Origin of the sequence: Anaerostipes sp. MSJ-23, from assembly GCF_018918155.1 — a bacterium.
GTDB lineage: Bacteria > Bacillota > Clostridia > Lachnospirales > Lachnospiraceae > Anaerostipes.
This window is the reverse complement of sequence record NZ_JAHLPY010000018.1, coordinates 1-54,294: the sequence shown is the minus strand read 5'-3', so window position 1 is coordinate 54,294 and position 54,294 is coordinate 1. Positions and strand designations below refer to the sequence as shown.

The 54,294-nt window shown below is 36.0% G+C and carries 58 protein-coding genes, 3 tRNA genes and 3 pseudogenes; 13 read left to right on the top strand and 51 right to left on the bottom strand.

Features of this window, described 5'->3' with window-relative positions; all coding sequences use genetic code 11:
* On the top strand, positions 1–674 hold a 674-nt coding region (locus KQI71_RS10675; protein WP_216436091.1), incomplete at its 5' end, for a DDE-type integrase/transposase/recombinase.
* Positions 675–1,032: 358 nt separating this feature from the next.
* Here KQI71_RS10675 and KQI71_RS10670 read toward each other — a convergent pair.
* Positions 1,033–1,578, bottom strand: coding sequence for an NADH peroxidase (locus KQI71_RS10670; protein ID WP_216436088.1), 546 nt, complete (start codon positions 1,576–1,578; stop codon positions 1,033–1,035).
* Positions 1,579–1,943: 365 nt separating this feature from the next.
* Between KQI71_RS10670 and KQI71_RS10665 the strand changes: the two genes are divergently transcribed.
* Genes KQI71_RS10665 through KQI71_RS10650 form a run of 4 tightly spaced genes read left to right on the top strand, consistent with a single transcriptional unit; the run spans position 1,944 to position 6,108 of the window.
* Entirely contained in the window at positions 1,944–2,915 is a 972-nt protein-coding gene (locus tag KQI71_RS10665; RefSeq protein WP_216436087.1) for an ABC transporter ATP-binding protein, read from the top strand.
* Positions 2,899–3,765, top strand: coding sequence for an ABC transporter permease (locus KQI71_RS10660; protein ID WP_216436086.1), 867 nt, complete (start codon positions 2,899–2,901; stop codon positions 3,763–3,765). Before KQI71_RS10665 ends, KQI71_RS10660 begins: the two co-directional genes overlap by 17 nt.
* A gap of 11 nt (positions 3,766–3,776) precedes the next feature.
* Complete coding sequence (locus tag KQI71_RS10655) at positions 3,777–5,201, top strand: Gldg family protein (protein ID WP_216436084.1); 1,425 nt, start codon at positions 3,777–3,779, stop codon at positions 5,199–5,201.
* Between the two features lie 16 nt (positions 5,202–5,217).
* The gene (locus KQI71_RS10650; protein WP_216436082.1) at positions 5,218–6,108 is read left to right on the top strand and encodes a DUF4340 domain-containing protein; all 891 of its coding nucleotides are present in this window, start codon (positions 5,218–5,220) and stop codon (positions 6,106–6,108) included.
* A 79-nt stretch (positions 6,109–6,187) separates the two neighbouring features.
* On the opposite strand, the gene KQI71_RS10645 is transcribed toward KQI71_RS10650, so the two are convergent.
* From KQI71_RS10645 to KQI71_RS10595, 11 genes are all read right to left on the bottom strand, one after another.
* Complete coding sequence (locus tag KQI71_RS10645; RefSeq protein ID WP_216436080.1) at positions 6,188–7,180, bottom strand: electron transfer flavoprotein subunit alpha/FixB family protein; 993 nt, start codon at positions 7,178–7,180, stop codon at positions 6,188–6,190.
* A 19-nt stretch (positions 7,181–7,199) separates the two neighbouring features.
* Entirely contained in the window at positions 7,200–8,003 is an 804-nt protein-coding gene (locus tag KQI71_RS10640; protein WP_216436078.1) for an electron transfer flavoprotein subunit beta/FixA family protein, read from the bottom strand.
* 26 nt (positions 8,004–8,029) lie between these two features.
* Entirely contained in the window at positions 8,030–9,166 is a 1,137-nt protein-coding gene (locus KQI71_RS10635; protein WP_216436076.1) for an acyl-CoA dehydrogenase family protein, read from the bottom strand.
* Between the two features lie 99 nt (positions 9,167–9,265).
* Positions 9,266–10,693: an FAD-binding oxidoreductase gene (locus KQI71_RS10630; RefSeq protein ID WP_216436075.1), complete on the bottom strand. Its 1,428-nt coding sequence runs from the start codon at positions 10,691–10,693 to the stop codon at positions 9,266–9,268.
* A 25-nt stretch (positions 10,694–10,718) separates the two neighbouring features.
* On the bottom strand, positions 10,719–12,005 hold the full coding sequence (gene larA / locus KQI71_RS10625) for a nickel-dependent lactate racemase (protein ID WP_216436074.1): 1,287 nt from the start codon (positions 12,003–12,005) through the stop codon (positions 10,719–10,721).
* Between the two features lie 53 nt (positions 12,006–12,058).
* Positions 12,059–13,612 carry an L-lactate permease gene (locus KQI71_RS10620; protein ID WP_216436073.1) on the bottom strand — a complete coding sequence of 518 codons (1,554 nt, stop codon included), beginning with the start codon at positions 13,610–13,612 and terminating at the stop codon, positions 12,059–12,061.
* Positions 13,613–13,980: 368 nt separating this feature from the next.
* On the bottom strand, positions 13,981–14,397 hold the full coding sequence (locus KQI71_RS10615) for a Fur family transcriptional regulator (protein ID WP_216436072.1): 417 nt from the start codon (positions 14,395–14,397) through the stop codon (positions 13,981–13,983).
* Positions 14,398–14,592: 195 nt separating this feature from the next.
* On the bottom strand, positions 14,593–15,996 hold the full coding sequence (locus KQI71_RS10610) for an FAD-binding oxidoreductase (protein ID WP_216436070.1): 1,404 nt from the start codon (positions 15,994–15,996) through the stop codon (positions 14,593–14,595).
* A gap of 4 nt (positions 15,997–16,000) precedes the next feature.
* Positions 16,001–17,194, bottom strand: coding sequence for an electron transfer flavoprotein subunit alpha (locus KQI71_RS10605; protein ID WP_216436068.1), 1,194 nt, complete (start codon positions 17,192–17,194; stop codon positions 16,001–16,003).
* A gap of 14 nt (positions 17,195–17,208) precedes the next feature.
* On the bottom strand, positions 17,209–17,997 hold the full coding sequence (locus KQI71_RS10600; protein ID WP_216436066.1) for an electron transfer flavoprotein subunit beta/FixA family protein: 789 nt from the start codon (positions 17,995–17,997) through the stop codon (positions 17,209–17,211).
* 241 nt (positions 17,998–18,238) lie between these two features.
* On the bottom strand, positions 18,239–18,928 hold the full coding sequence (locus KQI71_RS10595; RefSeq protein ID WP_216436064.1) for a FadR/GntR family transcriptional regulator: 690 nt from the start codon (positions 18,926–18,928) through the stop codon (positions 18,239–18,241).
* A 155-nt stretch (positions 18,929–19,083) separates the two neighbouring features.
* On the opposite strand from KQI71_RS10595, the gene trhA reads away from it, so the two are divergent.
* The gene (trhA, locus tag KQI71_RS10590; RefSeq protein WP_216436062.1) at positions 19,084–19,728 is read left to right on the top strand and encodes a PAQR family membrane homeostasis protein TrhA; all 645 of its coding nucleotides are present in this window, start codon (positions 19,084–19,086) and stop codon (positions 19,726–19,728) included.
* Positions 19,729–19,736: 8 nt separating this feature from the next.
* Here trhA and KQI71_RS10585 read toward each other — a convergent pair whose 3' ends face one another.
* The 3 genes from KQI71_RS10585 to KQI71_RS10575 all read right to left on the bottom strand — a co-directional run bounded on the left by KQI71_RS10585 (position 19,737) and on the right by KQI71_RS10575 (position 21,805).
* On the bottom strand, positions 19,737–20,000 hold the full coding sequence (locus KQI71_RS10585; protein WP_216436061.1) for a GIY-YIG nuclease family protein: 264 nt from the start codon (positions 19,998–20,000) through the stop codon (positions 19,737–19,739).
* Positions 20,001–20,133: 133 nt separating this feature from the next.
* Positions 20,134–20,829, bottom strand: coding sequence for a M23 family metallopeptidase (locus KQI71_RS10580; protein WP_253288044.1), 696 nt, complete (start codon positions 20,827–20,829; stop codon positions 20,134–20,136).
* A 40-nt stretch (positions 20,830–20,869) separates the two neighbouring features.
* Complete coding sequence (locus tag KQI71_RS10575; protein WP_216436059.1) at positions 20,870–21,805, bottom strand: SpoIID/LytB domain-containing protein; 936 nt, start codon at positions 21,803–21,805, stop codon at positions 20,870–20,872.
* A 71-nt stretch (positions 21,806–21,876) separates the two neighbouring features.
* Between KQI71_RS10575 and KQI71_RS10570 the strand changes: the two genes are divergently transcribed.
* From KQI71_RS10570 to KQI71_RS10555, 4 genes are all read left to right on the top strand, one after another.
* Complete coding sequence (locus tag KQI71_RS10570; protein ID WP_216436058.1) at positions 21,877–22,134, top strand: HPr family phosphocarrier protein; 258 nt, start codon at positions 21,877–21,879, stop codon at positions 22,132–22,134.
* A gap of 81 nt (positions 22,135–22,215) precedes the next feature.
* On the top strand, positions 22,216–23,688 hold the full coding sequence (locus tag KQI71_RS10565) for a nicotinate phosphoribosyltransferase (protein WP_216436056.1): 1,473 nt from the start codon (positions 22,216–22,218) through the stop codon (positions 23,686–23,688).
* Complete coding sequence (locus KQI71_RS10560; protein WP_216436054.1) at positions 23,685–24,422, top strand: lysophospholipid acyltransferase family protein; 738 nt, start codon at positions 23,685–23,687, stop codon at positions 24,420–24,422. Before KQI71_RS10565 ends, KQI71_RS10560 begins: the two co-directional genes overlap by 4 nt.
* A 53-nt stretch (positions 24,423–24,475) precedes the next feature.
* The gene (locus tag KQI71_RS10555) at positions 24,476–24,940 is read left to right on the top strand and encodes a hypothetical protein (RefSeq protein ID WP_216436052.1); all 465 of its coding nucleotides are present in this window, start codon (positions 24,476–24,478) and stop codon (positions 24,938–24,940) included.
* A gap of 43 nt (positions 24,941–24,983) precedes the next feature.
* Here KQI71_RS10555 and KQI71_RS10550 read toward each other — a convergent pair whose 3' ends face one another.
* The 19 genes from KQI71_RS10550 to KQI71_RS10460 all read right to left on the bottom strand — a co-directional run bounded on the left by KQI71_RS10550 (position 24,984) and on the right by KQI71_RS10460 (position 39,647).
* Positions 24,984–25,460, bottom strand: a complete 477-nt coding sequence (locus KQI71_RS10550; RefSeq protein ID WP_216436050.1) for a hypothetical protein — start codon at positions 25,458–25,460, stop codon at positions 24,984–24,986.
* Positions 25,461–25,487: 27 nt separating this feature from the next.
* Positions 25,488–26,264, bottom strand: coding sequence for a phosphoribosylformimino-5-aminoimidazole carboxamide ribotide isomerase (hisA, locus tag KQI71_RS10545; RefSeq protein ID WP_216436048.1), 777 nt, complete (start codon positions 26,262–26,264; stop codon positions 25,488–25,490).
* 9 nt (positions 26,265–26,273) lie between these two features.
* The gene (locus KQI71_RS10540; RefSeq protein WP_216436046.1) at positions 26,274–26,987 is read right to left on the bottom strand and encodes an RluA family pseudouridine synthase; all 714 of its coding nucleotides are present in this window, start codon (positions 26,985–26,987) and stop codon (positions 26,274–26,276) included.
* 8 nt (positions 26,988–26,995) lie between these two features.
* Positions 26,996–27,685 (bottom strand): response regulator transcription factor, encoded by a 690-nt coding sequence (locus tag KQI71_RS10535; protein WP_216436044.1) that lies wholly within the window; start codon positions 27,683–27,685, stop codon positions 26,996–26,998.
* A 3-nt stretch (positions 27,686–27,688) separates the two neighbouring features.
* A complete protein-coding gene (locus tag KQI71_RS10530) occupies positions 27,689–29,212 on the bottom strand; it encodes a sensor histidine kinase (protein WP_253288043.1) in 1,524 nt (507 codons plus the stop codon).
* 147 nt (positions 29,213–29,359) lie between these two features.
* Positions 29,360–30,550, bottom strand: coding sequence for a bifunctional phosphopantothenoylcysteine decarboxylase/phosphopantothenate--cysteine ligase CoaBC (gene coaBC, locus KQI71_RS10525; protein WP_216436042.1), 1,191 nt, complete (start codon positions 30,548–30,550; stop codon positions 29,360–29,362).
* 9 nt (positions 30,551–30,559) lie between these two features.
* Entirely contained in the window at positions 30,560–30,949 is a 390-nt protein-coding gene (panD, locus tag KQI71_RS10520) for an aspartate 1-decarboxylase (RefSeq protein WP_216436040.1), read from the bottom strand.
* A gap of 22 nt (positions 30,950–30,971) precedes the next feature.
* Entirely contained in the window at positions 30,972–31,814 is an 843-nt protein-coding gene (panC, locus tag KQI71_RS10515; RefSeq protein ID WP_216436039.1) for a pantoate--beta-alanine ligase, read from the bottom strand.
* 24 nt (positions 31,815–31,838) lie between these two features.
* The gene (gene panB / locus KQI71_RS10510; RefSeq protein ID WP_216436038.1) at positions 31,839–32,666 is read right to left on the bottom strand and encodes a 3-methyl-2-oxobutanoate hydroxymethyltransferase; all 828 of its coding nucleotides are present in this window, start codon (positions 32,664–32,666) and stop codon (positions 31,839–31,841) included.
* Positions 32,663–33,508: a Rossmann-like and DUF2520 domain-containing protein gene (locus tag KQI71_RS10505; protein ID WP_216436036.1), complete on the bottom strand. Its 846-nt coding sequence runs from the start codon at positions 33,506–33,508 to the stop codon at positions 32,663–32,665. The genes panB and KQI71_RS10505 overlap by 4 nt, the downstream gene beginning before the upstream one ends.
* 339 nt (positions 33,509–33,847) lie before the next feature.
* Positions 33,848–34,591: a LytR/AlgR family response regulator transcription factor gene (locus KQI71_RS10500; protein ID WP_216436034.1), complete on the bottom strand. Its 744-nt coding sequence runs from the start codon at positions 34,589–34,591 to the stop codon at positions 33,848–33,850.
* A gap of 14 nt (positions 34,592–34,605) precedes the next feature.
* On the bottom strand, positions 34,606–36,042 hold the full coding sequence (gene malQ / locus KQI71_RS10495) for a 4-alpha-glucanotransferase (protein WP_216436032.1): 1,437 nt from the start codon (positions 36,040–36,042) through the stop codon (positions 34,606–34,608).
* Positions 36,043–36,133: 91 nt separating this feature from the next.
* Positions 36,134–36,733 (bottom strand): TetR/AcrR family transcriptional regulator, encoded by a 600-nt coding sequence (locus tag KQI71_RS10490; protein WP_216436030.1) that lies wholly within the window; start codon positions 36,731–36,733, stop codon positions 36,134–36,136.
* Between the two features lie 50 nt (positions 36,734–36,783).
* A complete protein-coding gene (locus KQI71_RS10485) occupies positions 36,784–37,938 on the bottom strand; it encodes an NAD(P)-dependent malic enzyme (RefSeq protein WP_216436028.1) in 1,155 nt (384 codons plus the stop codon).
* Between the two features lie 148 nt (positions 37,939–38,086).
* Positions 38,087–38,157 (bottom strand) — tRNA-Gly (locus KQI71_RS10480).
* A 4-nt stretch (positions 38,158–38,161) separates the two neighbouring features.
* Positions 38,162–38,234: transfer RNA gene (locus tag KQI71_RS10475), tRNA-Phe, on the bottom strand.
* A gap of 49 nt (positions 38,235–38,283) precedes the next feature.
* The gene (locus tag KQI71_RS10470; protein ID WP_216436026.1) at positions 38,284–38,778 is read right to left on the bottom strand and encodes an HD domain-containing protein; all 495 of its coding nucleotides are present in this window, start codon (positions 38,776–38,778) and stop codon (positions 38,284–38,286) included.
* Complete coding sequence (locus KQI71_RS10465; protein WP_216436025.1) at positions 38,775–39,290, bottom strand: HAD domain-containing protein; 516 nt, start codon at positions 39,288–39,290, stop codon at positions 38,775–38,777. Before KQI71_RS10465 ends, KQI71_RS10470 begins: the two co-directional genes overlap by 4 nt.
* Before the next feature lie 96 nt (positions 39,291–39,386).
* Complete coding sequence (locus KQI71_RS10460) at positions 39,387–39,647, bottom strand: hypothetical protein (RefSeq protein ID WP_216436024.1); 261 nt, start codon at positions 39,645–39,647, stop codon at positions 39,387–39,389.
* 178 nt (positions 39,648–39,825) lie between these two features.
* Here KQI71_RS10460 and KQI71_RS10455 point away from each other — a divergent pair, with 178 nt between their 5' ends.
* Positions 39,826–40,035, top strand: coding sequence for a DUF378 domain-containing protein (locus tag KQI71_RS10455; RefSeq protein WP_216436022.1), 210 nt, complete (start codon positions 39,826–39,828; stop codon positions 40,033–40,035).
* 343 nt (positions 40,036–40,378) lie between these two features.
* Here KQI71_RS10455 and KQI71_RS10450 read toward each other — a convergent pair.
* The 3 genes and pseudogenes from KQI71_RS10450 to KQI71_RS10440 all read right to left on the bottom strand — a co-directional run.
* Positions 40,379–40,451 (bottom strand) — tRNA-Gly (locus KQI71_RS10450).
* Positions 40,452–40,575: 124 nt separating this feature from the next.
* A complete protein-coding gene (locus KQI71_RS10445) occupies positions 40,576–41,142 on the bottom strand; it encodes a flavodoxin family protein (protein WP_216436020.1) in 567 nt (188 codons plus the stop codon).
* A 105-nt stretch (positions 41,143–41,247) separates the two neighbouring features.
* Positions 41,248–41,502, bottom strand: a pseudogene (locus KQI71_RS10440) (ATP-binding cassette domain-containing protein); the annotation flags it as partial.
* A 4-nt stretch (positions 41,503–41,506) separates the two neighbouring features.
* On the opposite strand from KQI71_RS10440, the pseudogene KQI71_RS10435 reads away from it, so the two are divergent.
* Positions 41,507–41,662 (top strand): annotated as a pseudogene (locus tag KQI71_RS10435) (transposase); the annotation flags it as partial.
* Between the two features lie 138 nt (positions 41,663–41,800).
* Here the strand turns inward: KQI71_RS10435 and KQI71_RS10430 are convergent.
* The 14 genes from KQI71_RS10430 to KQI71_RS10370 form a co-directional block, all read right to left on the bottom strand.
* The gene (locus KQI71_RS10430; protein WP_216436018.1) at positions 41,801–42,403 is read right to left on the bottom strand and encodes a fibronectin type III domain-containing protein; all 603 of its coding nucleotides are present in this window, start codon (positions 42,401–42,403) and stop codon (positions 41,801–41,803) included.
* Between the two features lie 84 nt (positions 42,404–42,487).
* The gene (locus KQI71_RS10425; protein ID WP_216436016.1) at positions 42,488–42,877 is read right to left on the bottom strand and encodes a hypothetical protein; all 390 of its coding nucleotides are present in this window, start codon (positions 42,875–42,877) and stop codon (positions 42,488–42,490) included.
* Positions 42,878–43,049: 172 nt separating this feature from the next.
* Positions 43,050–44,099: a fibronectin type III domain-containing protein gene (locus KQI71_RS12745; protein ID WP_216436014.1), complete on the bottom strand. Its 1,050-nt coding sequence runs from the start codon at positions 44,097–44,099 to the stop codon at positions 43,050–43,052.
* Positions 44,096–44,299 carry a hypothetical protein gene (locus KQI71_RS10415; RefSeq protein WP_216436013.1) on the bottom strand — a complete coding sequence of 68 codons (204 nt, stop codon included), beginning with the start codon at positions 44,297–44,299 and terminating at the stop codon, positions 44,096–44,098. The genes KQI71_RS12745 and KQI71_RS10415 overlap by 4 nt, the downstream gene beginning before the upstream one ends.
* Before the next feature lie 108 nt (positions 44,300–44,407).
* A complete protein-coding gene (locus KQI71_RS12585; protein ID WP_253288042.1) occupies positions 44,408–44,737 on the bottom strand; it encodes a hypothetical protein in 330 nt (109 codons plus the stop codon).
* A 111-nt stretch (positions 44,738–44,848) separates the two neighbouring features.
* Positions 44,849–45,259 (bottom strand): helix-turn-helix domain-containing protein, encoded by a 411-nt coding sequence (locus KQI71_RS12580; protein WP_253288041.1) that lies wholly within the window; start codon positions 45,257–45,259, stop codon positions 44,849–44,851.
* 11 nt (positions 45,260–45,270) lie between these two features.
* The gene (locus tag KQI71_RS10405; protein ID WP_216436011.1) at positions 45,271–46,062 is read right to left on the bottom strand and encodes a metal-dependent transcriptional regulator; all 792 of its coding nucleotides are present in this window, start codon (positions 46,060–46,062) and stop codon (positions 45,271–45,273) included.
* Between the two features lie 171 nt (positions 46,063–46,233).
* Complete coding sequence (locus KQI71_RS10400; RefSeq protein WP_216436010.1) at positions 46,234–47,724, bottom strand: ATP-binding protein; 1,491 nt, start codon at positions 47,722–47,724, stop codon at positions 46,234–46,236.
* Positions 47,714–49,033, bottom strand: coding sequence for a vWA domain-containing protein (locus KQI71_RS10395; protein ID WP_216436008.1), 1,320 nt, complete (start codon positions 49,031–49,033; stop codon positions 47,714–47,716). The genes KQI71_RS10400 and KQI71_RS10395 overlap by 11 nt, the downstream gene beginning before the upstream one ends.
* Positions 49,034–49,052: 19 nt before the next feature.
* Positions 49,053–50,012 carry a leucine-rich repeat protein gene (locus tag KQI71_RS10390; RefSeq protein ID WP_253288040.1) on the bottom strand — a complete coding sequence of 320 codons (960 nt, stop codon included), beginning with the start codon at positions 50,010–50,012 and terminating at the stop codon, positions 49,053–49,055.
* Positions 50,013–50,078: 66 nt separating this feature from the next.
* A complete protein-coding gene (locus KQI71_RS10385; protein ID WP_216436007.1) occupies positions 50,079–51,017 on the bottom strand; it encodes a bile acid:sodium symporter family protein in 939 nt (312 codons plus the stop codon).
* A 6-nt stretch (positions 51,018–51,023) separates the two neighbouring features.
* A complete protein-coding gene (locus KQI71_RS10380; RefSeq protein WP_216436005.1) occupies positions 51,024–52,169 on the bottom strand; it encodes a GGDEF domain-containing protein in 1,146 nt (381 codons plus the stop codon).
* Between the two features lie 31 nt (positions 52,170–52,200).
* Positions 52,201–52,713: a response regulator gene (locus KQI71_RS10375; protein WP_216436003.1), complete on the bottom strand. Its 513-nt coding sequence runs from the start codon at positions 52,711–52,713 to the stop codon at positions 52,201–52,203.
* 147 nt (positions 52,714–52,860) lie between these two features.
* Positions 52,861–53,973 carry an HD domain-containing phosphohydrolase gene (locus tag KQI71_RS10370; RefSeq protein ID WP_253288039.1) on the bottom strand — a complete coding sequence of 371 codons (1,113 nt, stop codon included), beginning with the start codon at positions 53,971–53,973 and terminating at the stop codon, positions 52,861–52,863.
* A 116-nt stretch (positions 53,974–54,089) separates the two neighbouring features.
* Between KQI71_RS10370 and KQI71_RS13015 the strand changes: the two are divergent.
* A pseudogene (locus KQI71_RS13015) lies at positions 54,090–54,294 on the top strand (transposase); the annotation flags it as partial.

The following is a 54,294-nucleotide window of genomic DNA, read 5'->3' as shown; positions in this document are numbered from 1 at the left end:
TCGCTAACTATTGTAAAACTGCCGCTGTCTGTATTAAGCCCTTTATTGATAATTACGACTATAAGTCTGGCAGTGTCTTTACCGCCGATGAAACCTATATCAAAGTCCGTAGTATCAAAGCTTACATCTGGTTCATCATGGATGCCGCAAGCCGATCCATGATTGGTTATCAGGTGTCTGACAACCGCAGTGTCGGTCCCTGCATCCTTGCAATGCGGATGGCTTTCCGCCACCTTACAAAGCTGCCGGAAAACTTTCGGTTCATCGCTGACGGCTACAGTGCCTATCCCCTGGCCGTAATGGAGTTTGCCAAAAAGTTTAAGGATAACTTTCAGTTCAACATCACACAGGTGATCGGCTTAACCAACGAGGATGAAGTTTCCAAAGAGTTCCGACCTTATAAACAGATGATCGAGCGGTTAAACCGCACCTACAAGGCTTCCTATCGTCCTACAAATAGTTTTGACAACTACGACGGGGCCAGTTATGATCTGGCACTGTGGGTAGCCTACTACAATTTTCTTCGTCCCTATAAACATAATCATTATCAGGTACTCAACAAAGTAGATATGCTAAACGGTGCTGATAACATGCCGGGTAAATGGCAGCTTCTCATCTTTCTTGGGCAAAAAACGATTCAAAAGCTTCAAGCCGAAGGCTCTAACTGTTCTTAGATTCTGAGCCGAGGTAAGAAAACAGCCACCGGAAGCAACGCTTCCGGCTTGCCCTTGATGGCACGCAAAAGAACTGCTACACTGCTGTGCCCGACGGAAGAAAACCTAACTGTTCTTGAGTTCTTCGCCGTCGGTAGGCCACTTACAGCAGTTCTTTTGTGTGCTGTCAAGGGTGGCGTCCCTATTCCTCAGACTAAAAATATCTGCGATTTTCAAGGTCCATCTGAGCCATTTTTTTGTCCCAGTCTTTCATAGATCATTTGACACTATCAAAATTAAAAAATAAGGAGCTCAGAATCTTGAGAATAAATTCTCAGTTCTGAACTCCTTGTTTTTCTATCTTCGCATCGCCTGCAGTCTATCCAAAGTATCTTTTTAATAATCCTTCAAAAGCTTTTCCATGTCTTGCTTCATCTCTTGCCATTTCATGTACAGTGTCATGGATTGCATCTAAGTTTGCTGCTTTTGCTCTCTTAGCTAAGTCAAATTTTCCTGCTGTTGCTCCCTGTTCTGCATCTACACGCATTTCCAGGTTTTTCTTTGTGCTATCTGTTACAACTTCTCCAAGTAACTCTGCAAATTTTGCTGCATGTTCTGCCTCTTCATGTGCTGCTTTTTCCCAGTATAATCCAATTTCTGGATATCCTTCTCTATGAGCTACTCTTGCCATTGCAAGATACATTCCTACTTCTGAACATTCTCCTTCAAAGTTTGCTCTTAAATCTGCCAGAATATCTTCACTAACGCCTTTTGCTACTCCTACAACATGTTCTGCTGCCCATTCTCTTTCGCCTTCTACCTGTTCTTTAAATTTGCTTGCAGGTACTCCACACTGTGGACATTTTTCTGGTGGCTGTTCTCCTTCATAAACATATCCGCATACTGTACAAACCCATTTTTTCATAATTCTATCTCCTTTATTTCTTCTTGTTTTTTATTTTTATTAGTTAACTATTGATAACAGTAATTATTACTGTTTTCTATGGTTATACTATAACACTCATTTTTACTTCTGTCAATCTTTTTTTGAATTTTTTTATCATTTTCTTCGTTCACACAATGCTCATATTTTCATCACAAGATTCTCATACTTTGATCACAGTTTGTTTTCTTTTTCCCTTTAAAGTATAAAAGTAACGTTTTATTATTTTGGAAGCAATCGGACTCCTGCCTATATAGACAGCATATAATAAACCAGTCCAATTTTCTTCCAATAAAAAGCCTGTAATAAATTTCAAAGGCATACTTAAATGAAAGGAGCAAAAAATATTGATAGAAGTAAAACATCTCACAAAAAAATATGGCAATCATCTCGCTTTAGATGATTTATCCTTTACCATTGAAAAAGGACAAATTTATGGTTTTCTTGGCCCTAATGGTGCAGGAAAGTCTACCACAATGAATATCATGACAGGTTATATTGGTGCTGACCAAGGAGACGTTCTGATTGATGGACATAATATTCTAGAAGAACCAGAGGCTGCAAAAAAATGTATTGGATATCTTCCAGAAATTCCTCCTCTTTATCTTGACATGACAGTTCTTGAATATCTTTCTTTTGTTTCTGAATTAAAACAGATTCCAAAGAATAAACAAACAACCGAAGTTGAAAAAGTCATGAACCTTGTAAAACTTATGGATGTTTCTAACCGTCTTGTTCGTAATCTTTCTAAAGGTTATCGTCAAAGGACTGGTCTCGCTGCTGCCGTTCTTGGGTTTCCTGATATTATTATTCTTGATGAACCTACCGTTGGCCTTGATCCAAAACAGATTATCGAAATCCGACAATTGATCCGGACTCTTTCTAAAAATCATACAGTTATTTTAAGTTCTCATATTCTTGCTGAAGTACAAGAAATTTGTGATTACGTCATGATTATTTCCAAAGGCCATCTTGTTGCCAGCGGTACACCCGCAGAACTAGAAAAACTTTCACATGGAAAAGATTCCATTGAACTTACGATCAAAGCAGACCCACAAAGTATTCAATCTGTACTTGGTTCCATTTCAGATATTCAAAATGTTTCCTGGAAGGGACAAACAAAAGATAGCTGTAATATTGTAATTGAAACATCAAATAACGCTCAAAAAGTATGTGAAGAGCTTTCTCTTGCGTTTGCTATTCAGCGTATTCCTGTCACTCGCTTAAATATAAAAAAAGCAAGTCTGGAAGATATTTTTCTTGAGCTTACCGAACATCTTGAAGAGAAAGGAGATTCTCATCATGATAGCAATTTATAAACGAGAAGTTCATTCTTATTTTACATCCATGATTGGCTGTATATTTGCCGCTTTTCTAACCATCATTGGTGGAATTTATTTTATGGTTTACAACTTGAACAGCGGGTATCCTTACTTTGCATATTCTCTAGCAGGCGTTATTTTCGTCTTGCTCATTGCAGTACCCGTCTTATCTATGAAGTGTTTTTCAGAAGAGCGAAAGAATAAGACTGATCAACTGCTTTTAACTTCACCAGTTCCACTTTTTCAAGTGATTCTTGGAAAATATCTTGCCATGATTACTGTCTTTGCGGTACCATGTCTGATTTACTGCCTTTTCCCATTGATCATTAAATTTCAGGGAAAAGCTCACCTTCTTGTTGATTATTCATCCATCTTGGCTTTTTTTCTGTTGGGATGTATTTTTATTGCTGTCGGTATGTTTCTTTCTTCACTTACTGAAAGCTCTGTTATTGCAGCAATTAGTACCTGTGCAGTATTATTTTTTCTTTATATGCTTGATAATCTACTCGATTATCTCCCAACAAAAGCAATCAGCAATTTTATTATAGTGATTATTATTCTCAGTCTTATTGCAGCTTTGATCTTTCATATTACAAAAAATCCGATTATTACCGGTATTCTAGAGGCGATCTTTCTAATTGGAAACATTATTTGTTATATTGTAAAGTCATCTGTTTTTGAAAGTCTGATTCACAATCTTCTTGAAAAATTTGTTTTAACAGATGTTTTTTACAACTTTGCACAAAATTATATTTTTGATATCAGCGGCCTTATTTATTACCTGTCTCTTATTGTTTTATTTATTTTTCTTACGATACAGGTATTCCAGAAAAGACGTTGGAGTTAGGAGGGAAAAACGTGGATAAGCTAAAACAAATATTTCAGACAAAGAATTCCAGAAAAGGTTCCTATAGCGTTGCACTAACTGCAGCTGTCATTGGAATCATTCTTATCTTTAATTTAATCATCGGGCAACTGCCGCAAAAAATACGACAGATCGATATCAGTGATACCGATATTTATGAAATTTCTTCTAAAAGTCAGAAGTTTATTAAAAATTTAAATTCCGATGTAACATTTACGATCCTTGCAGAAAAGAAAAATACCGACGACCGTATTAAAAACTTTATTGAAAAATATGCATCCCAATCCGGAAAAATAAAAGTAACATGGATAGATCCTGTTTTACATCCATCTGCACTTACAAAATATAATACGGAATCCGACACCATCGTCGTTTCTGATAAAAAAACTGGAAGAAAAACCACCGTATCTTTTGATGACATCCTTGTTTCTAATTCTTCTTCCTATTATACAACAAGCAGCTCTTCCTCCTCGTCCACACAATTTGACGGAGATGGGCAGCTTACCAAAGCTTTAAGTTATGTTACAAACAGTAAAGAATACAAAGCTTATTACACAGCAGGTCATGGAGAAAGTGATCTTTCTTCTTCCGTTACGAATCTAATGGAAAAGTCAAGAATTAAGACACAGGTATTAAACCTTCTTTCATCCACTTCCGTTCCAACAGATTGTGATGTTCTCATTTTAAATGGTCCATCCAGTGACTTAACAAAAGATGAAATAAAAGTTATTTCTTCCTACATGAAAAAAGGCGGAAAAGTCATGGTCCTGTTAACGCCAACAAATAAAAAAATGTCTAATTTATATGGCTTATTAAAAGACTACGGACTTCAAGTAGCTGATGGATATATTGCAGACACACAGCAGTGCTATCAAGGAAATTATTACTATCTTGTACCAACACTTTCTGTGAGTGGTGAAATGGCTTCTGGATTATCTTCTAATTCTGTTCTTATGATTAACTCAAAAGGAATGACGCAGACAAATGCCGCGCGAAGTAAAATCTCCACACAATCCTTTATGACAACTTCTTCCAGTGGATATGCTGTGAACGATAAGAAACAAAAACAGGGAACTTACATTCTCGGTGCTTATGCAACAGAAAAAGTTTCAGTGAAGAATTCCGAAGGTAAAAAGGTATCAAAAGAAAGTCGCCTGACTGTTTATGGAAGTCATATGTTAATTGATGATGAAGTAACCTCTTCTTTTTCAACACTTGAGAACCTAACTTTATTTATGAATTCCGTTTCTGCAAATCTTGATCAGCAGGACAATATTTCTATTTCGCCAAAGAGCCTGTCCGTTACTTATAACAACATCGCTCACCCTGGTATTTTCAGCCTATTTATCATTTTTGTAATTCCAGCTGCACTTGTAATTGGTGGATTTATCATATGGTTCCGCCGTAGAAGACAATAAAGAGGAGGTATTCCTAGTGAAGCAAAAACGTACACTTACAATCGCATTTCTGGCATTTGCAGGGCTTTTAGCTCTGTATGCCGGAATCCGATTCTATACACAAAAACGAAGCAATCAAAAAGCTGCTTCCAGTAAGATTATTATAAAAAAATTAAACTCTATTACATCTATTTCTTATTATAATGGAAGCAATTTATCCTTTACTAAAAAGAATGGGAAATGGTATTACACAAAAAATAAAGACTATCCTCTAATTCAAAGTTCCATTAACTCCATCGTATCTCCATTTCAAAATATGGAAGCTGTCCGAAAATTAGGCAAAGGAGATAGTCTCAGTGATTATGGACTCGATCATCCATCTTATACCATTCATGTAAAAGACAAAAGTGGAAACCGTACTACTTTTTATATTGGAAATGAAACCGGAGACAATTATTATCTAACCATTGATGACAAATCAACAATTTACACTATTTCCTCTAACTCTATTTCTTCGCTTTCTTCTTCCTTAAGTGATCTAATCAAAACAGATTCCTTCCCAGCCTTAAGTACTGGCAATTTAAAGAAAGTTGTTATAACAAAAAATGGGAAAGCAACCATTTACTCTTCAACATCAAAGAAAAATAGTCTAGATGGGATTGCAGGTGGTCTTGGAGTCTTTACTTTTGGCGATTGCCAGAACTATGCCGTAAAGAATTCGGAACTTTCAAAATATGGCCTAGATACAAGAAAACGAATCTCTGTTGATATTACATATAAAGATACGACAACAAAAAAGAAAAAATCACTAACTCTTTATATTGGTTCTATGGATCAGAAAAAAAAGAATTATTATGTAAAATTAAAAAATTCCAGAATGGTCTATTTAACCGATGCTGAAGTCGTAAAAAATGTTTTAAACCCATAAAATGAGGAATCCCCCTGTAGCCAAAGGCACAGGGGGTTTTGAAATGGTGAATATGCATTAAGCATAGAAACACGCGATTTTACTGAGCTTCCTTAATTTTCTTAATTTCTTCAATCATGACAGGAAGCACTTTCATGACATCTCCAACAATTCCTACATTCGCAACTTCAAAAATTGGTGCGTCTTCGTCCTTGTTGATTGCTACAATATAGTCTGAATTCATAATTCCAGATACGTGCTGCGTTGCTCCTGAGATTCCGCAAGCGATGTAGAGTTTCGGTGCAACAATCTTTCCAGACTGTCCTACTTGGTGAATTTTTGAAACCCATCCATCTTCAATTGCTGGTCTTGTAGCTCCTACAACACCTCCGAGAAGGTTGCTAAGTTCTTCTACTAATGCGAAGTTTTCTTTGCTTCCCATTCCACGTCCACCAGATACGATAACTTCTGCTTCTTCCAGATTGATTGTTTCAGCAATTTCTTTTACGCTTTCTACAACCTTTGTACGAATCTGATCTTCTGGAATCTGAATTTCTTTTTCTACTACTTCTCCTGCTGCCGGATCTTCCACTTTCTGGAAAGCGCCAGAACGAAGTGTTGCTACCTGAGGGCAGGTATCAATTGTTACGTCCTGAAGTACGGTTCCTCCGTACAGCGGGCAGGTAAATACTGCATTTCCTGCATCGTCTACCTTAATTGCCATAACATCGGATGCACATCCTGCATCACATTTTGCAGCAAGAACTGGTGCGATGTCTTTTCCATCCTGAGTTCCTCCTACAAGTACGGCTGCTGGTGCTTCTTCTTTTACTAATTCCACTAAAGCACCTGCGTATGTATCCAGGTTAAAATCTGCGAACTGAGGTGCATCTACACATACTACCTGGTCTGCACCTGCTTCTGCAACTTTCTGTGCTGCGTCTTTCACACCACTGCCAATGACAACAGCGATAACTTTTCCGCCTTTTGCTGCAGCCAGTTCTTTGGCTGGAGAAATCATTTCCAATCCAACTTTGACTGGATTTCCTTCTGCAGTCTCTACATATACCATTATATTCTTACAATCTGCCATGTCCTTTGTTCTCCCTTCCCTAGAATACTTTGGCATCTGCCATCATAGCAACAGCTTTTAATGCTGAATCTTCTTCGGTTTCTTCCTGAATCTTTACACCGGCTTCTTTCTTTGCTGGCTCATAAAGTTTCAATGTTTTTACCTGAGCGTTTGCTTCACCAACTTTATCAGCGGCTACATCTGCTAAATCACCCATTGCAAGATCACCGATTGGTTTCTTTCTGGCTGCCATTTTATTTTTAATGGTTGGATAACGAGGATCATATTCTGGTTTTGTAACAGTTACAACACAAGGTGCACTTGTTTCAACAGTACGATATCCTTCTTCTGTTTCCTGTTTTGCTGTTACTTTATCACCATCTAAAGCAATTTCTGTGATATTTGTAATAACACCAACACCTAATTCTTCTGCTAACATTGGTCCAGCCTGACCAAGAGCTGCATCGGTAGCTTCTTTTCCACAAAATACAAGATCAAATTTCTTTCCTGTTTCTGCTTCAATCTTAGCTGCTGCATTTTTCAGAATATTACTGATTCCTCTGCTGTCAGAACCTGTGAATGCATCATCTTTGATCAGATATGCATAATCTGCCCCAACTGCAAGACAGTTTTTCAGGGAATTCTTTGCACCATCTTCACCTACACACACAACTGTAACTTCACCTTCGGAGGACTCTTTCAGGCGAGCTGCCATTTCAAGTGCATAAGTATCAAATGCATTGACAACTGGTGTAACATTTGCAAGATCTGGGGCTCCTTCCCCATTTAAATGTATTTCTACAGAATCATCCGGAACCTGTTTGATACAAACTAAAATGTTCATTCTTCTACTCCTTTTACTAGTTATTCTTATCTGCCAATTGTATTATTTGCTACAACGATTCTCTGAATTTCGTTGCTTCCTTCGAAGATCTGGAAGATCTTAGCATCTCTTAACAGTTTTTCTACTGGATATTCTCTGCTGTATCCGTATCCACCAAACATCTGGATTGCTTCAGAAGCAACTTCCATAGCGATATCAGATGCATAGCATTTAGCGATTGCAGCTTCTTTAGAATGTGGAAGACCCATATCCATTTTTGTTAATGCATGAGCAACCATCTGACGAGCTGTTTCTGTCTTAATTTCCATATCAGCTACTTTGAACTGCATAGCCTGATTTTTGATAACTGGTTTACCAAACTGAACTCTTTCTTTTGCGTATGCAATACCTTCATTAATACCACGCTGAGCGATACCAGTTGCAACACATCCCATCCAAGCTCTTGCCTGATCCAGTGTCTTCATTGCAATGTTGAATCCTCTTCCTTCTTCTCCAATTAAGTTTGCAGCTGGAATACGGCAATCTTCTAATACAACATCACATGTGTTAGATGTACGGATACCCATCTTATTTTCTTCATTTCCTGTGCTTAATCCTGGAGTTCCGGCATCTACTAAGAACATAGAGATTCCTTTTACACCTTTTGATTTATCTGTCATAGCTGTAATACAATAGAAAGAAGCAATTCCACCGTTTGTGATGAAGCATTTTCTTCCGTTCAGGACATATTCATCACCATCTTTAACAGCTGTTGTTGTTCCTGCACTTGCATCAGATCCTGCACCTGGTTCTGTTAAGCAGAAAGCACCAAATCCACCATCAATGATTTTCTGGCATACATGTTTTTTCTGTTCTTCATTTCCTGCGATTAATACTGGTTTTGTACCAAGTCCACTAGCAGAAATTGTTGTAGCAAATCCGGCATCTGCAATTGCCATTTCTTCGATTAATGCTGCAACGTCTACTCTGGATAATCCAGGTCCGCCATATTCTTCTGGCACTTCTAATGAATGAAGCTGCATTTCAATTGCTTTATCATAAATTTCTTTTGGCCATTCTCCACTTACGTCATATGCTTTACACTGTTCTTTTACTTCATTTTCACAGAATTCATGAACATCCTGTAATAAATCCTTTGCTTCTTCTGAAATTAAATATGCCATTGCTATGTCCTCCTTAAAAATTCACTCTCTCAATGGTTTTTTATTATTGGAAGGCCAGGCGGAAAATTCCGCCGTCCTTCATTTTATCAATAAATTCAATTATAATTTGTAACAGATCTTTCCTGGATTTAAGATCATATTTGGATCGAAGACTTCTTTGATTCCTTCCATAACACGCATCTGAACTGGTCCAAGAGACTGTGCAAGATAATCCATCTTTCCATGTCCGATTCCATGTTCACCAGAAATCATTCCACCGAATTCTGTTGCTTTTGCATATACCTTATCCATGAATACTGCAACCTGTTTCTTAAATTCAGCTTCTTCCATATCATTGCTACATGTATAAATATGTAAGTTACCATCTCCAGCATGTCCGAAACTCTTAACTTTGAAGTCGGCATCTGCTTCCAGAGATTTTGTATATGTTAAGAATTCTGCAATTTTATTTGTTGGTACAACAACATCACATTCATCTAAAAGTACAGTATTTGCTTCGATTGCTTCAAGCAATGCTCCACGAACTGCCCATGCATCTTTCTTTAATGCTGGTGTATCTGCAACTAATACATCGATAGCTCCTGCTTCTAATACAACTTCAGAAGCTTGTTCGATAATATCTTCCAACTGTTCTTCTGAATTACCATCGAATGTTGCTAATAGATAAGCACCAATATCTGTTCCTTCTAACTGTTTTGGATATACCTCTTTTCCGAGGAATTTTTCTGTATCTACAACAAGTTCTTTCTCCATAAATTCAAGAGCCTGTGGAGCCAGATGATTCATAAAGAACTTAGGTACTGTTGCAATACAATCTTCCAAATTTTCATAAGGAATGATCAAACTAATTACTGATTTTGGTGCAGGAATAACTTTTAATGTTAATTCTGTAATAATACCAAGTGTTCCTTCAGAACCAATCATTAAGTTTAACAGGCTGTATCCTGAACTTGTCTTAGATACAGTAGCACCTAATTTCACAATTTCACCTGTTGGAAGAACAACTGTCATGGCACGTACATAATCTCTTGTACATCCATATTTTACAGCTCTCATTCCACCAGCATTGGTAGATACGTTTCCACCAACAGTTGCAAATTTTTCACCTGGATCTGGCGGATACAAAAGTCCCTGTTTTTCTGCATCCTGTGCAAGATCATTTAAGAGAACACCAGACTGGATTTTTACAACAAAGTTTTCTTTGTCATATCCAAGAATCTTGTTCATCTTTGTCAGAGAAATCATAACACCGCCTCCGATGCTGACCGCTCCTCCAACAAGACCGGTTCTTGCACCACTTGGTGTTACAGGAACTTTGTTTTCATTACAAAGTTTTACAACTGCTGCAACTTCTTCTGTCGATGTTGCTTCTACAACAACTTCTGGTTTAGCCTTTCCATAAATTGCCATCTCGTCATGGGTAAAATCATCATTGATTTCATCTCCCACATAGACACGTTTCGGAGCGATTTCTTTGAATTTCTCAATCATCTCTGGTGTCACTTTGTTGTACTGATACTCACTCATCTATCTTCCTCCTTAAAATTAATCGCTATTTCGCACGGACAATTACAGAAACGCCATCTGGGATTACCGTAATCGGACTATCTTTCTTACCAAGGTATGCATCTGCTTTTGCGATTGCATCTTCAACGCTATCTGCATATTCCATCTGCATATCCTCTACCATTTGTTTTGGTGCCTGTGTTACCAGGATAACTTTATATTTCAGAAGGATTCTGCACAAAATCTGTGCTTCCCACTGATCTGGAATTGTTTCATCCCTTGGAGTATCCAGGAACCGTTTCATGATAACTTCCTTATCTTCTCCGCTAGCAAAGGTATCATAAAGTGATTGTCCGCCATGTCCGTCAACGCAGCTTGTTACCATAATGATAACTCCACCTTCATTACATGTAGCTTCTGCTGCTGTCATTCCCTTTACTGACTGATAGATATTCTGATCCAGCGGATATCCTCCGTTGGTGGAAATTACTATATTTGCAGGCTTTGCATCAACTCCGGAAAGTTTGTCAACAAATTTGCATCCTTCCCTGTGGGCATCATTAAAATGTCCCGCATAAGCCTTGATAACTTTTTTATTTTCATCTAAAACAACATTCACAATAAATGCCAATTTTGCTGTTTCAGCTGCATAAACCATATCTTTATGAATTGGGTTTCCATCAAGAATACCAGTTCTTGCATATTCACTGTCAATAAATTCAGAACAGTGATTTGCCATAACTGTAACTGCACTGGAAACACCTGGAAGAATACTCTTACGTCCTCCAGAAAATCCTGCAAAGAAATGAGGTTCAATAAATCCCTCAGAAATCAACAAATCTGCTTCATAAGCAACTTTATTAATCAAAAGTTTTCCTCCAGAAGGAAGAGTTCCGATTTCAACCATATCTTCATCATTGTGACTTAAATGAACAACGAAATGAATATCGTCTCTATCTACATATTCTTCTCCAAACTTATAAATCAGCTCTTCTCTTGTTGTAGGTCTGTGAAATCCTGTTGCAATCAAGATTGTTAACTCTGCATCTGGATTTCCGGCTTTAATTTCTTCCATAACTGATGGGAGAATAACTTTACTTGGCACTGGTCTTGTATGATCACTTGCAATCATAACAATATTTTTTTTACCCTTAACTAATTCCCTTAATGGTTTGGAATTGATTGGATTGGCAAGTGCCTCTTTTACTAATTCTTCCTGACCTTTTTCTGCTTTATAAGAGCTTGCCTGTGAAACCAAAGTTCCATTGAATCTTTCATCTGGAATTGTAACACTAATTTTTTCCTTACCAAAAGGAAGTTTTACTTCTGCCATTTTTTCTCCTTTCTTTCCATTATTCGTTCTTAATTTTTTATTTTATTTATTATTTAACCTATAATTATTCCTTCGCCAAAATAACAAACAAGTCCATAAACTACTACAAATAATACGAAATATTTGATTACTTTTGTTAAAATTTCACTTTCTTTACCAACCGTGGCAGTTGCTGCTGTTGCAATTGCAATACTCTGTGGTGAAATAATCTTACCTGCAGTACTTCCTACTGTATTGGCTGCTACCAACCATGCCTGATTGATACCAAGTTCTGCTCCTGTACTTGACTGAAGTTTTGAGAACAATACACTACTGGATGTTGAACTTCCTGTTACGAATGTTCCAATTGATCCAATCAGTGGAGCTACTAATGGATAAAGGCTTCCTGTTACACCTACAATGAAGTTTGCAATAGACTGCGTCATTCCGCTGTAACCCATGATCTTTGCAGTCGCAAGCACTGCCATGATCGTAATAATCGTCTTAAACATTTGAACGATTGTATCCCAAAGAACTTTAAAAATTTCTCCTATTGGACATTTCTGAATTAATCCTCCAATAAATGCTGCAATCAGAATCAATACTCCTGGAGTTCCAATCCATGTAAAGGTATATGGCGAAGCTCCTTTTCCTGTATAAATCGGAACGCTTGACTTGATGGAAGATAATGGACCATTAATTGCAGGTACCAAACTTGATGTAACCAGTAAGAACACAAGAACCAGAATAAATGGGCTCCATGCAACGATTGCATCTTTTAATGTCAGTGCTTCGCCATCATCCTCTAACTCAATATCAAATTTGCTTGGTTTCCCTTTTAAAATTACTTTTGCTAAGATAATCGTTACTGCCATACAACATACAGAACCGATAACTGCCGGAAGCTCAGCTCCGATAAATCTCGCTGTCAGATACTGAGGAACTACAAAAGAAATACCAGACATTAATGTGATAAATAAGATTTCCTTGTAATCTCCGATTCCTTTGGCACCTTCATGTTTTCCTGTGATAAACACTACAAGGAATGGTGCTACAATTACCATAATTGCCAACTGTAATACTACATAAGATGCTGTCAAATGAGGACTTAACCCTGTTACATTTGCAGCTGTCACTGTTGGAATACCAATGGAACCAAAAGCTACTGGTGTGGTATTTGCTACCAAACAAACAGTTGCAGCGAAAATTGGTTCAAATCCAAGACCACATAAAATTCCCGCTGGAATTGCTACGGCTGTTCCAAAACCTGCCATACCTTCCATAAATCCTCCAAATCCCCATGCAATGATCAGTACAAGGATTCTTTTGTCTTTGGATACAGAAGTTAACATCTTCTTAATCAATTCCATATTTTTTGTATGTACTACCAGGTTGTAAGTAAATACTGCTGCTACGATTACCAGACAGATTGGCCAGATTGCCATGGCAAATCCTTCGACTCCTCCGGTTAATACGTCAATGAGTTTTTGTTTCCATAAAAACAGTGCTTCAATGACTGTAATCACCAGTGCAATTGGACATGCGATATGTCCCGCCATTTTTAATCCGCTTAACGCAATAATCAGCCAGATAATTGGAAGCATTGCTAAAATAAATTGAATGAACATATTGAGTAATTCTCCTTTCTGTTCAAAATTGAATTGTTACCGAATTCTTGCGTATACGCGAATTGGTTCTACCAATTTGTTGATACTTATATGGTAGGACCAATTAGGTAAAAAGTCAAGTCCTTTTTTTCACAAAGTCATCTATTTGTCCTGTTATATTTCTTACTTTTTTGTGCATATTTCACATATAATACCTTTCTTTTTTTATTTTTTAATTCAAATAAAGCCCGTTTCCAGCCATTTTCTGCTGCTTTGTCTTCTTTCTTTTTTTAATCTTTCATCATATTTGACAAAATTTTGACAAAACCTAAAAAAGTGTGTAATAAAGAGAATTTTCTCTCTATTACACACCTTTATATCCGCACATTTTATTTCAAAGTTTTTTTGTCTAATTTTTTCTTTAGGCATTTTTCACAAATACCTTTAAAATAAATGACACTTTGTTCGACTTTACCTTTAAATTTGACATTTGCCATGGCCGTTACTTCCTCATCTAAAGAATCCATCTCAAGGTCTATCACCTCGCCACATTCCCGACAGATAAAATGATAATGCGGGTCTACAGTTGCATCATATCGATCAGCTCCCTGATCATATGTTAGTTTTAGAATTTCTCCCCGCTCTGACAAAAGTGCCAGATTTCTATAAACAGTTCCAAGGCTGATATTAGGAAATTCTTTCTTTATATTCATATAAATTGTATCTGCAGTCGGATGGTCCTTGCGAGTCATGAGAAATGCAACAATCGCATCTCTTTGTTTACTTTTTTTTAAAGTTGGCTGCATAGGAAACTCCTTTCATAACAATAATTATTACTGTTTTTATTTTAAAAGATATGTGTGACTTTGTCAAGTTCTAGATTTAATTTTAAGCACACAAAAGACAGATCCCAGCCTGCTGGTATCTGTCTTCGTGTGCTATATAAGTTATTTTTAGTTCCAGTGAGAGACTCCGACTCTACTGGAGGTAAAAGGAGTAAACTATGCTTGGAATACTTTGTGAGGATTCAAAATATTCTTTGGATCAAATGCTTTTTTGATTCCATTCATTAACTCGATATTTGCAGGGTCCAGTGATTCTTTCAAATATGGTTTCTTTGCATATCCAATTCCATGTTCACCAGATACCTGTCCACCAAGTTCTTTTGCTTTTTCATAGATTTTTTCCATCGCAATGCCCATACGTTTTTCAAACTCTTCTTGTGTCAGGTCATCACGTAAAATGTAGGAATGCAGATTTCCATCACCCGCATGTCCAAAACTCTTGATACGGATATCCACTTCTGTATGAAGATTATGGAGATATTCCACCATCTCATTGACTTTATTACGTGGTACAACCATATCAACTTCATCCATGTAAGTCGTAGATCCTTTAATGGCTTCAAGGAAGGCTCCTCTGGCTTTCCAGATAGATTCTTCACGTTCTTCTGTGTCAGAAATCAGAACATCTAAAGCGCCCTGTTCCAGACATAACTGTGCTACTTTATCATAAGCTGCTTCAATTTCTTCTGTTGAGTTTCCATCAAATTTTAACAAAAGATATGCGTCAGACTGAGAATCTGGGAATTTCTTTCCAAGATATTTTTCTGCGTCAATAATAACCTCCCTCTGCATAAATTCAATGGCAGTTGGAATTGCTTTTGATTTAATGATGAGAGGTACAGTGTCTATTGCCTGCTTAAGAGTAGGAAATGGTATCAGTAAGCTTATTGCCTTTTTCGGCAGAGGGAGCAATTTTAAGACAGCTTTTGTAATAAATCCAAGAGTTCCTTCAGAACCAATCATCAGATCCTTTAAGGAATATCCTGAACTATTTTTTACAACTTTTCCACCAAATTCTACAATTTTTCCGTTTGGCAGCACAACTTCCAGTCCACGTACATAATCTCTGGTAACACCATATTTTACAGCACGCATTCCACCGGCATTTGTACTAATATTTCCACCAATTGTTGCAGATTTTTCACCTGGATCTGGTGGATAGAAAAAGTCATGATCTTCTACATAAGCTGCAAGTTCCATCAGCAGAACACCAGGTTCTACTGTAATGGTCAAATTTTCTTCATCTAATTCAAGAATATGATTCATCAGACTAGAATCGATCATAATACCATGTTCCATGGCTACAGAGGATCCTACCAGTCCTGTTCCAGCACCTCTTGGAGTTACCGGAATATTATTTTCATAGGCATATTTCATGATTTCTGAAATTTCCTGTGCTGATGTTGCCTTTACAACAACATCTGGATAACTATTTGTTCCACTTAATTCATCGTGGCTATATTCTTCATTAATATTTCCATCATATAAAATTCTTTCTGGATCATTTATGATTTTTTCAATGGCTGCCAGGTCAGCTTTATCAAATTTCTTATAACTCATATCCTTATGCCCCTTTCGCTGCTTTAATCTTTTCAATCAGCTTTGGTATAATATCATAGATATCTCCTACCAGACAATAATGTGCTGTTTTAAAGATTGACGCTTTCTCATCGGAATTGATTGCTACGATACAGTCGGAATGATCCATTCCGGCAACAAACTGAATAGCTCCTGAAACACCACATGTGATAATCAGTTTTGGACGTACAGTTCTTCCGCTCAGTCCTACCTGACATTTAGCTTCTACCCATCCTGCTTCTGCAAGTGGTCTTGTACATGCTACCTGACCATCTAACAGATCTGCCAATTCACGGATCATGGCAAGATCTTCTTCTTTCTTAACACCACGACCTGCTACAACGAGGACATCTGCAGATTCAATAAACTGTTCTGGTTCTTTCTTTACAATATCTAATACATCAACATGAGCTTTTAATTTTGCTTCATCAATTGCACATGTTACGATTTCACCGTGAGCATCTTCTGTACGTTCTGGTGCATTCATGACTTTATAACGAACAGTTGCCATCTGTGGTCTATTATTTGGTGTTAGGATATGAGCCATGATATTTCCACCAAATGCAGGACGAATCTGTGAAAGATCTGTATTTTCATCCATTTCAAGGATTGTACAGTCAGCAGTTAATCCTGTCTTCATTCTTGCTGCAACACGTGGGGCTAACTGTCTTCCTACCGTTGTTGCTCCAGTAAGAATTGCACATGGCTGTTGTTTTTTAATAAAGTCTTCAAAAACAGCTGTATAAGATTCAATTTTAAATCTTGCAAGTTCTGGATAATCATAAACAAATACTTTATCAACACCATAATGGAGCAGTTCCTGAGCTTTTTCTTTGATATCTTTACCCATAAAGATTGCATAAACCGGATGATTAATCTTTGCTGCAAGCTCTTTTGCTTTACCGATCAATTCATAGGTTACTGGATGAATGTCTCCATCTACATGGTCAACATAAACAGCAATTCCGTTCCACTGACTCTTATCGATTTCTTCTTTTTTCTCATCTTCTACATATTCTACTGCACCGGCTGGTCCTTTTTTCACACAAAGTTTGCACATTTTACAAGCTGCATTAATGGAAAGTTTTCCGTCCTTTTCTTCCATTGCACCAAATGGGCAAATATCAACCAATACCTGTGGATCTTCTACTTTTTCCTGATGAATTACTAATTTTGGCATTTCTTTTTCCCCCTTTAGATAAATTTCATTTCTTCAATCATATGGAATAATTTATCTGCTACTACATCTCCATTGTCATCCCATACTTCGTGATGATCGTTGCTTTCCGGAGGGAAAATACGTTTTACCTGTGTAGGTGAACCGTTTAATCCATAATGTGTTTCATCTTTATCTTCCATATCATCCAGGGAGTAAACTTCAATTTCACGATCCTTTGTATCCATTTTCTTTACATAGGATGGAAGTCTTGGCTGGAAAATATCTTTATCTACAGACAAAAGACATGGGTAAGCAACTTTTGCAACTTCAAGTTCTCCTGGGAGATCCATCTCAATTGTAATGCCATCTTTATCTACTTTTGTAATTTTCTTTACATTTGATACACTAGGAATTGTCAGCCATTCTGAAACTTCTGATCCTACCTGAGCTGTATCACCATCTGTTGTCTGTTTTCCACAAAGAATCAAATCAAAATCTCCCATTTTTTTGATTCCTTGTGCAATTGTATAACTGGTTGCCAATACATCGGCACCACCAAATCTACGGTCTGAAAGCAATGCTCCACGGTCTGCGCCCATTGCAAATGCTTCTCTAATAACTGCTTTTGCCTGAGGTGGTCCCATACTGATCACACTGATCGTTCCACCTACTTCTTCTCGAATCTGTAATGCAGTTTCCAATGCATACAAATCATATGGATTCATTTTGGAATCGGCTCCGTTTCTTAACAGTACGCCAGTTACCGGATCAACTTCCACTTTGTTGGAAGACGGTACCTGTTTGATACACACTAAAATGTCCATAATTGTTCCTCCTCTTTCTTAGACCTTCTTCATCTAAAGCTTTCCGCTTGTCCGATTGGTAGTACCAATTTTTCAGGTAAAAAAATTTGGATGCCTCACCTCATCCTTACTTTTTTAAATTGGTACTACCAATTGATAACTCTATTATAGGCATATTATGCAATTATGTCCAGTGATTTTCCGATTTTTCTTGTTTTTTGTAAAAAACACATAAAAAATATGCAGATTCCTCTGCATATCTTTACAATTCTTTGTGAATAATTTTATCAATCATATCAAAATGATCCGCCATTGCTTTCTGTCCATTGACAACATCTCTTTTTAATAAACACTCTACCATTTGTTTATGAGCTTCCTGAAGCATTCCTTTTCGTTTTTCCGTTTGAAGGATTTCTCGACGCATATCTGAAATAAAAATATCCATTACTTCTGACAAGGCATTCAATATATTTAAAATTAATATATTTCTAGATGCTTTTGCAATTGCAAAATGGATTTTCTTATCTAACATTGTTTTTTCATCATCATCTGTACTCTGATCCAGCCGTCTTACATACTCCTGCATCTGAAGAATCTCATCATTTCCTGCATACTTAACAGCAAGCGCATACGCCTGCATTTCAAGTCCAAGACGAATCTGATTAATTTGATCATAATCAAGCTGATCGAGCATAAACATCATAGAAAGAGTATCCACAAGATACCCCTGAAAATCACAAGATACATAATTTCCAGCCCCCTGTTTACTGGAAATAACCCCAACGACACTTAAAATTTTCAGTGCCTCACGAACAGAGTTCCTGCTGACTCCAAGTTGCTCCGACAATTCTCTCTCCGGAGGAAGTGTCTGACCAATCATCAGTTCCTGGTCAAGAATCTGATTTTTGATATGATCCATCACAATTTCATAAGCTTTTTTTGTTTTCTCCATGTTTTCTTTCCTCGTTTAATTATTATAACAAAAAAATATATCCTTGAAAACCCTTGCATTTTGAAAAAAAGAGGTGTAGTATATAAGAAGATTAAATGTAGTATCAAAAACTACATAGTACTTTATTTAAAACCAAATTGACTGGAGGTAGTTTTATGCATAATAAATTAAAAGATCCCGGAAGTGCCATTACACATTTTATCGGCATGATCCTTGCCGCTATTGTATCGATTCCACTAATTATAAAGAGTATTTTATCAGGTGATTATACGAGAATCATTTCACTGATTATCTTTACATTAAGTATGATCGGTCTTTACGGAGCAAGCACAGCTTATCACTCATTTAATATCTCTCCAAGAATTAACAAACAACTAAAAAAATTAGATCATGCTATGATCTTTGTATTAATCGCCGGTTCCTACACACCAATCTGTATGATCGTTCTTGGCGGGACAATTGGTTATGGTTTACTAGCGATTATCTGGACCATTGCTATTCTCGGAATTGTTTTCAAAATGTTCTGGGTAACTTGTCCAAAATGGATTTCATCCGTTATGTACATTGCCATGGGATGGCTTTGCATCGTTGCTATTGCACCAATTATTCACAGTCTGTCCCACGCATCTTTTGGATGGCTTCTTGCCGGCGGTATCATTTATACTGTTGGCGGCATCATTTATGCATTAAAAATTCCATGGTTTGAACACCATTGGAAAAATTTTGGACTTCATGAAATTTTCCATTTATTTGTCATGGGTGGAAGCCTCTGCCATATGATTTTAATGTTCCAAATTTAATTATGATGCTACTTTTCTAACTCCTGCTGATAAGATTCTATTAGCAGGAGTTTTTCTTTTCTTGACAATTTCTTAATCCGTGCCTCCTGACTCATAGCTTCTTTTTTGGAATCAAAAATTTCCAAATAAACAAGTTCTACTGGTCCTCTTCCTCTTGTATATTTGGCTCCCTTTCCGGCATTATGCATTTTTATTCTATGCTCAATATCATTCGTCCAACCAGTATAAAGGCTTTCATCTTTACATTTTAATATGTAAGTATAGTTTTTCACTTTCTTTCTCCCATCTTCGAAGAAAAAACCGCCGATGATGCGGCGGCCTTTTTCTTCTACATCAGCCGGTAACAGCTGTTATTTTCTTCTGTTTTTTATAATATACGATTTTCTTTTTGCTTTGGTTCCAATCTTATTTCAAATATTTTGAAGGGTCAATACTTTTTTTATCTTTTTCCATCTGAAAATAAAGATTTGTACCTTCTAATGTATAATAATCAGTCGGAGCTGCTACCTTTCCAATCACTTGCCCTTTTTCTACAATATCGCCTTCCTTAACTGCCAGATCTTTTACTTGGCCATACAACGCACTATAACCATTGCCAAGATCCATAAGAACTGTCTTTCCATACTCCGGTGTTTTTCTTATTTCTTCTACTTCTGCGCGTTTAACTGCTTTCACAAGTGCATTTTCTTTTGCTTCGATTAAAATTCCATGATTGGTTCGATACTGATCAAGAGATTCAAAATAAATTGTTGCATTCGCACTGTAAGGCATAAGAATATTTCCGGTAAGTGGCCACATAAGTTTTGTTTTTCCATCATAGCTTATGGTCTGCTGTATAGTCTGCCTGCTTTCTTGTTCCTGCTCCGCTGCCGTAGAAGACTGTGTCGTTGCCTGTGTTGTCTTCTTTGTTTTGCCCTGTGTTGCACTGTTTCCTGCGCTGACAGATTCATTTAGCTTTACTTCCTGCTTTGCAATTTCCCTTTTTTCCTTAAATTTTACGCTGTAATATGCCATAATTCCAAGAAACAAAACAAAACCAACGATCATGATCCCGTAATATTTTCGCAATGGAAACGGGTTATCCCTGCTGTTTTTTTTCATTTTCATCACCTCAATGTTAGTCTTACCTTTTTATGCCTGTTTATTCATTTAAATTTACAATTTGAATATTGCTATAATAATATTTCAATATATTTTTATATGTACTTCCATTTTCCGCCATTTTTTCTGCCCCATACTGACTCAAACCAAGACCATTTCCTTTTCCAAGACAAATGATTCGAAGCTTTCCTCCATATGATTCCAAATAAAAATTATTGGATACAAGAGAAAACCACCTTGCAAAATCATTTCCTGAGACAATTCCGTTACCAACCTGAATTTCTTTTACATAACCATTTTCTGTTGCCCGTACAATTCTTAAATTTTTCTTTACATCTTCCACTGTTTTTACTTTTAGATGATGAAACTTTAAATTTTCCCATACATTTCCATATGTTTCTTCTTTTATTGTTACATAATCTGGAGATTCTACATCTTTTACACTATCTTTTGCTTTTAAATATGAAATTTCCTTTCCAAACCATTCTTTCCCGTCCAATGTTGTACCAACACTAACTCCATGAAAATAAGGTTCAATATAATTTCCTTTATAAACAATTACCTTTTTTATTGTTTCACTAACAACCTTTTTTCTCAGTTGATCTGTTCTATCATATTGTTTTTCTCCAAGAATTTTTTTTAACTGTGTATCTGTCTGACTCTGATAGGGAATACTCTTTGCATCCATCGTTCTTAATTTCCCCATCCTTCTTACAATATCCGTTCTTAATATCACTGCCTGCGCTTTCAATGCTTCTTCCTTATCATCCATCGAAATTTGTCCCGGCAATATCGTCAATAAATAAGTTTCCAAATCTAATTTTTTTCCCTGTAAAATGATATAATACCCACTCTTATAAGAAGAAAAATCAATCTCTTTGTCTTTTTTATTTTTAGTCATAGAAACTGTGATCACATAAGGAATTGCTGCAAGCAAAATAAGTAAAAATAACAAATATGACATTTTGTATTTCATCTTCATCCTCCTTTTGTCCGTCTTACTATTTTATGTTACAATGAAGAAAAATATGAAAGGAGAATTTCTTTATGAAAATTTGTTCTTTTACAGTTACTGCAGCAAACGGACTCCATGCAAGACCATGTGCCCACCTTTCTTCTGCTATTCGTAACTTTCAATCCGAAGTCATTCTCGAATTTAACGGACAAAACTACAATGCATCCAATCCAATCTCTCTTATGAGTGCAAATATTGCTTGCAATGACACCATTACCTTTCGGATTTCCGGAGAAGATGAAGAACAGACCGCTGTTGCGATTGAAAACATTTTAAAAGAAGAAGTATAATATGCTTTCGTTTACGCACCTATGTTTCCTATGCTATAATAGGTGGGAATGTCCCAAATAATAAATGAAGAGGAGTTTTTTATGGATATACATGAACTTACCCTGCTTACTGATCTGTATGAATTGACCATGATGCAGGGCTATTTTAAATGCCAAAACAACGAAACTGTTATTTTCGATGTTTTCTATCGGGAAAATCCGTCTGGCTCCAGCTATGCCATTACATGCGGACTAGCTCAGATGATCGATTATATTAAAAATCTGTCTTTTTCCTATGAAGATATCGACTACTTAAGAAGTCTTCACATCTTTGATGAAGATTTTCTAGAATATCTTGCCGGATATCATTTTACTGGAGATATTTATGCAATTCCAGAAGGAAGTATTGTATTTCCTATGGAACCACTTGTAAAAGTAAAAGCACCAATGATGGAAGCTCAATTAATTGAAACCGCAATCTTAAATATTATCAATCATCAAAGTCTGATTGCCACAAAAGCATCGCGCGTTGTTTATGCCGCTGGCGGAAGTGGTGTTATGGAATTTGGCTTAAGACGTGCACAAGGACCAGATGCTGGTACTTATGGAGCTCGTGCAGCTGTGATCGGAGGATGTGATGGAACATCCAATGTCCTTGCCGGAAAAATGTTTGATATTCCGGTTCTTGGAACCCATGCACATAGCTGGATTATGAGCTTTGAAGATGAATATACAGCATTTCGAACATATGCTAATTTCTATCCAGATACTTGTCTTTTGCTCGTTGACACATATGATACCCTGCGCTCCGGTGTACCAAATGCTATCCGTGTATTTCAGGAACTTCATGACGCAGGACAAAAGCCAAAAACTTATGGCATTCGCCTTGATAGCGGTGATCTTGCTTATCTGACAAAAAAAGCTCGTAAAATGCTGGATGAAGCTGGTTTCCAGGATGCTATTATTTCCGCTTCCGGTGACCTCGATGAAAATTTGATTGCAAGTCTTCGCCATCAAGGAGCCCCAATCACGTCTTGGGGTGTCGGCACAAAACTAATTACATCTTCTGACTGTCCAGCCTTCGGAGGTGTATACAAACTTGCTGCATCCAAAAAAAATGGAGAAACAGAATTTACACCAAAAATTAAAATTTCTGAAAATCCAGCAAAGATTACAAATCCCGGAGATAAAACCATTTACAGGATTTATGATAAGGCAACTGGAAAAATTCGTGGGGATCTGATCTGTCTTACAACAGAAACCTATGATCCTGCTTGTGATCTCACAATTTTTGACCCACTGGCTACATGGAAAAAATCTACAATTACTGGAGGTTCCTATGAGCTTCGTGAACTTTTGATCCCTATCTTTGTAAAGGGACAGTGTGTTTATGAACTTCCATCCGTTATGGAAACACGCTCTTACTGCCAGGAAGAACTAAATACCTTATGGGATGAAAGCCGACGTCTTTTAAATCCACAAAATGTTTATGTCGATTTATCAGAACCTTTATATCAATTAAAAAATCAACTATTAGATCAAAAGCATAAGACAACAGAAGGGAGAAATAAATGATACGTTTTTTTGCTGATATACTTTATTTATTCTTATTCCTTATTTTTACAACCCCGCTTTATCCTTTGTTCAACCACTGGAATAAAACTGGCCAATCTCATCGACGTTCTGCTATGGCACAGCACATGGTTATGAAAGCTTTTCAGACCTGCCTTAGATTCGCAGGTGTGAAAATCATTGTTGAAGGAGAAGAAAAAATTCCAAAAGACACCGCTGTTTTATACGTTGGAAACCATAGTAGTTATTATGATATTTTATGTGGTTTCTGTGCAACTCCAACTGGCGCCGGATTTTTTGCAAAAAAAGAAATGGAAAAAATTCCTCTCTTAAGACACTGGATGGAATTTATCAATTGCCTTTTCCTTGATCGAAAAAATATTAAAGAAGGATTGAAAACAATGAATCAAGGAACACAATATTTAAAAGATGGCTTTTCGATGGTCATCTTTCCGGAAGGTACAAGAAGCCAGGATGAAGATCCTCATACATTTAAAGAAGGAAGCTTACGCCCTGCACTCAAAGCCCATGTACCACTCATCCCAATGGCAATTTCCGGGACTGCTGATATTTTGGAAAACAACAAAAAATTTACCGCAAAACCAACAACTGTGCATATTTCTTTTGGAGATCCAATCTATCCAGACCAGATGGAGCGTGCGCAGCAAAAACATCTGGGTGAAACCATTCGTGAAGAAATTATCGAAATGCGAAAAAAACATAAGACAATGGTGTAAAAAAGTGCTATAATACAAAAGATATAGCCACAAAGAAACAGGAGGAAAAGAATATGAACGTTTGGGTGATTCTATTAATCATCGCAGTCATCATTGCCGCAGTATTAGGTGTCCTTTATATTGTCGGTAACAAGATGCAGAAAAAACAGGAAGCACAGAGAGCACAATTAGATGAAATGGCACAGACCGTTTCCATGCTGGTTATAGATAAAAAAAGAATGAAAATGACAGATGCCGGATTTCCAAAAATGGTAATGGATAATGTTCCAAAACGTGCCAAGATGGCAAAAGTTCCGGTTGTCAAAGTAAAAATCGGTCCAAAAATCACACCTTTATTATGTGATGAAGCAATTTTTGATGATGTCCCTGTAAAGACAGAAATTAAAGCAGTTGTAAGTGGTATTTACATTACAGCAATCAAAAACTTCCGAAATGTAGCACCGCCAGAACCAGAGAAAAAAGGGCTTCGTGCAAAACTTGGAAAAAAAGCTTCCCAGTATATGAGAAATAACAAATAAGTTCAAAAAAGGCTCTCAAATCGTTATATTTGAGAGCCTTTTTTTATTTCTTCTTCTCTTCAATTTTTACAATCACATGTCCTTTTTGTGTCGTAATATAGCCAATTCTTAAATATTGACCATCTTTTTTGATATATCCTCCCTGTGTAGATGGAAGATGATATCCAAACTTCTTAATAAACTTATCACCATAGGAAAAATGTACCCCTTTGATATCAAAACTTTCTTCTTCCATATCTTCCTGGTCTTCTCCGCCAACCGATGCAGGAACAAAGTTTTCGACATATCCTTCCACAGTCTTATATTTTCCCTCTTTATAAGTATGAATAATCTGCATATATCCAAACATAAAACGCAGTGCTGCAAGCACACAAATGACCAAACATACTGCTGAAAGCAATTTAAAAAACGGCTTTTTTGCAAAAAACAAAAGCAAAAGGCCAATGATCCCAAGAATTACAAATGGGATAACCCAATGTGCACGTATTGTAAAATTGCTGGCCTCATACAATAGTTTCATAGTTCTTCTCTCCCTCCATTGATTTTCTTACTGTTCACAGTAAGTTAAAACCTCTGAAAAATTCATAGATCCTCCAAATAGATCAAGTGCACTTCCTATCGTCACATCAATCTTATCTTTTCCATGGATTTTTAATGTCCTCAAATCATCAAAATTACGAACACCACCTGCATAAGTTACTGGATTTCCCTCATACTTTGCAAGTATTTCAACTAGTTCCTGATCAATTCCCTGCGCTTTTCCCTCAACATCCACTCCATGAATCAGAAATTCATCGCAGTGATTTTCAAGCTCAGAAAGCAAACGGTCCGTTAAAATCTGATTTGTAAATTTTTGCCACCGATCTGTGACAACATAATAGTTTCCATCTTTTTTTCTACAACTTAAATCCAAAACAATATGTTCTTTTCCAACTGCATCTTCTAAAAGTTTCAACCGATCATAACGTATTTTTCCATCTGCAAATACAAAAGAAGTCACAATTACATGCGATGCACCTTGTTCCATAAAATAAGCGGCATTTTCATTTGTAATTCCGCCGCCAATCTGCAGCCCTTTAGGAAAAGCATGCAAAGCTTTTACAGCTTCATTTTTATCCGCTTCATAATATTGGGAATCTTTTGCATTCAGAAGAATAATATGTCCTCCGGACAATTGATGATTTCTGTATAGTGTACCATAAAAACTTCCATCCTGCATAGAAACAAAATTTTCTTCTGCTTGATTTCCTTGGTCACTTAATGAACCACCGACAATCTGTTTTATTTTTCCATTGTGTATATCAATACAAGGTCTAAATCTCATCTTTGTCTCCTAAAAATCTGTCAATTCCATCAATGCAAAGGCTTCTCCCTGCGGTTCCGCCTTAAATCTCACTCTTTCACCAGTTCCTGGGTGTGTAAATGCAATTCTTGTTGCATATAACCCAATTTGTTGATATTTTTTCTTTGTTTTCTGAAACAAAGGATTATATTTCGTGTCTCCCCAAATTCCAAATCCTCTGGAAGATGTCTGCACTCGAATTTGATGATGCCTTCCGGTTTTTAAATGAATCAGACAATATGTAAGCTTCATACGATCTGTTTCCATCATATCAATGACTTCATAATCAAGAATAGCTTTTTTCGCTTCTTTTGTTCCTTCCGGCACAACTTTGGACTTGTTGGATTTCGCATCTTTTAATAGAAAATCGATCCATGTTCCTTCATCATCTGGAAGCCACCCGGTCAATACGGCCTGATAATCCTTCTCAAATGTATGTTCTTTGATCTGTTCACTTAAACTTGCTGCCGCCTCTTTTGTTCTTGCAAAAACCATGACCCCGCCGACCGGACGATCAAGACGATGTACCACATAAAGTTCCGGCTCTTCTTTTAAATTTTCCTCAAAGAAAATTTGGTTTTTTAATTGGTGCATCAAATCCATATCTCCGGTACGATCACTTGCCACTGGCATTCCCATCGGCTTTTCACAAACAATCAAATCAGCATCTTTATGAAAAATTTTAATATTCTTTCTTTTTCTCATAACATCTCCTACATTTTAAAGCGGTATCCAACACCCCAGATTGTTTCAATGTACTGTGGTTTTGCTGTATTCACTTCAATTTTTTCACGTATTTTCTTAATATGAACAGTTACAGTCGCTATATCTCCAAGAGATTCCATGTCCCAAATTTTATTAAATAACTCTTCTTTCGTAAATACTCTATTGGGATGACTGGCCAGGAATGTCAAAAGATCAAATTCTTTTGTCGTGAACGTTTTCTCCTCTTCATTTAAATAAACTCTTCTCGCTGTTTTATCGATCTTTAATCCGCGAATCTCAATAATATCATTTACATCCATCTGATTATTGACTAAACGCTGATAACGATTTAAATGTGCTTTTACTCTCGCAACCAATTCGCTTGGACTAAATGGTTTTGTAATATAATCATCAGCTCCAAGTCCAAGTCCACGAATTTTATCAATATCCTCTTTTCTTGCAGACACCATTAAAATTGGAATTTCTTTCACCGCACGAATTTTTTTACAAATCTCAAATCCATCAGCTCCTGGCAACATAATATCAAGAATAATCATATCATAGTCATTCTTTAATGCCATTTCCATCCCTTTTTTACCATCTGTTTCTATTTCTACCTCAAAAGAGCTTAATTCCAAATAATCCTTCTCAAGCTCTGCAATTGCAAGTTCATCTTCTACTATTAATACTTTACTCATCTTCTACGCTCCTTTGCTTTTATCAAGTACCTTGTTTAAGGTAAAAAATATGGTTGTTCCTACACGAAGTTTACTTTCTGCCCATATTTCTCCACCATGTTCTTCAATGATCTTTTTACAGATTGACAATCCCAGTCCACTTCCACCGGCAGAATTTCTTGACATATCTGCCCTGTAAGTTCTACGGAAAATATGCGGAAGATCTTCTTTAGAAATTCCCATTCCATTATCTTTGATTTCCACTTGAACTTTCCGATCAAACTCTGTTAGCGTAATACTTACCTTTCCTTTTGCCTTGTTATTATATTTACAGGCATTACTGATAATATTATTAATCACTCGTTTCAACTGTTCCGGATCCGCCGTTACCATCACATTAGAAGAACAATAATTTCGATAAGAGAACATCATGCCTTTCTGTTCAAGATCTGCTCCAATCTCATCCACACAATCTTTAAAATAAGCATTGATATCAATCTTTTCAAAATTGTATGGAATAATATTCGAATCAATCTTTGAATACAGAGAAAGTTCATTGATCAAAACATCCATATCATTTGCTTTATTGTAAATAGTCTTAATGTAACGATCTATTTTCTCTGGTGTATCCGCAACACCATCCATAATTCCCTCAACATATCCTTTAATTGCCGTAATCGGCGTTTTCAAATCATGAGAAATATTGCTGATCAAATCGCGGTTTTGTTTTTCATATACCATTCGAGCATCAATAGAATCTTTCAATTCTGCCCGCATTTCATTAAAAGAATCACATAATTCACGGATTTCTTCTCCTCCACTTTTAATCACAACATCGTTATCAAGATTTCCATCTTTGATCCGTTCTGCTCCTGCTTTTAGTTGTCGAATTGGACCTACAAATTCCCGATACATAAACCATGATAAAAAAGTGCTGGTAAGAATCAAAACTCCAAGTACTGCGAAAAATACTTGAATAATAATATTACGATAGTGTGGAAGAATTACATTCAAATCCGTCATAATAAAAACAGATCCCCTTCCACCATCAAGAAATTTAAAATCTTGTTGTTTTACAAGATAATTTCCTGGCTTACTGACATAAAATCCACGATCCTGATCACTATCTTTATTTCCATAACCTGGAAGTTTTTCTTCAAGTTTTTCTGTACTGCTATTGCTTCCACGATAAATCATAACCCCATTCTTACGCACCAGAAGAAAAGAATCTTTCTGTGAAAGTTTCTGATTTATTTTATCAAGATAACGCCGATCTTTAAATACATCTGGATCAACCATTGTTTTCTTTTCAAGTTCACGATAAATTTCCTTCGTCGAATTATTCATCGTCATCAACGGATTAACAAAACGTTCAAATCCGCCGGCAGATAAATCTGTATTATTGATCCTCACATAACCGACACTTAAAGCGGCAATCGATACAACCATTGCAAAAATTGGTAGTATGATTGCCGGCAGATAGATCAGTCGTACTTTATTTACTGCTTTCATTTCGTTTTCTGCTCCCTTTGTGGCTTTTGACTTCATTGTTACATGATATCCTGACCCTTTTCATCTCATTTATATAGTATAACATAGCCTGCACAAGAAATCAGAATTTGAAAGACTTTTTCTGCGATTTTTTATCGCAAATAGGCCGCAGACTCCAAAATGGACAGCCTGCGGCCTAATATTTTACATTCTTTCGGAAATGAAATCCAGAAGCTCATCTGCTACCTGGTCTTTTGTCATTTTCGGTAGCTGTTTTTCTTCTTTCTCTGTAATAAAAGTAACAATATTCGTATCTGTTTTAAATCCAGCTCCTGCCTCTTTCAGATTATTGGCAACAATCATATCAATATTTTTCTTTTTCAGCTTTCCTCTAGAATTTTCCAGCATATTTTGCGTTTCCATCGAAAATCCACATAAGAATTGTCCTTCTTTTCGGTTGCTTCCAAGAGTTTTTAAAATATCCTTCGTTCGAACAAGACGAATTGCCATATCTTCGTCTTTTTTCTTAACTTTTTCATCGCTAACATCAGCCGGCGTATAATCAGCTACCGCTGCTGCCTTAATAATAATATCTTGATCATCTTTTCTTGCCATCACTTCTTCATACATCTGTGCTGCATTTGTAATTGGAACCGTGTGAACAAACATTGGGGGTTCAAGTGATGTTCTTCCTGTAATCAATGTTACTTCTGCTCCACGCAGCATCGCTGCTTTTGCGATTGCATATCCCATTTTTCCAGAAGAATGATTAGAAATATAACGGACAGGATCGATTGCTTCAATTGTAGGACCTGCTGTTACAAGAATCTTCTTTCCTGCTAAATCTTTTTCTCTTGCAATCTGTCGCTCAATATGCGCTACCAACACTTCTTCCGACGGCATCTTTCCAGCCCCAGAAGTTCCACATGCCAGATGTCCACTGGCCGGAGCAATGATTTCATATCCATAATTACGAAGTTTTTTAAGGTTATCCTGCAGAATGGGATTTTCATACATTTTCGTATTCATGGCTGGAGCAATGATCACAGGTTTTTGACATGCCATCACCGTTGTAGTTAACATATCATCTGCAATTCCGGATGCAATCTTCCCAATAACATTTGCTGAAGCCGGAGCAATCAACATTACATCCGCCTGATCCGTCAGCGATACATGTGCTACATGAAACTGGAAATTTCGATCAAATGTCTCGACAAGACATTTCGTATTTGTTAATGACTCAAATGCAATCGGATTAATAAAATTTGTGGCATTTTTTGTCATAACTACATGTACCTGACATCCACGTTTTACCAGCATACTGGCCACATTTGCCATCTTATATGCTGCAATGCTTCCTGTTACTCCCAATATGACAGTTTTTCCCTTTAACATAATCTTCTCCTACATATCTTCCAGACGTCCATGTCTTTCATAGTTTGTGCATCTTGAAATCTTATTTTCATCATCTACAAATACAACTTTAGGTTCAAATGTTTTTGCTTCTTCTGGTGTCATATCTGCATATGCAATAATAATGATCTTATCACCAGTTGCAACACATCTTGCAGCTGGACCATTTAAACAAATCATACCACTTCCTGGCTCTCCAGGAATTGTATAAGTTTCAAAACGGCTTCCATTATTTACATCTACAATATGTACATGTTCATATTCAAAAATACCAGCTGCTTCCAAAAGAATCGGATCAACAGTAATACTTCCAACATAATCAAGTTCTGCCTGTTTTACAGTTGCTCTATGAATTTTTCCTTTTAACATACTAACGTTCATTTTTTTCTCCTTTATATCATATCTAATCGTTAATTAATGTATTATCAATTAATCTTGTTTTTCCAATATATACTGCCATAGCAAGCATACATTCTCCATCCAATGTTTCAACAGGTTCCATGGATACTGCATCTACTGCTTCTACATAATCAATTTTTGCAAGCGGTTCTGTCTCAATATTCTTTTTCATCTGAGCCACAACTTCTGCTGCATTTTTGTTTGTCTTAGCAAGTTCTTTTCCAAGTTTCACTGTTTTTGAAAGAATCAGTGCTGCCTTTCGCTCTTCCAGTGAAAGATAAGTATTTCTTGAGCTCTTTGCAAGTCCGTCTTCTTCACGAATAATTGGGCAGCCGACTACTTGAATGTCCATATTTAAATCTCTTACCATACGTCTGATAACTGCCAGTTGCTGTCCATCTTTCTGTCCAAAGTAAGCACGATCTGGTGTTACAATATTAAATAATTTATTTACAACCGTACATACTCCGCGGAAATGAATTGGTCTTGTTTTTCCACAAAGTCCTTCTGTTAATCCTGTCATATCCACAAAAGAACAGAAATCATCCGCATACATTTCTTCTGGTTCTGGATGGAAAATCAAATCAACACCAACTTTTTCACATAAAGCTGCATCATGATCCAAATCTCTCGGATACTGTGCAAGATCTTCTGTTGGTCCAAACTGCATTGGATTTACAAAAATACTAACAACAACTTTATCATTATCTTTTCTTGCTGCTTCCATCAGGCTCTGATGCCCTTCATGAAGATATCCCATCGTTGGAACAAGACCAACGCTTAATCCCTGTTTTTTCCATTCTTTTACCTGTTCTCTTACTTCTTTTACTGTTCCAACAATTTTCATTGTTCTCATTTCTCCTTTTAATTATTAATATAATTTTTCTATAATATCATCACTGATTGCATAAGTATGTTCTTTTGCTGGGAAGGTTCCTTCCTTCACTTCCTTCATATAATCAGCCACAGCACCTTTCATAACATCTCCAACCTGTGCAAACTGCTTCACAAATTTTGGTACAAAGTTTCCATACATTGCAAGCATATCCTGATAAACAAGAACCTGTCCATCACATTCCGGACTTGCCCCAATTCCAATGGTTGGAATATGTAATTTCTTTGTAATGATCGCTGCAAGTTTTTCTGGAATTCCTTCCAAAACAACCATAAAAGCTCCTGCTTCTTCTACCGCAAGAGCGGCTTCAATCAGTTCCTGAGCAGCTTTCTCACTTTTTCCCTGTACTCTAAATCCACCAAATGCATTAACAGACTGTGGTGTCAGTCCAATATGAGCACAAACGGGAATCTGAGCCTCAACAATTGCTTTAATCTGAGGGCATACATTCTTTCCACCTTCCAGTTTTACAGCTGTACAGCCTGTTTCCTTCATAATACGTCCTGCATTTACAACTGCATCATAAACAGAAGTATGATAAGATAAAAATGGCATATCTACAACGATTAATGCATTTTTTGCACCACGCACAACTGCTGCACCGTGATGAATCATATCTTCCATTGTTACCGGAATCGTTGAGTCATACCCAAGCATCACCATACCAAGAGAATCTCCAACAAGCATTGTATCAATTCCCGCTTCGTCAAACAGCTTGGCTGTAGAATAATCATAAGCAGTCAGCATAGAAATTTTTTCCCCGTTATCTTTCATTTTCTGTAAGGTACTTACTGTATTTTTCATTTTTCTTCCTCCAAAATTTGTTTCATATCTTCATAAGATACTTCCGGATGCTTTTTTTCCGCTATTTTTATAATCTCTTTTGTCAATGCTCTGTATGTTTCTTTTTGTGTCGTATCAAATGCCTCTAAATGTTTCTCTATTGTCTTTATATCGTGACGTTCTACCGGTCCGGTTAATGCATCCACACTTCCTACTTCAAAAAAATTGTAAAGATTCGTCATTGCCAGAGGCTTCAATGCTTTCATAGCTTCCTCCGTTTTAAATCCACACTGGCATAAAAGTTCCGTAGCTTGATTCATTAGTCCGATCATCAAATTTGATCCAAAGACAGAAGCTGCATGGTACGCCGCTTTATGGTCTGAAGAAATCTTTACTACCGGATTTCCGCATGAAGAAATTAGTGATACAAGATCATCTATGTGCTCTTCATCACCTTCTACGGTAAACAATGCCTGTTTCAAATCCTCATATGCAGTTTCTTTACTCTTAAATGGAAACATTGGATGAACAGAATAACCGTATGCACCGGCCTCTTTTATTCCAGAAAGAACAGCAGAACTCAAAGATCCACTGCAATGACAGATATACTTTCCTTTCATCGGAATTGTTCGAATCTGTTCCCAGACATTGCTAATCGCATCATCTGGTACCGTTAAAAATAGAACATCACACATTGTTAATAATTTATCAATCGAATTAACACGCGTCCTTTTATTATTTCCCGCTCCACCTGCTTTTGCTTGTGTACGGCTGTAAAATCCTGCAACAGAAATCCCGTTGCGTACAAAGTAATCTCCAAGGGAACATCCTACTTTTCCTGCTCCAATAAATCCTACTTTCATAACTGATCACCTACTTTCGTCAGGTGATGTTCTAAAAACATACGGTATGATTTCTTTCAAGAATACCATCCATTTCGTACTATAGCACTATGTATGCAAAAAAACAAGCCATTTTTATAAGATATTTTCAGAAAACAGAAAAAGAAGATGAACCCCCTGCTCCTGTCAGGATTCACCTTCCTTTAGCCATGTATTGTTGACTTACCTCTGCCTAATGCTATAACTTCTTAATGAACCTCTCTTCATTAAAAACATTATTGCATTTATATTGTACCACCTAATTTTCATTGTGCCGTATAGTGGCTTATTTTATAATTTTTCAGGCTTAAATTAAAATATTTATTCTCTGTCAATGGAAGCTTCCATCTTAATCTGCATTTCTCTGACTTTTTTTCGTTTGGGCTGGGAAATTGGTATCTCTTCCCCATTTTTCATGATCAAATATTCATACTTAAACATTTTCACATGGTGATAACTAACCAAAAATGACTGATGGCAATAAAAAAACTGAAATTTCTCTAGTTCTTTATATATCTGCTTCAATGTCCCATAAAACCAGTCCGTTGTACCATCTGAAAATATGATATTAATCTTTTTCCCAATTTTTTCAAAATAGAGAATATTTTTTACATGAATTTTTTTCAATTCCCGCTTCTTTTTATAATAAAAGTAATTATCATCCTTTTTCATCAGTCTAACTGCATTTTGCGTTACCTGAAGGATCTCTTCTTTTTTCAATGGTTTTAATAAAAACTGAAATGGACGTACTGCAAATAAATCCATGGCATATTCTTTTTCTTCTGACATATAAACAATTTTACTATCTTCGTTTTCCATTACTTCCCGAATCATATGCCCAATCTTTATTCCATCAATTCCCCGCATACGAACATCCAAAAAAATCAGATCAAAAAATGCCCCTTCTTTCATAGCATTTACAAATTCAACACCGCTTTGAAAAACCTCTATTATGAAAGGTAGCCATTCCCTCTTTTGATATTCCAACATAATATTTTCAATATACGAACAGATTTCACAATCCTTATCGCAAATTGCGACCTTCCACATCTGACTGCTTTCCATTAATAAAATAACTCCTAATTTTTATTTAGCTCTTCTTTTTCCTGTTTTGCAATCTCTTCCGCACGGGTGCGATATTTTTTTGTCAATAATTTTATCATTTCTTTTAATTCATCTGTCAGCTGCTCTTCCTTTACGCGCCATTCCCAGTTGCCTCCAACCGTAGAAGGTGTATTGATTCTACCTTCCTTTCCAACGCCCATATAATCCTGTAATGGAATGATGACACGATCTGCTCTGGATTCCAATGCAAGAGATGCAAGATCCAGATGAATTTTTCCAGTACGTTCTATCGTACTATATTCCAGATAATGATCTAAAAATTTCTTGTCATCTTCTGATAAATCTTCGAACCATCCCTGTACGGTGTCATTATCATGTGTTCCTGTATAAACAACACAATTTTCCGGATACTTATGTGGCAGATAGATACTATCATCCCATGCTCCAAAAGCAAATTCAAGAACTTTCATTCCAGGATATTTTGTATCACTTAAAAGCTTATGGACATTATCCGTAAGAAAACCAAGATCTTCTGCAATCACATCTTTTTCTCCAAGTGTTTTCTTCATTACTTCAAAAAATTCATATCCAGGCCCTTTGACCCACTCACCATTTACAGCTGTCTCATCTTTTGCCGGAATTTCAAAATATTCGTCAAAACCGCGAAAATGATCCAATCGTAATACATCATATAAAAGAAAATTATGTTCTAATCGATTCATCCACCATTCATAATTTGTCTTCTTATGATAATCCCAATCATACACAGGGTTTGACCATACTTGTCCATCTTTCGCAAATGCATCTGGAGGACATCCTCCAACAACACTTGCATTTCCATCTTTATCTGTCTTAAATAATTCCTTATGATAATGAAAAGCTGTACCTTCCAAAGCTACATAAAATGGAATATCTCCGATAATCTTAATTCCTTTTTCATTTGCATATCCTTTTAAGGAAAGCCATTGTTTTAAAAACAAATACTGACAGAATTTAAAGAATTCTTCACTCAATGCCGGATCCTTTTCATTCATAAATTCCGCATATTCATCCAGCCATCCTTCATTATCCTTTTTAAATTTCTTATATGCATCATTCGGTCGGAATTTCATATAAGCTTTTTTCAGAATCTTTTCACGGCCTTCCCAAACTTTATCATAATCAACTTTTCCCTTATTTTCCTGACGATATGGAAGAATATCTTTTTCCTTTAACAAACCTTCTTCTACAAGTTGTTCTGGATCAATATAATATACACTTCCTGCAAAACTTGAATAAGATAAATATGGAGAATTTCCGGCTCCAATCGTTCCAAGCGGTAAGATTTGCCAGTACTGCTGTCCAGCCTCCGCTAAAAAATCAACAAACTTATATGCTTCTTTTGAAAAACATCCAATTCCATAGGACGATGGCAAACTAAAAACCGGTAATAAAACTCCACTTGTTTTCATTAAACTCTCCTTAACTACACTTTTTACAACGTTAGATATAGTATACCATATTTTTCATTTTATGGTGTTTTTAAATCATGTACAATTAACCTTATATTTCATGATTCTTTATAATCATTCTAATTGTTTCATATAAATACGGTTTCATTTCATCTATCGGTTTTGGTTGATTCATCAAAATTGAGTTATAACAACATCCTCCAAGCAACTCAATAATCATATAGATCATAACTTCCGGCTCACGGAAGTTATGACCTGAATTCTTTAAAAGTTTCATATAAATATCATAGATATTTCTCTGGGCATCATCAATTGGTTCTACTAAAGAATCCTTAAATATTCCCCAACCAAGATGTTTAGAAATGAGCCTCAACAATGTTGGATTTTTTACCAATTCTTCGATCATTTGATCTAGAAGAAAAATAATCTGATCTTCAAAGCTCAAAATATTTTGCTCCATAAGTTCCGCATAAGCCCTTTTAAAAAGTGCAGCTGCCTTATGAGCAATCAATTTATAATGAATATCTGTTTTATCTTTAAAATAAAGATAAAATGTTCCTTTCGCCACCCCAGCTTCATGTGCAATATCCGCGATCGATGTTTTTTGAAATCCTTTGTGCGTAAATAATTTATAAGCCGTCTCCAGCAAAGCATTCTGCTTCTTTTTTTTCTTTTCTTCTATTTTTTTCAAGCAAAATCCCCCTTGTCAGGCAATCACCCAGTTTTATTAATTTTCGGCTATTATTTTCCACTTTCTTGCGCTACCGCTTTTGCTACAGCTTGACATACCCTTTTATCAAATGCTCCTGGAATAATATATTCTTCATTTCTCTCATCATCTCCAATGATTCCGGCAATTGCCTTTGCAGCTGCAATTTTCATTTTCTCTGTGATCTGTCCTGCTCTCGCATCCAAAGCCCCTCTAAAGATTCCAGGAAAAACAAGAACATTATTAATCTGATTTGGAAAATCAGAACGTCCAGTTGCAATTACTTTTGCTCCACCTTTTTTTGCCTCATCCGGCATAATTTCTGGAACAGGATTCGCCATTGCAAAAATAACTGGATCGTTGGCCATAGTAGAAACCATATCTGCAGTTACAATATTTGGTGCAGACACACCAATAAAGACATCCTTATCCTTAATAATATCAACAAGAGGCCCTCTCTGCTTATTCTTATTTGTCTTTTCTGCCATTTCTTTTTGTGCATCGTTCATCCATTCTTCTCCAGGACAAAGCGCACCCTTCTGATCAACAAGAACAACATCTCCAATTCCAAACTGCAGTAATAAACGACAGATTGAAATTCCAGCTGAACCCGCACCATTGATTACAATTTTTGCCTCTTCCATTGTTTTTCCAACCACTTTTAAAGCATTGATAAGTCCTGCTGCAACAACAATGGCTGTACCATGCTGATCATCATGAAAGACAGGAATATCCAATTCTTCTTTTAATCTTCTTTCAATTTCAAAACATCTAGGAGCAGAAATATCTTCCAGATTAATTCCACCGAATGTAGGTGCAATATTTTTTACCGTCTGAATAATTTCTTCTGTATCTTTTGTATCCAGACAAATTGGAAATGCGTCAATATCTGCAAATTCTTTAAAAAGAATCGCCTTTCCTTCCATAACTGGCATTGCAGCTTCCGGACCAATATCACCAAGGCCAAGAACCGCTGTCCCATCTGATACAACTGCAACAAGATTTCCTTTTGCAGTATAACGATAAACTTCATCCTTACAGTCACGAATCTTACGACAAGGCTCTGCAACCCCAGGTGTATAAGCAGTACTTAAATCATCACGATTTTCAACTTTTACCTTAGAACGAACTGCAACCTTTCCTTTATTCTTTTCATGCATTTCCAAAGCCAGTTTATTATAATCCATCGTTATATCTCCTTCTAAAATTTATTGTTTTATATCTTATTATATTATTATACTTTATCGAACGCAGTCCGTCTAGTACGAAGCATCATGTAATTGCAAGCACAAAAAAGCAAAAAAAAAGAAGAATGCTTCAACATTCTTCTTAAAGAGCGGGTGATGGGAATCGAACCCACGTGATCAGCTTGGAAGGCTGGAGTTCTACCATTGAACTACACCCGCACAATGCCCAGAGCCGGAATCGAACCAGCGACACGAGGATTTTCAGTCCTCTGCTCTACCGACTGAGCTATCTGGGCATGTCTCATTTCCGCGACTTCTATACTTTACCATATTATGAGACAGATATCAAGCTATTTTTGAAAAAATTTTTTCAATCAATAAAATTCCCGTTTTGGTGCGGAAAATTTTCTCCTTCGCATTCATAATTGTTGGCTTTGTGCTATGTTCCTCTGCAAGATTTACAAGAAAATCTGCTTCTACCAGAATTTGATAGTCCATTCCATTGATTTGATGATAAGTATGGTGATGCCCAATCAAATAACAAACTCTCTCTATCAGATCCTGATCATAAGAAAGTTTATGTAACATTTGCTTGGCAATTGCAGGTCCCTCCATTTCCTGATACTTTCCTGCACTGCTCTGATACTTCTCTTCACTTATTTTAATCCCAATATCATGAGTAACCGCTGCAACTTCAAGAATCTCCTGTGTACGTTCATCCAAATTTTCCTGTTCTCCAATAGCCTTTGCATAAGCATAAACCTTCAAAAAATGTTGAATACGCTTCGGATCTCCTTCATAATAGATAATCATTTCCTGAATCAATTTTCCAATTTTCATAACGTTTTTCCTTTTTTCCAGCGTTTCCAAAACTTCCAAAATGGCTGTTTGTTTAAAATTTTAATCGCCTGCTGTACATGTTCTTCTCGAAGACCTCCGGTACAAAAATCTGTCTTCACAAGATGTCGATCATATCCATGTCTGTACCAATCATAATCTCCATCATCCAAAATCACAAAATTTTCTACTGGCTCCGGACCATGCTCCAGCCAATCTTTAATTTCATCTTCTCTTCTTCCACTGCTGAAATACTCTGTTTTATCAATGATCTTTAATTGATATTTTGCCAGAGTATCTACAAGAAGCTGGCACCAGTCCTGAATCGCATCACTATGTTCTGCCCATCCATATCTCCAAGAAGAAGACAAAACGATCTTCGCTCCCGTAGCATCTACGATTTCTTTTAAATACCGGATATTCTCTTCATCAATAGGGACCAACTCTTCTCCGCATTTTTCAAATAAATCCTGAGAATTTAATACGCCGTCTACATCCAGAAAAATAACCTTCATTCTTTTCATTCCTCCTTCAAGGCAATACCTTTTATCCCCAGTCAACGATTGTCGGTCTTCATTATACTCTTTCTTGCGATTTCTGGCAATCTTATGCTATTTTATTTTTCGCACCAAATATCCAATGAAAAAAATCAAAATATAAACAAACCAGATTCTTATGACCCCAAAGGTTACCGGAAGGCATACATTTACATTGAAACGATTTCCCGCCCAAAGCATCAATGTAAGAAAAAGAACGATCACTGGAAGTAAAATTCCTCGAAAGAAACCTCCACTTTTTACAAGAACAATCTGTGCCACAACACTACTCCACAAAGCCATATTAAAAAACATTGTTACAGATAACTCACTCATTCCATATTCCTCCTTCTTTATTTTCCCTATTGTTCCTATTTTATATACAAATCGTATTCGCAAAATATTTCACTTTTTTCTTTTTACGATATTTTTTCTCATTTATTATGTATGAATTTTTAAAAAAAAAGGCATACTAAATTCTGTATTTCAGGCAGTTATGAAAAGGAGGCTTTTTATGGGAAACAAATTTTTAGACTGCACCGCGCTAACCATCACCATCATTGGTGCTATTAACTGGGGACTTATCGGATTTTTCCGATTTGATCTGGTTGCATTTCTTCTTGGAAATATGAGCATGCTTTCAAGAATTATCTATGATCTGGTTGGCATCTGCGGTTTATATCTTCTTACATTTTACAGACACTGTGGAAGAAATATAGACTAATCTTTCATCGTTATTTTTCATAGTATAGAAATTCCCTGAGTCTTTTTCTTTTTCAATGATTCAGGGAATTTTCCTGTCACATTTTCTTCTTTTTTTTATCACGATTTGTTCACAATTTCTCTTTATACTAAAAGCATAGCAAGTGACAAACACAGTTGTTACACAAGCTAATTACTTTTTTTCATACTTTTTCATACATAAAGCCAGGATGTAAATCCTGGCTTCCTCTCCGTCTGTAAAGCAAAACAGATTCTATACAATTTTATGCAAAATCACAAGAAAACATAAAAACAAAAAAATCCCGAAACTTGCTAAATGCATAGTTTCGAGACTTTTAATCGAGAGCGATAGACGGGGTTCGAACCCGCGGTCTCAACCTTGGCAAGGTTGCGCGTTACCAGCTACGCCACTATCGCATAAATTTTTTATTTTTTTCGAACAAAAACTATTTTACTTGATTTTATATCTCTTGTCAATATTTTTTTGATTTTTCTTTTGACAATAACAATTTACCGGGGGGAATGCTCCCCCGGCATCTTTTTATCGAATAAAATTTGTCATAATCTTTTCTTCTGTTGTTGGAATTTCTACTCCAGCTTTCTTTCCTGCTTCAATACACTTTAACAACCATGCCATATTCTGACCTAATGTACGCATAATCTGAAGTCCTTCTGCATCCTGCTTTACTTCTTCCGGTGCATTTCCGTGTACCATTGTCCAGTAATTAGATGATACCACTGGCATCTGATGATAAGTAAAATACTTTAATAAAACATCCAACGTTGCTGTAGTTCCAGCTCTTCTTGCTGATGCTACCGCTGCTGCTGGTTTATGCAGTAACGCGTCTCCTGCCATCGAACATAATTTATCCATAAATTCGATAATCTGCCCTGTTGGAGATGCCCAATATACCGGTGACCCAACGATCAATGCATCTGCTTGTTTTAATTTTTCTGCTGCTGCTTTTACATTTTCCGTATCCGGATTTCCAGCCTGAAAGATTTCTGTCTCAATTCCCTGTTCCCCCAGAGTCTTTGCAACTTCGCTAAGCGCTGTAAAAGTACATCCCTGTTTTCTTGGACTTCCATTCAACAATAAAACTTTCATTTCTACCGTCCTTTCCTGTGCTTTCTACAAATTTCTATTAGCAGAACTTTACTCTGCTGATTTTAGAATAACACTGTTTTTTATACTGGTCAAACGGCATTTTACTTATGAAATTCTTCCACCATCCATATCATAAATCATATCTGCAAAACCCATGGTCGATTCTCTATGTGATGCAATCACAACCGTCTTTCCCTTACTCTCTCGTTCTAAAGATTTTAAAATAATCCCTTCATTTAACGAATCAAGATTGCTTGTTGGCTCATCCAAAAGAAGCACTGAACCATTATGCAAAAACGCTCTTGCAATTCCAATTCTCTGCTTTTCTCCTCCAGAAAGCGCATCTCCAAGCTCTCCAATACTACAGGTTGATACAATTCGTTTCAAACGATTAAAAATAGCAGCAAAACTTGTTCGTTCTGCAAGATATCTGACATTTAAGCTGTGCAGTCATTGTCCATATAAAAATGAATTCTATGAAATTTTAGAACACATTTGTGGATTAAAGCAACTGGAATAACAAAATCTTTGTACCTTGACAGTTTCAAAATATTCTTTATAAATTGATAGGATAAGTCTGCCTTTTTTTAGACTGTATTTGGGTAAAACAGAACGTATTTGAAATAGATACAAAAGCAATGATAGACCATGAGCAACTTTAGTTGCTCATGAATAATTCAGGTTTATCAATATATTTTACCGCACCATTGCCTTTTAACATTTTTTGCTGTGTATATTTTCCATTTGCTGATGTTGCACGATAGACACAATATCCATTTGCTCCGCTAACCTTTTTCCATGTCACGATTGCTGTTCGTTTTTTCCCATTGTTTACCTTCACACCAGAAACTTTTGCAAGAATAGGTTTGGCCTTTACATCCTTTGTATATGCACTGTAAACCTTTGTACCATTAACTTTTTTATAAGCTCGAACTTTATAAATATAAGTACTTCCTGTTTTTAATCCATTCTGCGTATAAGAAAGTAGCGGAACCGCTTTTTGTTTCTTTCCATTCTGATAAACCTCATATCCATCAGCTCCATCAACCTTACTCCAACTTACTTTTACTTTCTGATAATCTATTACGGATGCTTTAATTGAAGATGGAACTTTTATCTTCTGAGACTGATTTGGTATATTAGGACTTTCTGTTTCTATTTTAACTGCCTCCTTCCAATTCATTGCAAAAATTGCTTTCGAAGGGTGCCCCATCGAAGATACACTAACATAAACTCCATTTTTCGAGCGATTTGGAAGCATAAACTGAATTTTTTTCGGCTGTTCTTTTGTCCCTTCTATAATCTCAGCTTCTATTGTTTCCTCAGAATCTGTCTTATAAATCTGCTAATCTGTTCCCCATGCCTTTGTTCCAAATACATTGATTTCTTGTAAAGGTACTTGTACCACCACACTTCCATCTGCCTCTATTTTTACCCTGGCACTTCCTTTGATACAACTTCCTGCCATTGATGTATAAGAATCATCAAATAAATCTACAGCATTCAAGTCTGTCTTCGATGCATTCTGCATCTTCAATGGGATGTCATAACTTCCTCTTGCCAGAGTATTTTGATAATCTCCAAAACCAAATGAAAATTCATTTGCTGCTTTTACTGTTTGTAACACTGCTGATACTTTCACAGGATTTCTATGATTTTGAATTCCAGATACAATACCTGCTGTCATCATTAGCACAAGAACTCCTGTTGTAAGTTTTAACGTTAATCGTTTCATAAATTCATTCTCCTTTACTCTTTCAAGTTTGTTATGACTAACTTTTTATCATGAAAAAGGTTTTTATGTCAACGAAAACAAATTTTTTAAAATCCAGCTTTCTAAAAAAAGAACCATCGGCCTTGACAACCAATGATTCTTTTCTTTCCATTATATTTGCTATATGTACTTTTTATTTTTTAATAGTTACATTAACAGCAGAAGAATACGTTCCATATACATTCTTTCCACTGACACTTCTGTATGCTCTAACTTTATAATAATATTTTTTATTTTTCTTTACTTTCTTATCTGCATAAGTAACTGCTGCATTTCCTTTCACAATTTTTAATTGTTTATATTTCCCTTTTGCGGATGTTGCACGGTAAACATAATATCCGTTTGCTCCACTAACCTTTTTCCATGTCACAGTTGCTGTCATTTTTTTGCTATTATTTACTTTGATGTTAGAAACTTTTCCAAGAACTGTCTTTACAGATTTTTCTACTGTATAATTACTGTAAATTTTTTTATTTTTAGTTACTTGATAAGCACGTACCTTATATTTATAAGTGCTTCCTGTCTTTAAACCACTCTTTGTATAGGAAGTTGCTGTTGTATCTTTTACTTTTTTCCCATTTTGATAAACTTCATAACCAGCTGCTCCATCTACTTTTGCCCAACTAACTTTTGCCTTCTGATAGTCAATGGCAGATACTTTAAAAGAAGCTGGCACCTTCACCGTTGCTGGTGTATCTGGTGTATTTGGTTGATCTGGTGTGTCCGGTGTATTTGGTTGATCTGGTGTGCTTGGCTGATCTGGTGTATCTGGTGTGCTTGGCTGATCCGCACCATCTAATTTTGCTTCTTTCCAGTTAAATGCGAAAATTGCCTGAGCAGACTTGTCTATAATATTTGCCGTTGACTGAACATAAACACCATTTTTAGCCTCTTTTGGCCATGTAAATTGAATTTTTGTCGGTTTATCAGCAGTTCCTTCCACAACCGTGGCATCCACTTTCTGGTTTGTGCCAGGTTGAACAATCTTCCAATTTTTTCCCCATAAAGTAATTTTATTATATACTGTAATTGGTCTTACAGCAACCGTTACAATAGCTTCTCCATCAGATGATACCTTAACTTCCGCTGGTCCATTGATGCAATCCCCGGCTTGAGACTTATAAGAATCACTAAAAATATCAGCCGCATCCAGATTTGTTTTATCTTTATCCTGTAATTTCACCGGTACCTGGTAAGTTCCTTTTTTAATGTATTTTGATAATTTCCTGCTCCAAAGGAAAAACTATTTCCTTCTTTTACCATTTGCGCCGCTGATACAGAGACTGTGTTTCCAATAAATGGAAGTCTGCTTCCTGGTGTCATACTGATAGCCATCATTGCTGCAAGAACTCCTGTTGCACATTTCATACGAAATTTTCTCATAAAACTTCCTCCTTATTAAATGCTTTTTTCCATTACAATATCACTTGTACCACATAAATTCTGTCAATGTCAATCAGAATCCAGATTTTATAAGAAAAAACAAGCAATTTAACATCTTACAATCAATGTTGCCATACTTTCCGGCATCCTCTTCTCTCCAACACTACTTGTCATAAATAGTTGAATCTGTGCAGTGATTTCCCGCTCCGACATGCTTTCAAATTCAAATTCTTTCAATGGTATTTGTATTTTATTATCAACAATCTCAATACTTTTTAAGACATCTTGTCTAGTTCTACATTTTACAGTTTGAATATGCCCAGACAGTATAGCACCTCCTCTCGTCATTGCTTTCATCTCCCGGACTGTAAGTTCTATATATTCTTTTCTAGGTTTCCATAATAATTTTGCCGGTTTTTCAAATCCATTGTCTGCCATCGAAAGACTTTGTCAATCTTTTCCTTGACGATATATAGCAAAATCAACATCATAAATGCCTTCTTTTAAATATTCTCCAAGTTTTTGATAGGATATTTTATGAATTTCTTTTCATTTATTTTTATCAATACTTTCATAGCGAAGATGCATTTTTTCTTTCTGACAAATTTTTTGTATTGTTTCAATATCCACTGTATCAAACATTCCCCCAACTGCCTGTTCTTGCTCTTTCTCTCCAACACCGATCGATGCAAAATATTGATAAAGATCCGCCTCGATCCGTTTATAATAATCAAGAAATTCTTTTCCTTTTCTCGTAAATACTCCTCCAGTCTGTTGCAAAAATCCTTCTTCTCTATACCGTTTAAAACATCTAGAAATTGTTGATCGATTGACACCCATAATTCTCCCAATCTCAGCTTCATTATAATTTTTTCCATCTTCAATCTGTTGTTCCAAAGCTTTTAAACACTGTAGCTGAAACATTTTTGGTTTATAAAACTTCATTGTTTTTTTATACATAATTTCCCCTTTTATATCAAAGACACTGCAAGCGTCACAATCTGATCCTCTCCGACTGATTCTTGTATGTCTTCTACAATAACAAGATGTAAAATTCCTTCCGACAGTTTGTTATTACGGCGAATCGTACAATCGAAAGCCCCTGTAAGAATTCCAAAACAATTTTCTTCTTTTTTCGCCTGTATCCACGTATCCATATAAAAATACATTAGTTCCTTTTCTTTTAACTTTTCATCTTCTATTATCAGATAAAGATAACTTTCTTTTCCAATCACTACTTCTGCTTTTTTTTGAAATTGATAATATTCTTTTGCAAGAATTCTTGGATGATACTTTCCATTCTCAAAAAATGCAACTGGCATCCAACGTTTTCCTTCTGGAAACATAACATTGAAATCATTTCCTTTTGTCATATAAGAATAAGTATGCCTGCTTTCCATAAACATTCGAATTCCAGTCAAAATTTTCTCATCCAGTATGTGTTCGATCGCACAGGCATTTTCTCTTGCGGTACTTCCATCTACACCAGAAACCAATCTTAAAAATTCCGTTAAACACCCTTTCCTTTCCAAACAAGATCTTCCTCTACTTAATCCAATCGGTGTCAAGAACAGACGACGACTTTCATCTTTTAACAAATATCCTTCTGCAAGAAGTTCATCGGTTACTTTTGTAATTCTTGAAAGCGGAAGATTCAATTCTCTGGATAGATCTGATTTCACGATCTGATTTTCCTTTCTTCTCATTTCATACATTGTACTTAGATAATCTTCTTTTTCCTGCTTTGTTACTTCTTTTGCCATATTTTTTCCCTACTCCTTTCTTCTTTGTTTCTATCATACAATCATTTATGACGCAACCAAAACAATTTTCACACATAACCATTTTTTGTAAAAAAAGATTTGCCTCACATTTTGACAAAAAAAGAAGATGTTGCATCCAAACAACATCTTCTTTTTTATTGAGAAATATTCTTAAGAAATACTGTGCTCGATATCATCAAGTTCTGACAAAATTGCCTCCTGCTGCTCGTCAAATAACAAGCCTTTATTATACTGATAATACTTATCACAGCCATTTTCTCGAATAAACCAGACACTATAATAGTTGATATTTAATTCTGTTACAAAGATTACCATTTCCTGACTCTCTCCAAATGCCTGTTCCATAAAAATAAAGGCATTGTTCATGGCATCTTCTGTCTTCTGAATTTGTGTTTCTCTTGCTTGTGTCTCCTTTGCAAATTCCTGACGAATCCGATCAAATTCTGTATCTGGATCCAAATGTTCTTTACGACTAATATTTTCATAATTTTCAAGTGTCGCAATAACATCCATCATCATATGTTCACGTTCTTTTCCTATCTGCTCAGTTTTCTTCTTCTGTTCAAGACCTTTTCGTACTTCATCAAGGACCTGCTCAAGAGTTTTTCCTGTTTTAAGCTGCTTTAACCATCCAAATAATTCTGTTACGAATGCATCTTTTGCATAACTTTCTTTTACCATTTCAGAAATTTTCCCATTTAGCAAGCCAACAACGCTCAGACGTTCATCAAAAGCTGCAAACTTCAATCTTCCAATTGTCTCTTGTTCAAACTGCCCTTGAAGAATTCTTTCAATTCCATAATCTTCTTTATATTTTTTATAAAGTTCATAGTAATTTGCGAAATCTTTAGCAATTTTTAAATGCTGAAGATACTGGAAAATCACTTCACGATCGACTGTCTTCCCAAGTTCTTCATACACTTGAATTAAACGAGAAAGATCTTCCCATCCTCTGGCCGTCACAAAAGCTCTTCCATCCACTGTTGTTTCCATACGGTAAAAATAATCTTTTCTGATTTCAAGATAAGCAAGAATGGCTGGATGAATTCCAGCTTTATAAGCATATTCCTTCCATACTTCATAATTAGCTTCTACATCGATTTTTTTCATACGATCCAAAGTTACCACATCAAATTCACGAACTGATTTATTATATTCTGGTGGATTTCCTGCCGCTACAATAATCCATCCATCTGGAATTTTCTGATTTCCGAACATTTTACATTGTAAAAACTGCAGCATCGTTGGTGCCAATGTTTCAGAAACACAGTTAATCTCATCAATAAATAAAATTCCTTCACTATTTCCTGTTTTTTCTATTTTTTCATAAACTGATGCAATGATCTCACTCATTGTATATTCTGTCACAGAATATATCTCTTTGCCATATTGTCTTTCCCGAATAAATGGAAGCCCAATTGCACTCTGTCTTGTATGATGCGTGATCGTATAAGCAACCAGACCGACTCCACATTCTCTTGCAATCTGCTCCATAATCTGTGTCTTTCCAATTCCTGGAGGTCCCATTAACAGAATTGGACGCTGTCTGATCGAGGGGATCTCATATTCCCCATAGGCATCTTTTTTCAAATAAGCCTCAATTGAGTCTTTAATTTCCTGTTTCGCTCTTTTAATGTTCATTTTCTTCTTCTCCTTCGTCAAGATCCTCTGCATCCACCACCAGTTTAATTGCCCACGCAGGTACGTCTACATCTTCATATTCTTCCTGCATAAAAATAAAAGCAGTTTGATATGGTGGTTTTTTCTTTGGATAAGTTCCTTTTCCATCGGTAAAATACACCAATCCTTTTAGATGATAAAACTCTCCCCGCTCAATCAGCTGATTTACATATTCAAAAGCAGGGCGAAAATCCGTACCTCCTTCTCCACGCAATTCTAAATGATCCATATAATCCTTTAATTCCTTCTCATCGGTAATCTTCTGATCATTTTGTACCATCTCATCACATTGAATGATGTGAATATTTACTTTATGAAAAAAACTATCTTGTTCTGTCAATACATCATAAGTTTCCTCTAAAAATTTTTTAACAAGATCTCCGGAACATGACATTGACGTATCAATGACAATTGCAAAATCTTCTACTTTTTTGACTTCTTTCCACTCCTGAGGCTCAATTAGGGGCATATTCCCATACATAGAAAGTCCATAGCTATAAAAAACATAGTCAAATGAATCTGGATCTACCGTAACCTCTTCTCTCATAACAGCAAATTTTCTTAAAAATGCACGATAATCATAACGGTCTCTGTTTTCTACCTGTACTTGTCCGATCAAATCTCCTGCCTGCTGTGATTCTTCACTTGAAAACGTCTCCATATCTGTCTGTGTTTTTTCACTGATGTTTTTCCATCGATTTTCTACTTCCTGATGTATCTCCTGTTTTGGATCTTCTGGCCAATATTGATGATCATCTACAAGAAACTGCATAGACAATTCTTTTTGCTTCTTTTCATTTAATTTCCACTCTATCAGCTGTCGATAAATTCCTTCGGCAGTAAAAACCTTTAAGCTTCTTTCCAGCTGTGCATAGGTATCCTTTCGAAGCCTTGTCTGTGGTTGATGAATACATCTTAGATGCCAGTGATCAATAATGGATTCTACTGCAATATCACACGCCAAGTTCCACAACACTTTATCCCTATTTTTTCTTCTTGTCAGATGATGCAAAAGACAATGAAGTACCATATGAAGATAAGCTCTATTTGTACGGACTCTGCTCTGACGGTACATTCCGCCAAGAGTACCTGGATGATAAAACATATGAATTCCATCTGTTGCTACAGTCGTAATCGATGGATCCAGTACATAGGAAAAACTACTGAGCGCCACATCTAGAAACCTCATATGAATATATAATTCATTTCTTGTCGCAATGAAAATTCTTTGTCCAAGCTGACTTAAACGATCATTTAGATTTTCTTTCATAATTTTCTTCCTTCATTTTTTATAATTCAAATGTCTTTTTCTTCTTTGGAAATCTTTTGTTTTGCTCATCCATTAAAAGACTCAAAATTTCTGTCTTTTTCTTTTTTGATGCCCAGTCAATCGCAGCCTCAATTCCTTCTCTCGTAAAAAAGTTTTTTCTAGAAAGCATCTCAAGAAATGGCATTTGATCATTTTCTTTCAAATTTTCCATCATTTCTGTCTGATGCTGTTTTAAATAACCTTCATACTGAAGCCAAGAATAATCAGATACACCATATGGCATTAGCATTCTCCCTGCAAGAATTTCCCAAACGACATCTTTATTTTCCTGTACGGCAGCAACCTCAAATAATTGATCATATTTACGGTAGTCAATTTCTCCACGAAAAAAACACTGCCGATACTGGTATCCAGTTCCATGAAAATGTGTTTCAATGATTCTTGCCGGTGTATTTTCTACTGCTTCCTCATAATATTCTGGAAAGAACAAGCGGCTTTTTTCCTTTTGATCTGCATAATAAACTTCCACTTCTAATGGAAACCTTGTATCTTGCACAATATCTTTTAGCGCACTCTTTCCTTCATGATGAATCTGAAGAAATATTTTCTGTAATTTACATCCGGTAAAAATACCTGTTCCTGTACGCAAAAGCGCATCCGAAAAGCCAAGTGTTGTCAAATTTACACATCCATAAAATGCATATTTTCCAATCTCAACTGTTCCCGATGGTAAATAAACTTCTTTTACTCGTTCTCCACAAAACATTTCTAGTGATTCATTCTCAAAAAAATCTTCTCCGATTTTCTCAGTTCGAGCTTCATCTTCTTTTCTTTTATGAGCAGAGAAAGCATAATCTCCAATCTTTACAACCGGTTTCCCGCAAATTTCATTTGGAAGTCTCACAGTATTTTCTCGACAAAAACATCTAAGAATCTCAATTCCCCCAGTTTTTATTTCTCTATATTGAATTTCAAGCATTGCTATCCTCTATCTTTCTGATATTTTCTGTATACACTACTCATTATATAAGACTGACAGAAAATATCAAGATTTGAGAAATTTTCTAATAAATGTTCCATAGATTGCCGCAAGTACTTGCTGAAATAATGTTGCGATAATAACCGGAAAGACAACCTCTGCCGGAAAATATGCTGTTGCAACAACTGCACCCGCACTGATATTACGCATTCCAACGCCAAATGTCATAGAAACTGTCGTAGCTACATCTCTCTTAATCAGCATTGCGGCAATCCATCCAAGTCCATAACCAAATGCTGCCAGAAGAAACATTACCAAAACCACCATCATAAGTTCTTTATTTAAATGTCGGATATATGGTGCTGCTTTGGCAGAATTAGAAATCTGCAAAAACATAATACACATTTTAGAAAATGGTGCAAGTTTCCCAGGCCATACCGTTTTTACCTTTTCTCCACCAAACTGATGAAAACACATTGCAACAATTGCCGGAAGTGCAATCATAAAAATCAGTTCTTCCATCATGTGAGACGCATCAATTGTTACATGTCCTCCAACAAATATATGAAGTGTTGCCGGAATAAAAAACGGAGCAAGAATTGTATCAACAATAACAAGTGATAATGATAATGAACTGTTTCCATGGTAAATAGATCCCCACATCAGCGCTGTGACAGCGCTTGGTACACAAAATTCCAAAACCATGCCTGTTACAAGATTCATATTATTAGGAAACAGAACCACTCCAAGTCCAAAAACAATCAAAGGCATAACAACATGAATACATAAGATGGAACAAAGCAAAGCCAAAGGATGACGGAAAACTCCAACGACGTCATGAAAGCTTGATTTTAATGCCCCAACAAAGGTCATAAAAGCAAAGACGTATGGAACAAGAACATTCCAGTGAATTGTTATATCTGCAAAAGTAACACCAAGCACGACACAGATTGGTGTTACAAGGAAAATCCATTTTTCCATAAACTGATTAAATTTATTTAACATTTGTTTTTACATTCCTTCCAATTTTCCATCATAAAAACTACATCCATGTTTTCCATGCTCTTTCACATAATAAAGTGCCCTGTCTGCATCCTTAAATATACTTTCTCCAGGATTTTCTCTTATAGAAAAGGCAACCCCAACACTCACGGAAACCATAGGAAGTCCATCCTTTGGATTTAACAGCTGCTTATTAATTTCATTAATTTTCTCACTAATCGTATACGCAAGATCACTCGTCATTTCAACCATCACAATAGCAAATTCATCGCCACCAATTCGGCACACAAAATCAATGCTGCGAAATACATTTTTTAATAATAAAGCAACTTTTTTTAAAACTTGGTCTCCCATCGCATGTCCATAAGTATCATTGATAGATTTGAAAATATCCACATCCACAATGATTAATGAAAAAGGACTTTCTCCTTTTTCATAGATGCCTAAAATCTTTTCAAAATATCTTCTATTCAAAAGATCTGTCAAAGCATCATATTCTGCTTCATGTCGAATTAATTTTTGTGATTCTTTGTTTTCTTCATATACTGTGTTATATGTTTCTGCCAGATTCTGAAGTTCTACAGCTCCAATCACCGGAAGAGTTTCTCCAAGTTTAACACTTTCATTATATTTTAAAAGCGGACTGACAATCAATTTTTTCACCATGAAATAATTGATAAAAATAAGCAAAACAAATACCATCACATCAATTACTAATTTTCGATACATGTCTAAAAACATATGATTAGCTTTTGACTGATCATTATGTGTTTGTTTGATTAGAAGATTCATACTTTTCGTAACTTCATTTATGATTTCTGTCCTTTTTCCTTGATATCGCTCATCACAAACCATACTTTGAGCTTTTTCCATCTTTTTTTCTGCAGTAAGACTACTATCTGTCTGAGACAATACTGTATTTTTAATTTCTTGAGGCCATTTTTCTTTCTTAACACCTTTTGCTTCCAGAACAAGCCGCATAGAATAATATTCTGTATTCATCAATTTAACAGAAGAATTTAAAGCAGCCTTTAAGGCCTTAAAGGTATCCGTCCCTCCAAAATATTTTTTCAAATCTGCTAAAGCTTTTTCTCTGCGCATCGTATGATTTGCTTCTTGAAAATATAGATCCATATATTTTTCTTGACCAGTCATAGCAAAAAGTCGCACCTGCTCTGTTAAATAGTCAGACCCATCTTGAAGTTGTTTTGCTGCTTTTTCGACGGTAACTTCCTGTTGTAAGATTGATCTTTAAAATTCGATAAAAAAATACAGACAACATTCCTATGATATCTTCAAGATTTCCTTTATTCTTGTCATATAATGCAATCGTATTATATATTTTTCGTTTCACAACATCCATTTCAAAAGGTCTGGTGAAATAGTCTGTCACTCCCATTTCATACGTTTTCAAAATCGTTTCATCTGTAGAATCTGAAGAAATACAAATTGTAGGAATTCTTTCTAACCACATCCGATCCTTCATAATTTTCAATACTTCATTTCCGTTCATCTCCGGCATATTCATATCAAGAAGTACTAGCCGTAATCCTTCATGATAATTTGTTAAAATTTCAATTGCTTCTTTTCCATTTTTTGCTTGTAAAATATCATATTCATCTTTCAGCATTTCAAAAAGAATCTCTCTATTTATTTCAGCATCATCTACGATCAGTATTTTCTTCTTACATGTATTCAATCTAGTATTCCTCCCACTATATATTTTTCAAACCGGAGAGATATTTCCCCTTATATCACTTTATTCCATCTCATTCTTCATTTTAATCTCTTGAGCCAAATACTTACTTCTTTAACTTTAACACATATTTCTTATTACGTGAAATATTTATCCTGTTTCTTCCCGATTTTTTTCTACTTTCTGAACATATTCTTTTGTATTTTTTACTTTTATTTCTTCTTTTATCCTACCCTGTGCTTCTACAAGACAATCGATAAGAATCGGATTAAATACCCCACATTCACCATCAAGAATCATTTTTATTGCCTGTTCATGACTATATGACTCTTTATAAAATCGTTTGTTTATGAGAGCATCATAGGCATCTGCCAATGCAACAATTTGCGCTGAAATAGGAATTTGCTCACCTTTCAGTCCATCTGGGTATCCTTTTCCATCATAACGTTCATGATGCCATCTGCAAATTTCACATGCAATACGAATCAGTTTTTCATTTTGATAAATATCCAATTTTTTTAAAATTTGAACTCCAATAATTGTATGGGTCTTCATAATTTCAAATTCTTCCGGTGTCAATTTCCCCGGTTTCTTAAATATTTTTTCATCAATGCCAATTTTCCCAATATCATGCATGGCAGAAGCCGTTATAATCATTTGTTGTTCCTCCCAGGAAATATGATATTTATCTGTCTTTCTCATAAGCTGTTCTAAGAGGATTTCCGTTATCAAATTGATATGAAGCACATGCAGACCGCTCTCTCCATCACGAAATTCTACAATCTGGCTGAGAACACAAATTAACATTCTGCTATTCTTTTCTTTTTCATAAATCTGATCTGTTATCAACTGGATCAATCTTCTCTGTTTTGCATAGAGCTTGATCAAATTAAAAATGCGTCTATATACCACATTTTCATTAAATGGAACGCTGATATAATCAGAAGCTCCTAATTCATAGGCTCTCTGAATCTGGCTTTCTGTGTCTTCGTTAGAAATCGCAATGACTGGTATATCGTCAATCCAATGCTCTCGATTCATTGTTATCAATACATCAAAACCATCTATTTCTGGCATCATAATATTTAAAAGAATTAATGAAATTTGTTCACTGTGCTGTTTTAAAAATGAAAGACACTCTTTGCCGTCTCGTGCCTCTATAATATCATACTTTTTCTGTAGAATGTTTTTTAGAGTTTTCCTATTTATCTCTGAATCATCCACTATCATTATTTTTTGCTTAGCTTCCCCTATTTTCCCCATAAAAAGGTCCCCCGATTGATTATTTCCTTCCCACTCCATAACAACATTATTTTTATGTATTTTAGCCTGGTACATCATTCGATCTGCTCTAGAGATTGCATCATCAATCGTTACTCCGCATCGGTCCTTCTTTTAAAAAAGTTTCTGCCAGATGTTATCTTGAACAGGAACACGGCTTCTATGTTTATGCTAAACCGAACCGTTGTGATCCTAAGACTGTTACCAAATATATCGGTCGGTATCTTGGTCGCCCTGTCATTGCCACTTCCAGAATCGATTCTTATATGGGTGATCTTGTCTCTTTCCATTACAATCGTCACG

What these genes read in the sequence shown, in the direction of transcription:
- KQI71_RS10455 (WP_216436022.1), top strand. Translation starts at nt 39,826, where the DNA reads ATGGGAAACAAATTTTTAGACTGCACCGCGCTAACCATCACCATCATT.
- malQ (WP_216436032.1), bottom strand. Translation starts at nt 36,042, where the DNA reads ATGAAAACAAGTGGAGTTTTATTACCGGTTTTTAGTTTGCCATCGTCC.
- larA (WP_216436074.1), bottom strand. Translation starts at nt 12,005, where the DNA reads ATGGCAGAAGTAAAACTTCCTTTTGGTAAGGAAAAAATTAGTGTTACA.
- KQI71_RS10425 (WP_216436016.1), bottom strand. Translation starts at nt 42,877, where the DNA reads ATGAAACGATTAACGTTAAAACTTACAACAGGAGTTCTTGTGCTAATG.
- KQI71_RS10635 (WP_216436076.1), bottom strand. Translation starts at nt 9,166, where the DNA reads ATGGCATATTTAATTTCAGAAGAAGCAAAGGATTTATTACAGGATGTT.
- KQI71_RS10580 (WP_253288044.1), bottom strand. Translation starts at nt 20,829, where the DNA reads ATGAAAAAAAACAGCAGGGATAACCCGTTTCCATTGCGAAAATATTAC.
- coaBC (WP_216436042.1), bottom strand. Translation starts at nt 30,550, where the DNA reads ATGTTAAAGGGAAAAACTGTCATATTGGGAGTAACAGGAAGCATTGCA.
- KQI71_RS10380 (WP_216436005.1), bottom strand. Translation starts at nt 52,169, where the DNA reads ATGACTGGTCAAGAAAAATATATGGATCTATATTTTCAAGAAGCAAAT.
- KQI71_RS12585 (WP_253288042.1), bottom strand. Translation starts at nt 44,737, where the DNA reads ATGGCAGACAATGGATTTGAAAAACCGGCAAAATTATTATGGAAACCT.
- KQI71_RS12580 (WP_253288041.1), bottom strand. Translation starts at nt 45,259, where the DNA reads ATGTATAAAAAAACAATGAAGTTTTATAAACCAAAAATGTTTCAGCTA.
- KQI71_RS10645 (WP_216436080.1), bottom strand. Translation starts at nt 7,180, where the DNA reads ATGGCAGATTGTAAGAATATAATGGTATATGTAGAGACTGCAGAAGGA.
- KQI71_RS10605 (WP_216436068.1), bottom strand. Translation starts at nt 17,194, where the DNA reads ATGCCAAAATTAGTAATTCATCAGGAAAAAGTAGAAGATCCACAGGTA.
- KQI71_RS10430 (WP_216436018.1), bottom strand. Translation starts at nt 42,403, where the DNA reads ATGCTTCCAAATCGCTCGAAAAATGGAGTTTATGTTAGTGTATCTTCG.
- KQI71_RS10390 (WP_253288040.1), bottom strand. Translation starts at nt 50,012, where the DNA reads ATGCTTGAAATTCAATATAGAGAAATAAAAACTGGGGGAATTGAGATT.
- KQI71_RS10385 (WP_216436007.1), bottom strand. Translation starts at nt 51,017, where the DNA reads ATGTTAAATAAATTTAATCAGTTTATGGAAAAATGGATTTTCCTTGTA.
- KQI71_RS10615 (WP_216436072.1), bottom strand. Translation starts at nt 14,397, where the DNA reads ATGCAGCCAACTTTAAAAAAAAGTAAACAAAGAGATGCGATTGTTGCA.
- hisA (WP_216436048.1), bottom strand. Translation starts at nt 26,264, where the DNA reads ATGAGATTTAGACCTTGTATTGATATACACAATGGAAAAATAAAACAG.
- KQI71_RS10530 (WP_253288043.1), bottom strand. Translation starts at nt 29,212, where the DNA reads ATGAAGTCAAAAGCCACAAAGGGAGCAGAAAACGAAATGAAAGCAGTA.
- KQI71_RS10500 (WP_216436034.1), bottom strand. Translation starts at nt 34,591, where the DNA reads ATGGAAAGCAGTCAGATGTGGAAGGTCGCAATTTGCGATAAGGATTGT.
- panC (WP_216436039.1), bottom strand. Translation starts at nt 31,814, where the DNA reads ATGAAAATTGTTGGAACAGTAAAAGAAGTAAGAGAACAGGTAAAAGAA.
- KQI71_RS10535 (WP_216436044.1), bottom strand. Translation starts at nt 27,685, where the DNA reads ATGAGTAAAGTATTAATAGTAGAAGATGAACTTGCAATTGCAGAGCTT.
- KQI71_RS10415 (WP_216436013.1), bottom strand. Translation starts at nt 44,299, where the DNA reads ATGAGAAAATTTCGTATGAAATGTGCAACAGGAGTTCTTGCAGCAATG.
- KQI71_RS10405 (WP_216436011.1), bottom strand. Translation starts at nt 46,062, where the DNA reads ATGGCAAAAGAAGTAACAAAGCAGGAAAAAGAAGATTATCTAAGTACA.
- KQI71_RS10540 (WP_216436046.1), bottom strand. Translation starts at nt 26,987, where the DNA reads ATGAGAAAAAGAAAGAATATTAAAATTTTTCATAAAGATGCTGATTTG.
- KQI71_RS10595 (WP_216436064.1), bottom strand. Translation starts at nt 18,928, where the DNA reads ATGGAGAAAACAAAAAAAGCTTATGAAATTGTGATGGATCATATCAAA.
- KQI71_RS10550 (WP_216436050.1), bottom strand. Translation starts at nt 25,460, where the DNA reads ATGAAACTATTGTATGAGGCCAGCAATTTTACAATACGTGCACATTGG.
- KQI71_RS10555 (WP_216436052.1), top strand. Translation starts at nt 24,476, where the DNA reads ATGAACGTTTGGGTGATTCTATTAATCATCGCAGTCATCATTGCCGCA.
- KQI71_RS10370 (WP_253288039.1), bottom strand. Translation starts at nt 53,973, where the DNA reads ATGGGGAAAATAGGGGAAGCTAAGCAAAAAATAATGATAGTGGATGAT.
- trhA (WP_216436062.1), top strand. Translation starts at nt 19,084, where the DNA reads ATGCATAATAAATTAAAAGATCCCGGAAGTGCCATTACACATTTTATC.
- KQI71_RS10445 (WP_216436020.1), bottom strand. Translation starts at nt 41,142, where the DNA reads ATGAAAGTTTTATTGTTGAATGGAAGTCCAAGAAAACAGGGATGTACT.
- KQI71_RS10575 (WP_216436059.1), bottom strand. Translation starts at nt 21,805, where the DNA reads ATGAAATACAAAATGTCATATTTGTTATTTTTACTTATTTTGCTTGCA.
- KQI71_RS10630 (WP_216436075.1), bottom strand. Translation starts at nt 10,693, where the DNA reads ATGAGTGAGTATCAGTACAACAAAGTGACACCAGAGATGATTGAGAAA.
- KQI71_RS10505 (WP_216436036.1), bottom strand. Translation starts at nt 33,508, where the DNA reads ATGAAAGTAGGATTTATTGGAGCAGGAAAAGTAGGATGTTCCCTTGGA.
- KQI71_RS10395 (WP_216436008.1), bottom strand. Translation starts at nt 49,033, where the DNA reads ATGAAAGAAAATCTAAATGATCGTTTAAGTCAGCTTGGACAAAGAATT.
- KQI71_RS10620 (WP_216436073.1), bottom strand. Translation starts at nt 13,612, where the DNA reads ATGTTCATTCAATTTATTTTAGCAATGCTTCCAATTATCTGGCTGATT.
- KQI71_RS10460 (WP_216436024.1), bottom strand. Translation starts at nt 39,647, where the DNA reads ATGAGTGAGTTATCTGTAACAATGTTTTTTAATATGGCTTTGTGGAGT.
- KQI71_RS10660 (WP_216436086.1), top strand. Translation starts at nt 2,899, where the DNA reads ATGATAGCAATTTATAAACGAGAAGTTCATTCTTATTTTACATCCATG.
- KQI71_RS10485 (WP_216436028.1), bottom strand. Translation starts at nt 37,938, where the DNA reads ATGGATTATAATAAACTGGCTTTGGAAATGCATGAAAAGAATAAAGGA.
- panB (WP_216436038.1), bottom strand. Translation starts at nt 32,666, where the DNA reads ATGAAAAATACAGTAAGTACCTTACAGAAAATGAAAGATAACGGGGAA.
- KQI71_RS10565 (WP_216436056.1), top strand. Translation starts at nt 22,216, where the DNA reads ATGGATATACATGAACTTACCCTGCTTACTGATCTGTATGAATTGACC.
- KQI71_RS10640 (WP_216436078.1), bottom strand. Translation starts at nt 8,003, where the DNA reads ATGAACATTTTAGTTTGTATCAAACAGGTTCCGGATGATTCTGTAGAA.
- KQI71_RS10470 (WP_216436026.1), bottom strand. Translation starts at nt 38,778, where the DNA reads ATGAAAATTGGAAAATTGATTCAGGAAATGATTATCTATTATGAAGGA.
- KQI71_RS10400 (WP_216436010.1), bottom strand. Translation starts at nt 47,724, where the DNA reads ATGAACATTAAAAGAGCGAAACAGGAAATTAAAGACTCAATTGAGGCT.
- KQI71_RS10465 (WP_216436025.1), bottom strand. Translation starts at nt 39,290, where the DNA reads ATGAAGGTTATTTTTCTGGATGTAGACGGCGTATTAAATTCTCAGGAT.
- panD (WP_216436040.1), bottom strand. Translation starts at nt 30,949, where the DNA reads ATGAACGTTAGTATGTTAAAAGGAAAAATTCATAGAGCAACTGTAAAA.
- KQI71_RS10610 (WP_216436070.1), bottom strand. Translation starts at nt 15,996, where the DNA reads ATGAGTTATAAGAAATTTGATAAAGCTGACCTGGCAGCCATTGAAAAA.
- KQI71_RS10570 (WP_216436058.1), top strand. Translation starts at nt 21,877, where the DNA reads ATGAAAATTTGTTCTTTTACAGTTACTGCAGCAAACGGACTCCATGCA.
- KQI71_RS10670 (WP_216436088.1), bottom strand. Translation starts at nt 1,578, where the DNA reads ATGAAAAAATGGGTTTGTACAGTATGCGGATATGTTTATGAAGGAGAA.
- KQI71_RS10560 (WP_216436054.1), top strand. Translation starts at nt 23,685, where the DNA reads ATGATACGTTTTTTTGCTGATATACTTTATTTATTCTTATTCCTTATT.
- KQI71_RS10600 (WP_216436066.1), bottom strand. Translation starts at nt 17,997, where the DNA reads ATGGACATTTTAGTGTGTATCAAACAGGTACCGTCTTCCAACAAAGTG.